Origin of the sequence: Streptomyces sp. NPDC058000 (assembly GCF_042886435.1) — a bacterium.
GTDB lineage: Bacteria > Actinomycetota > Actinomycetes > Streptomycetales > Streptomycetaceae > Streptomyces.
The window spans coordinates 1-55822 of the sequence record NZ_JBHVQS010000056.1 but is presented as its reverse complement, the minus strand read 5'-3'; the positions used below and the strand labels follow the sequence as shown (position 1 = coordinate 55822).

General features: G+C 70.8%; 50 protein-coding genes and 5 pseudogenes (1 of these 55 cut by a window edge). 28 read left to right on the top strand and 27 right to left on the bottom strand.

Annotated elements, in window-relative coordinates; translation table 11 throughout:
• The 3 genes in view from ACFVT2_RS34895 to ACFVT2_RS34885 are tightly spaced (each overlapping or abutting the next) and all read left to right on the top strand, a layout consistent with a single transcriptional unit that may run on beyond the window.
• Positions 1–110, top strand: the 3' portion of a protein-coding gene (locus ACFVT2_RS34895) for a hypothetical protein (RefSeq protein WP_390024600.1). The gene continues 73 nt to the left of window position 1, outside the view; the window shows 110 of its 183 coding nt (coding positions 74–183); its start codon lies off the left edge, out of view; it ends in the stop codon at positions 108–110.
• Entirely contained in the window at positions 107–433 is a 327-nt protein-coding gene (locus ACFVT2_RS34890) for an NUDIX hydrolase (protein ID WP_390024598.1), read from the top strand. Before ACFVT2_RS34895 ends, ACFVT2_RS34890 begins: the two co-directional genes overlap by 4 nt.
• Positions 430–594: a hypothetical protein gene (locus tag ACFVT2_RS34885; protein ID WP_390024596.1), complete on the top strand. Its 165-nt coding sequence runs from the start codon at positions 430–432 to the stop codon at positions 592–594. The genes ACFVT2_RS34890 and ACFVT2_RS34885 overlap by 4 nt, the downstream gene beginning before the upstream one ends.
• A gap of 233 nt (positions 595–827) precedes the next feature.
• Here the strand turns inward: ACFVT2_RS34885 and ACFVT2_RS34880 are convergent, their stop codons facing one another.
• Positions 828–4220, bottom strand: coding sequence for a BTAD domain-containing putative transcriptional regulator (locus tag ACFVT2_RS34880; RefSeq protein ID WP_390024594.1), 3393 nt, complete (start codon positions 4218–4220; stop codon positions 828–830).
• 182 nt (positions 4221–4402) lie between these two features.
• On the opposite strand from ACFVT2_RS34880, the gene ACFVT2_RS34875 reads away from it, so the two are divergent.
• Positions 4403–5443, top strand: a complete 1041-nt coding sequence (locus ACFVT2_RS34875) for an NADP-dependent oxidoreductase (RefSeq protein ID WP_390024592.1) — start codon at positions 4403–4405, stop codon at positions 5441–5443.
• Positions 5444–5498: 55 nt separating this feature from the next.
• A complete protein-coding gene (locus tag ACFVT2_RS34870; protein WP_390024590.1) occupies positions 5499–6104 on the top strand; it encodes an NAD(P)H oxidoreductase in 606 nt (201 codons plus the stop codon).
• A 253-nt stretch (positions 6105–6357) separates the two neighbouring features.
• Here ACFVT2_RS34870 and ACFVT2_RS34865 read toward each other — a convergent pair.
• Positions 6358–6648, bottom strand: a pseudogene (locus ACFVT2_RS34865) (isochorismatase family protein); the annotation flags it as partial.
• Between the two features lie 621 nt (positions 6649–7269).
• Between ACFVT2_RS34865 and ACFVT2_RS34860 the strand changes: the two are divergent.
• The 5 genes from ACFVT2_RS34860 to ACFVT2_RS34840 all read left to right on the top strand — a co-directional run bounded on the left by ACFVT2_RS34860 (position 7270) and on the right by ACFVT2_RS34840 (position 12254).
• Entirely contained in the window at positions 7270–7962 is a 693-nt protein-coding gene (locus ACFVT2_RS34860; protein ID WP_390024588.1) for an urease subunit gamma, read from the top strand.
• On the top strand, positions 7955–9901 hold the full coding sequence (gene ureC / locus ACFVT2_RS34855; RefSeq protein WP_390024611.1) for an urease subunit alpha: 1947 nt from the start codon (positions 7955–7957) through the stop codon (positions 9899–9901). Before ACFVT2_RS34860 ends, ureC begins: the two co-directional genes overlap by 8 nt.
• Before the next feature lie 76 nt (positions 9902–9977).
• The gene (locus ACFVT2_RS34850) at positions 9978–10652 is read left to right on the top strand and encodes an urease accessory protein UreF (RefSeq protein ID WP_390024586.1); all 675 of its coding nucleotides are present in this window, start codon (positions 9978–9980) and stop codon (positions 10650–10652) included.
• Between the two features lie 67 nt (positions 10653–10719).
• On the top strand, positions 10720–11415 hold the full coding sequence (ureG, locus tag ACFVT2_RS34845) for an urease accessory protein UreG (protein ID WP_390024584.1): 696 nt from the start codon (positions 10720–10722) through the stop codon (positions 11413–11415).
• Positions 11412–12254, top strand: a complete 843-nt coding sequence (locus ACFVT2_RS34840) for an urease accessory protein UreD (RefSeq protein ID WP_390024582.1) — start codon at positions 11412–11414, stop codon at positions 12252–12254. The genes ureG and ACFVT2_RS34840 overlap by 4 nt, the downstream gene beginning before the upstream one ends.
• A 715-nt stretch (positions 12255–12969) precedes the next feature.
• Here ACFVT2_RS34840 and ACFVT2_RS34835 read toward each other — a convergent pair.
• The 4 genes from ACFVT2_RS34835 to ACFVT2_RS34820 all read right to left on the bottom strand — a co-directional run bounded on the left by ACFVT2_RS34835 (position 12970) and on the right by ACFVT2_RS34820 (position 17341).
• Positions 12970–14208, bottom strand: coding sequence for a bifunctional folylpolyglutamate synthase/dihydrofolate synthase (locus ACFVT2_RS34835; protein ID WP_390024609.1), 1239 nt, complete (start codon positions 14206–14208; stop codon positions 12970–12972).
• Positions 14209–14423: 215 nt separating this feature from the next.
• Positions 14424–15290 (bottom strand): TIGR03620 family F420-dependent LLM class oxidoreductase, encoded by an 867-nt coding sequence (locus tag ACFVT2_RS34830; protein WP_390024580.1) that lies wholly within the window; start codon positions 15288–15290, stop codon positions 14424–14426.
• A gap of 12 nt (positions 15291–15302) precedes the next feature.
• Positions 15303–16052 carry an NDP-sugar synthase gene (locus tag ACFVT2_RS34825; protein ID WP_390024578.1) on the bottom strand — a complete coding sequence of 250 codons (750 nt, stop codon included), beginning with the start codon at positions 16050–16052 and terminating at the stop codon, positions 15303–15305.
• A gap of 86 nt (positions 16053–16138) precedes the next feature.
• Positions 16139–17341, bottom strand: a complete 1203-nt coding sequence (locus tag ACFVT2_RS34820; protein WP_390024576.1) for an RNA-guided endonuclease InsQ/TnpB family protein — start codon at positions 17339–17341, stop codon at positions 16139–16141.
• A 152-nt stretch (positions 17342–17493) separates the two neighbouring features.
• Here ACFVT2_RS34820 and ACFVT2_RS34815 point away from each other — a divergent pair, with 152 nt between their 5' ends.
• Complete coding sequence (locus ACFVT2_RS34815) at positions 17494–17994, top strand: hypothetical protein (RefSeq protein ID WP_390024574.1); 501 nt, start codon at positions 17494–17496, stop codon at positions 17992–17994.
• 123 nt (positions 17995–18117) lie between these two features.
• Here ACFVT2_RS34815 and ACFVT2_RS34810 read toward each other — a convergent pair whose 3' ends face one another.
• Entirely contained in the window at positions 18118–19917 is a 1800-nt protein-coding gene (locus tag ACFVT2_RS34810) for an endonuclease/exonuclease/phosphatase family protein (protein WP_390024572.1), read from the bottom strand.
• A gap of 836 nt (positions 19918–20753) precedes the next feature.
• Here ACFVT2_RS34810 and ACFVT2_RS34805 point away from each other — a divergent pair.
• Positions 20754–21776: an L-histidine N(alpha)-methyltransferase gene (locus ACFVT2_RS34805; RefSeq protein WP_390024570.1), complete on the top strand. Its 1023-nt coding sequence runs from the start codon at positions 20754–20756 to the stop codon at positions 21774–21776.
• A 221-nt stretch (positions 21777–21997) separates the two neighbouring features.
• Here the strand turns inward: ACFVT2_RS34805 and ACFVT2_RS34800 are convergent, their stop codons facing one another.
• The gene (locus tag ACFVT2_RS34800) at positions 21998–22537 is read right to left on the bottom strand and encodes a GNAT family N-acetyltransferase (protein ID WP_390024568.1); all 540 of its coding nucleotides are present in this window, start codon (positions 22535–22537) and stop codon (positions 21998–22000) included.
• A gap of 114 nt (positions 22538–22651) precedes the next feature.
• On the opposite strand from ACFVT2_RS34800, the gene ACFVT2_RS34795 reads away from it, so the two are divergent.
• Positions 22652–22933 carry a hypothetical protein gene (locus ACFVT2_RS34795; RefSeq protein ID WP_390024566.1) on the top strand — a complete coding sequence of 94 codons (282 nt, stop codon included), beginning with the start codon at positions 22652–22654 and terminating at the stop codon, positions 22931–22933.
• Here ACFVT2_RS34795 and ACFVT2_RS34790 read toward each other — a convergent pair.
• Together ACFVT2_RS34790 and ACFVT2_RS34785 are read right to left on the bottom strand one after the other, a co-directional pair.
• The gene (locus ACFVT2_RS34790; protein ID WP_390024607.1) at positions 22917–23459 is read right to left on the bottom strand and encodes a GNAT family N-acetyltransferase; all 543 of its coding nucleotides are present in this window, start codon (positions 23457–23459) and stop codon (positions 22917–22919) included. The genes ACFVT2_RS34795 and ACFVT2_RS34790 overlap by 17 nt on opposite strands.
• Positions 23460–23797: 338 nt before the next feature.
• On the bottom strand, positions 23798–24001 hold the full coding sequence (locus ACFVT2_RS34785) for a zinc-binding dehydrogenase (RefSeq protein ID WP_390024565.1): 204 nt from the start codon (positions 23999–24001) through the stop codon (positions 23798–23800).
• Between the two features lie 22 nt (positions 24002–24023).
• Here ACFVT2_RS34785 and ACFVT2_RS34780 point away from each other — a divergent pair.
• The 3 genes and pseudogenes from ACFVT2_RS34780 to ACFVT2_RS34770 all read left to right on the top strand — a co-directional run.
• A pseudogene (locus ACFVT2_RS34780) lies at positions 24024–24281 on the top strand (winged helix-turn-helix transcriptional regulator); the annotation flags it as partial.
• A gap of 463 nt (positions 24282–24744) precedes the next feature.
• Positions 24745–26307 carry an FAD-dependent monooxygenase gene (locus ACFVT2_RS34775; RefSeq protein ID WP_390024563.1) on the top strand — a complete coding sequence of 521 codons (1563 nt, stop codon included), beginning with the start codon at positions 24745–24747 and terminating at the stop codon, positions 26305–26307.
• A 199-nt stretch (positions 26308–26506) separates the two neighbouring features.
• Positions 26507–26677 carry a hypothetical protein gene (locus tag ACFVT2_RS34770; RefSeq protein WP_390024561.1) on the top strand — a complete coding sequence of 57 codons (171 nt, stop codon included), beginning with the start codon at positions 26507–26509 and terminating at the stop codon, positions 26675–26677.
• Between the two features lie 139 nt (positions 26678–26816).
• On the opposite strand, the gene ACFVT2_RS34765 is transcribed toward ACFVT2_RS34770, so the two are convergent.
• Positions 26817–27446 carry a hypothetical protein gene (locus ACFVT2_RS34765; RefSeq protein ID WP_390024559.1) on the bottom strand — a complete coding sequence of 210 codons (630 nt, stop codon included), beginning with the start codon at positions 27444–27446 and terminating at the stop codon, positions 26817–26819.
• An 87-nt stretch (positions 27447–27533) separates the two neighbouring features.
• On the bottom strand, positions 27534–29627 hold the full coding sequence (locus ACFVT2_RS34760; protein WP_390024557.1) for a WD40 repeat domain-containing protein: 2094 nt from the start codon (positions 29625–29627) through the stop codon (positions 27534–27536).
• Between the two features lie 155 nt (positions 29628–29782).
• On the opposite strand from ACFVT2_RS34760, the gene ACFVT2_RS34755 reads away from it, so the two are divergent.
• The 5 genes and pseudogenes from ACFVT2_RS34755 to ACFVT2_RS34735 all read left to right on the top strand — a co-directional run.
• A complete protein-coding gene (locus ACFVT2_RS34755) occupies positions 29783–30160 on the top strand; it encodes a hypothetical protein (protein ID WP_390024555.1) in 378 nt (125 codons plus the stop codon).
• Positions 30161–30813: 653 nt separating this feature from the next.
• Positions 30814–31878 carry a radical SAM protein gene (locus ACFVT2_RS34750; protein WP_390024553.1) on the top strand — a complete coding sequence of 355 codons (1065 nt, stop codon included), beginning with the start codon at positions 30814–30816 and terminating at the stop codon, positions 31876–31878.
• Position 31879: 1 nt separating this feature from the next.
• Positions 31880–34639 carry a class IV lanthionine synthetase LanL gene (lanL, locus tag ACFVT2_RS34745; RefSeq protein ID WP_390024551.1) on the top strand — a complete coding sequence of 920 codons (2760 nt, stop codon included), beginning with the start codon at positions 31880–31882 and terminating at the stop codon, positions 34637–34639.
• A gap of 19 nt (positions 34640–34658) precedes the next feature.
• Positions 34659–34760 (top strand): ALQxL family class IV lanthipeptide, encoded by a 102-nt coding sequence (locus ACFVT2_RS34740; RefSeq protein ID WP_390024549.1) that lies wholly within the window; start codon positions 34659–34661, stop codon positions 34758–34760.
• A 101-nt stretch (positions 34761–34861) separates the two neighbouring features.
• A pseudogene (locus tag ACFVT2_RS34735) lies at positions 34862–36271 on the top strand (M14 family zinc carboxypeptidase); the annotation flags it as partial.
• An 879-nt stretch (positions 36272–37150) separates the two neighbouring features.
• Here ACFVT2_RS34735 and ACFVT2_RS34730 read toward each other — a convergent pair.
• The gene (locus ACFVT2_RS34730; RefSeq protein WP_390024548.1) at positions 37151–37846 is read right to left on the bottom strand and encodes a response regulator; all 696 of its coding nucleotides are present in this window, start codon (positions 37844–37846) and stop codon (positions 37151–37153) included.
• Positions 37839–39887 (bottom strand): histidine kinase, encoded by a 2049-nt coding sequence (locus ACFVT2_RS34725; RefSeq protein ID WP_390024546.1) that lies wholly within the window; start codon positions 39885–39887, stop codon positions 37839–37841. Before ACFVT2_RS34725 ends, ACFVT2_RS34730 begins: the two co-directional genes overlap by 8 nt.
• Positions 39888–40091: 204 nt before the next feature.
• Between ACFVT2_RS34725 and ACFVT2_RS34720 the strand changes: the two genes are divergently transcribed.
• A complete protein-coding gene (locus ACFVT2_RS34720; RefSeq protein WP_390024544.1) occupies positions 40092–42131 on the top strand; it encodes a BTAD domain-containing putative transcriptional regulator in 2040 nt (679 codons plus the stop codon).
• A gap of 477 nt (positions 42132–42608) precedes the next feature.
• Here ACFVT2_RS34720 and ACFVT2_RS34715 read toward each other — a convergent pair whose 3' ends face one another.
• Positions 42609–43313 (bottom strand): TetR/AcrR family transcriptional regulator, encoded by a 705-nt coding sequence (locus ACFVT2_RS34715; protein ID WP_390024542.1) that lies wholly within the window; start codon positions 43311–43313, stop codon positions 42609–42611.
• Positions 43314–43599: 286 nt separating this feature from the next.
• On the opposite strand from ACFVT2_RS34715, the gene ACFVT2_RS34710 reads away from it, so the two are divergent.
• Both ACFVT2_RS34710 and ACFVT2_RS34705 read left to right on the top strand, forming a co-directional pair.
• Positions 43600–44184, top strand: a complete 585-nt coding sequence (locus tag ACFVT2_RS34710) for a flavodoxin family protein (RefSeq protein WP_390024541.1) — start codon at positions 43600–43602, stop codon at positions 44182–44184.
• Positions 44185–44254: 70 nt separating this feature from the next.
• Positions 44255–45736, top strand: a complete 1482-nt coding sequence (locus ACFVT2_RS34705) for an aldehyde dehydrogenase family protein (RefSeq protein ID WP_390024539.1) — start codon at positions 44255–44257, stop codon at positions 45734–45736.
• An 86-nt stretch (positions 45737–45822) separates the two neighbouring features.
• Here ACFVT2_RS34705 and ACFVT2_RS34700 read toward each other — a convergent pair whose 3' ends face one another.
• The 10 genes from ACFVT2_RS34700 to ACFVT2_RS34655 all read right to left on the bottom strand — a co-directional run bounded on the left by ACFVT2_RS34700 (position 45823) and on the right by ACFVT2_RS34655 (position 52845).
• Positions 45823–46428, bottom strand: coding sequence for a hypothetical protein (locus ACFVT2_RS34700; RefSeq protein ID WP_390024537.1), 606 nt, complete (start codon positions 46426–46428; stop codon positions 45823–45825).
• An 892-nt stretch (positions 46429–47320) separates the two neighbouring features.
• On the bottom strand, positions 47321–47611 hold the full coding sequence (locus ACFVT2_RS34695) for a hypothetical protein (RefSeq protein ID WP_390024535.1): 291 nt from the start codon (positions 47609–47611) through the stop codon (positions 47321–47323).
• Positions 47612–47667: 56 nt separating this feature from the next.
• Complete coding sequence (locus ACFVT2_RS34690; RefSeq protein WP_390024533.1) at positions 47668–48012, bottom strand: hypothetical protein; 345 nt, start codon at positions 48010–48012, stop codon at positions 47668–47670.
• A gap of 62 nt (positions 48013–48074) precedes the next feature.
• The gene (locus ACFVT2_RS34685; RefSeq protein ID WP_390024531.1) at positions 48075–48662 is read right to left on the bottom strand and encodes a transcriptional regulator; all 588 of its coding nucleotides are present in this window, start codon (positions 48660–48662) and stop codon (positions 48075–48077) included.
• Positions 48662–50392, bottom strand: a complete 1731-nt coding sequence (locus tag ACFVT2_RS34680) for a multiprotein-bridging factor 1 family protein (RefSeq protein WP_390024529.1) — start codon at positions 50390–50392, stop codon at positions 48662–48664. Before ACFVT2_RS34680 ends, ACFVT2_RS34685 begins: the two co-directional genes overlap by 1 nt.
• Before the next feature lie 16 nt (positions 50393–50408).
• The gene (locus tag ACFVT2_RS34675) at positions 50409–50792 is read right to left on the bottom strand and encodes a hypothetical protein (RefSeq protein ID WP_390024527.1); all 384 of its coding nucleotides are present in this window, start codon (positions 50790–50792) and stop codon (positions 50409–50411) included.
• Positions 50793–50864: 72 nt separating this feature from the next.
• Entirely contained in the window at positions 50865–51230 is a 366-nt protein-coding gene (locus ACFVT2_RS34670; protein WP_390024526.1) for a hypothetical protein, read from the bottom strand.
• A gap of 208 nt (positions 51231–51438) precedes the next feature.
• On the bottom strand, positions 51439–52296 hold the full coding sequence (locus ACFVT2_RS34665; protein ID WP_390024524.1) for a class I SAM-dependent methyltransferase: 858 nt from the start codon (positions 52294–52296) through the stop codon (positions 51439–51441).
• Positions 52297–52319: 23 nt separating this feature from the next.
• A complete protein-coding gene (locus ACFVT2_RS34660; RefSeq protein ID WP_390024522.1) occupies positions 52320–52664 on the bottom strand; it encodes a VOC family protein in 345 nt (114 codons plus the stop codon).
• Position 52665: 1 nt separating this feature from the next.
• Positions 52666–52845, bottom strand: a complete 180-nt coding sequence (locus ACFVT2_RS34655) for a CopG family transcriptional regulator (protein ID WP_119990337.1) — start codon at positions 52843–52845, stop codon at positions 52666–52668.
• Positions 52846–52999: 154 nt separating this feature from the next.
• Here ACFVT2_RS34655 and ACFVT2_RS34650 point away from each other — a divergent pair, with 154 nt between their 5' ends.
• Positions 53000–53332: a hypothetical protein gene (locus tag ACFVT2_RS34650; RefSeq protein ID WP_390024520.1), complete on the top strand. Its 333-nt coding sequence runs from the start codon at positions 53000–53002 to the stop codon at positions 53330–53332.
• Between the two features lie 180 nt (positions 53333–53512).
• Here ACFVT2_RS34650 and ACFVT2_RS34645 read toward each other — a convergent pair.
• Both ACFVT2_RS34645 and ACFVT2_RS34640 read right to left on the bottom strand, forming a co-directional pair.
• Positions 53513–53821 (bottom strand): annotated as a pseudogene (locus ACFVT2_RS34645) (transposase); the annotation flags it as partial.
• Positions 53822–53866: 45 nt separating this feature from the next.
• A pseudogene (locus tag ACFVT2_RS34640) lies at positions 53867–54178 on the bottom strand (Tn3 family transposase); the annotation flags it as partial.
• 14 nt (positions 54179–54192) lie between these two features.
• On the opposite strand from ACFVT2_RS34640, the gene ACFVT2_RS34635 reads away from it, so the two are divergent.
• From ACFVT2_RS34635 to ACFVT2_RS34625, 3 genes are all read left to right on the top strand, one after another.
• Positions 54193–54333, top strand: coding sequence for a hypothetical protein (locus ACFVT2_RS34635; RefSeq protein ID WP_390024518.1), 141 nt, complete (start codon positions 54193–54195; stop codon positions 54331–54333).
• 142 nt (positions 54334–54475) lie between these two features.
• The gene (locus ACFVT2_RS34630) at positions 54476–55141 is read left to right on the top strand and encodes an RDD family protein (protein ID WP_390024516.1); all 666 of its coding nucleotides are present in this window, start codon (positions 54476–54478) and stop codon (positions 55139–55141) included.
• Positions 55142–55190: 49 nt separating this feature from the next.
• The gene (locus ACFVT2_RS34625; RefSeq protein ID WP_390024514.1) at positions 55191–55655 is read left to right on the top strand and encodes a hypothetical protein; all 465 of its coding nucleotides are present in this window, start codon (positions 55191–55193) and stop codon (positions 55653–55655) included.
• The last annotated feature ends 167 nt before the right edge of the window (positions 55656–55822 follow it).

The following is a 55822-nucleotide window of genomic DNA, read 5'->3' as shown; positions in this document are numbered from 1 at the left end:
CCCGGGACGAAGGGCTGCCACCCCCGGTCCGCGAGATGTTCAACGGCGTCGCCGCCGAGCAGGCCAGCGAGATCTCCCGCAAATACGGCACCGACAAGGGGACCGAGTGACCACCACGAGGAACCAGTTCACCGACCCGGACGGCCGCAGGATCGGGGCCTTAGCCCTCTTCTGCAACCCCGCCGGCCACCCCCTGATGCTCCGGAAACGCGACCGGGACGAACTCCCGTGGTGCCTTCCCGGCGGATGCGCCGTCGGAGGTGAGTCGGCCCTCGCCGCGCTCCGCCGAAAGGTGCTGGAGGAGACCGGGCTGCACGCCACCCCTGGCCTGCTTCTGGTCAAGCACTACATGCCGCTACGGCCAAGACGGCGGAGGCGTACAACCTCGTCTTCGACTGCGGCGAACTCTCCCCCGAGGCGGAAGTTCGATTGAAGGAGTCCGAGTTCAGCGAGTACGCGTTCGTGTCCCCGGACCGTCTGGCGGACGTAGCGCAGCCCCATACGGCCGCGCGGGTGCAGGCAGCGCTGCACGTCCGCAAGATCGGCGGCGGCGCGGTGTTCCTGGAAGGCGCCAGCCGCCCCTGCGTGACCTAGCCCCGGCTCCCGTCCGGCTGGTTGGCCGAGGCTGGCCGGACGGGCGCCTGGCCCTTGACGGTCGCCAGGCCGCTCCGCGCGTCCCCTCCCCGTGAGACGCGGGACGTGCGGAGCACCGGCCGCCCGGGCCTTCCCGCGGGCTCGGGCGGCCCACTGCCCCGCCCCGGTGCTCCTTGGTGAGGACGGTCGCCGGGGCGGGTCACCCGCACTCCCCCAAGGAGGAGTCCATGCCCTTACTGCCGCGCTCTTTCGCCCCGCTGGGCCCGCGATTCGCCTGGCTGGAGATCACGGGATTCTGCAACCTGAAGTGCCGCCCGTGCTACGCCGACTGGTTCCGCGTCCTCTACGAACTTGCCGCACTGCACGTCCGCGACGTGCAGTTCATCGGCGGGGAACCTACCCTCCACCCGTCCCTCCCACCCCCGGCCCGCCGCCCTGGCCGCGAACTCCGCGCCGAACGCCTCCTCGCCCACCGCCGCGCGAGCCGCCGCGCTGATCCGGTCCACGTCGCCGCGCTCCGCCGCCGGTAGCGGCGCGCCCACCGACGAGCGCAGTGCCTCGGCGCGGGAGAGCAGGCGGGCCGCCTCGACGGCGTTGCCGGCGAGAGCCTCGGCGCCGGCCAGGCCCTCCAGGGCGAGCGCGGTCGCGCGTGGGTCGGTGCCGGCACGCGCTGCCGTCAGGCCCCGTGTGTGCAGCGCCCGCGCGCCTTCCGCGTCGCCGCGCAGCTCGGCGACGAATCCCAGTTCGGCAAGCAGCAGCGTCACCCCGTAGAACGGCACGCCGTACGCCTCCTGGAGCCGGACATTCCACGCGAGCGCGCTGCGCAGGTGCGACTCGGCCCGGTCCAGGTCGCCCGCCCGGCGCGCCCCCAGGCCCAGGCCGACCTCGGCGAACTCCTCCGCGAACCGGTCCGACTGTTCGGCCGCCAGTCGCCGCCCCCGCTCGTGGAACTCGCCGGCCCGCTCGAAGTCGCCCCGAAGGAGTGCGATCCGCCCGAGCCCGGACAGCCGGTACGACACATCGGTCCACAGGCCCAACTCCTCGGCTCTGCACAGCCCTTCGCGATGCAGTGCGGCCGCTCGGTCGTAGTCCCCCGATACCTCGGCGACATAGGCGAGCTGGTCCGCCGCCTGTACCTGCCCCCACCTGTCACCCAGTGCCGCGAACCGCGCCGCGCTGTCCGCCCCCGCCTCGCGCGCCGTGACCAGGTCGCCCCGGAACATCGCGTGCTTGGCGACGCTGCTCAACGCGGCCGCGATCCCCCACCGGTTGTCCACGGCCCGGAACCCGCGCAGCGCCCGCTCGATCAGCTCGCCGCCGGTGTCGGTGTCGCCCACGTGCAGGTGCGCGAGGCCCAGGAACCACTGCGCGCGGTCGCGTCCCGCCTCGATCGCGTCGAGGGCCCGCACCGCGTCCCGGCTCTGCCGCACCAGCTCGCTGCCCTCACCCGCGACCATCGCGAACCCGGCCCGCCACACCCCCGCCTCTGCCCGCGCCGCCTCCGGTACGCCGCCCTCGACGGCCAGCGCCGAGGTCAGCGCCCGGTACGCCTCGCGGTAGCGCCCGCGCAGGAAGCGGTACCACGCTGCCGAACTCGCGAGCCGCACCGCGAGTCCGGCGTCGCCGCGCTCGACCGCGCCCTCCAGGGAGCCCCGCAGGTTGGCGCTCTCCGCGTCCAGGCGCGCGAGCCAGACCCGCTGTTCGGGTCCGTACAAGTGCGGTGCGGCCCGCTCCGCGAACGCCGCGAAGTACTCGCCGTGGCGCCGCTGTATCTCCCCGAACTCGCCTGCGGTGCGCAGGCTTTCGACGCCGTAGGCCGCGACGGACTCCAGTAGCCGATAGCGGGGCCCTTCGGGCCCGTCCGTGGCCACGACCAGTGAGCGATCCACCAGCCGGCTAACGAGATCGAGCACGTCGGCGCCCGCGAGCTCCTCCCCAGCGCACACTGCCTCGGCCGCCTCCGGTGTGCAGCCGTCCGCGTGGATCGCCAGCCGGCGCAGTACGAGCCGCTCCGGCGCGCCGAGCAGCTCCCAGCTCCAGTCGATCACCGCGCGCAGGGTCTGCTGCCGTGCGGGTGCGCCGCGCCGGCCGATCCCGAGCACCCGGAACCGGTCGTCCAGCCGTGCCGCCAGGCCGTGTATCCCGAGCCCGCGCACGCGCGTCGCGGCCAGTTCGAGGGCCAACGGGATCCCGTCGAGCCGCCGGCACACCGACGCGACCGCGTCGGCGTTGTGCGTGTCGAGCACGAATCCGGGCGCCGAGGCCGCTGCGCGTGCCACGAACAGCCGTACCGCCGTGGACCGTTCGAGCTCCGGCAGCCGCGCCTCGGGGTCCGGCAGCGCCAGGGGAGGCACGACGTAAAGCACCTCGCCGTCGACCGCCAGCGGATCCTGGCTGCTGGTCAGGATCCGCAGGCCGGGCACGGCCCGCAGGAGGGCGTCCGTGAGCAGCGCGATCGGCTCGATCACGTGCTCGCAGTTGTCCAGCACCAGCAGCAGCCGCCGCTCGCGCAGCGCGTCGGCCAGGCGGGCCTGTGGCTGCCGGGCAAGGAACCCGGCCGGCCCGGAGCCGCTCTCGTCCCGGATGCCGAGCGTCGTCGCGATCGCCTCGGCGAGCTCGACGCCGCTCGGGCGGCGTTGCCCCGCCAGCTCGACGAGCCATACCCCGTCCGGGAAGTCCTCGGCGACGGCTTCCGCTGCGGCGAGCGCGAGCCGGGTCTTGCCGACCCCGCCCGGGCCGGTCAGCGTCACCAGGCGGGCCGCGCCCACCAGCGCGCCCACCTCGGTGACCGCGCCCTCGCGTCCGACCAGTTCGCTCAGCGCGGCGGGCAGATTGCCCTGCGGGCGGGCCGCGGACGTGGTCGGCGTCGGGACGGGCGCCAGCGCCGGGTCCTGTTCGAGGATCGCCTGGTGCAGCGCGGTCAGTTCCGGGCCCGGGTCGAGCCCGAGTTCGTCCGCCAGCAGCTCGCGCAGCTCGGCGTATCCGGCCAGTGCCTCCTGCTGCCGGCCCGAACGGTACAGCGCGCGCAGGTGCGCGGCCCGCAGTCGCTCGCGCAGCGGATGAAGCGCGACCTTTTCCCCCAACTCATCGGCCAGCAATGTGTGTTCGCCCAGTTCGAGGCGGGCCTCGGCCTGGTCCTCCAGGGCCGTCAGCCGCTGTTCGTCCAGGCGGGCGATCGCCGCGCGCGCGAACTCCTCGTCGCGAAAGTCCGCGAATGCGGGGCCCCGCCACAGCGCGAGCGCGTCCCCCAGCAGCGCGGCCCGCGTCCGCGGGTCGGTGCTCGCCCGCGCCCGCGCGGTCAGCCCGGCGAACCGATCGGCGTCGACCGCGTCCGACGCGACCAGCAGCTCGTAGCCGGGCGGGCGGTACGCGACCAGGTCGCGGCCGCCGGGTTCGGCAGCCTCCAAGGCTCGGCGCAGCTGGGAGACCTTGGTCTGCAAGGTGTTGGCCGGGTTGCCCGGCGGATCCGCGCCCCACAGGTCCTCGACGAGCAGGTCCGCCGACACCGGGCCGTCACGGTGCACGAGCAGATCCGCGAGCAGTGCGCGCACCTTCACCTCGGGTACCCGTACGGTCTGCCCGTCGGCGGTCCACACGGCCAGCGGACCCAGGATTCCAAAGCGCATGACGTCACGTTAGCCCAGGCCGATCGCCCCCTCACGGCCGGTGGCCGGCGGCCACGCGCGGACCCGCAGCGGACCCCCAGCGAACCCCCAGGCGATCGTGCGAGGGCCTCGGCACAGTGAGGTCAACGAGTTCGGAACAGCCCGGACCAGACCGCACGAAACACGAAACAGAGGGATCCGCCATGTCCGCGAACACTGCCACCGCCGCCGCGCGCACCGTCGCCACCGGCCGCGAGATCCGCCTCGCCTCCCGCCCCGTCGGAACCCCCACCCCCGAGAACTTCGAGCTGGTCACCACCGCGATCCCGCAGTTGGGCGAGGGCCAGATCCTGGTCCGGAACACGTGGATGTCGGTGGACCCGTACATGCGGGGCCGGATGGACGATGCCGAGTCGTACATCCCCGCCTTCGAGCTCGGCGCGGCGCTCGAAGGCAGCGCGGTCGGCGAGGTCGTCGCGTCCCGCGCCGATGCCGTCCCGGTCGGCGCGACCGTGTCGCACTTCGCCGGTTGGCGCGAGTACGCCGTGGTCGACGGTGCGACCGCCGCCGTCCTGGACACCTCGGCCGTCCCCGCCCAGGCGTACCTCGGCCCCCTGGGCACTACCGGCCTGACCGCGTACGCGGCGCTCACCGAAGTGGCTCAGGTTCGAGCGGGCGACACGGTGTTCATCTCCGGCGCGGCCGGCGCCGTCGGCAGCGTCGCGGGGCAGATCGCCCGCAAGCTCGGCGCGGCCAGGGTGATCGGGTCGGCCGGCGGGCCGGTCAAGGCGAAGCAGCTGGTCAGCGGCTTCGGATTCGACGTCGCCCTGGACTACCGGGCCGGTGCGATCGCCGACCAGCTCGCCGCGGCAGCCCCCGAGGGCATCGACGTATATGTCGACCACGTCGGCGGCGACCACCTCGAAGCCGCGATCGCGAGCGCCAAGGTCGGTGCCCGGTTCGCGCTGGTCGGCGCGATCAGCGGCTACAACGCCACCGAGCCGGTCCCCGGCCCGGGCAACCTGTTCCAGGCGTACACCAAGCGGCTGACGCTGCGCGGAATGCTGATCAACGACCACTTCGCGTTGTTCCCCGAATTCACCGCCCGGGCGATCGGCTGGCTCACCGAGGGCTCGCTGCGCACCAAGGAAACCGTGTTCGAGGGCATCGAGCAGGCCCCGGCCGCGTTCCTCGGCGTCCTGAGCGGCGCCAACACCGGCAAGATGCTCGTCCGGCTGGCCTGACCCCGGGGCACCAGAGACACCCCCACCCGCTCAACCGGAAAGGAACAGAGCCGCGATGGCCGCTGCCCTCCTCGTCCTGGCCCACCCCCGCACCGACTCCCTCACCGCCAAGATCGCCGCCCGCGCCCACGACCGCCTGGTCGCCGCCGGCCACACCGTCGACGTCCTCGACCTGCACGCTGAGGGCTTCGACCCACGGATGACCACCGAGGACGAACCCGACTGGGCCGACCGCGACAAGCCGTACAGCCACCAGGTGCGGGCGCACATGGCCCGCGTCAAGGCCGCCGAGACGATCGTTGTGGTCTTCCCGGTCTGGTGGTTCGGCCTGCCCGCACTGCTGAAGGGCTGGATCGATCGGGTGTGGAACTACGGCTTCGCGTACGGTCGAAGCCGCCCCCGTCTGGCGGGCAAGCGCATCCAGTGGATCGCCCTGGCGGGCTACTCGCGCGAGCACTTTGCCGAGGGCGGCTGGGACGACCTGATGGATCGTCAACTACGGGTCGGCGTCTCGAACTTCTGCGGTATCGAGGATGCCCGCGTGCACTTGGTGTACGACACTGTCGCCACCGGCGCCCACGACGGAGCCCTCTTGGCCTCGGCCGACGACGCACTGTCCGCCTTCCTCACCACCCCGGTCCGGGAACCGGCCCCACGGTGACCCCACTCACCCGCCGGGCCGCCCGTTTGCCACCGTTCCCGGCCCTCGTACCTCGAACGAGCCGGTCGACCGGAAGGCGGCCAGGGAGCATGCGGACGGGTGGGACCGACGGTGATCACCCCCGGGTCAGGCGGTCCGGCCGGGGGCCTGCAGGGAGTCGAGAGATCTCCCTTCATCAGGAGCTGGGCACAGCACGGTCGTTGTCGCTGACACGTTGTACATGGCGACCGTGACCATCGGGCCGAACACGCTCGTCGACGGCCCCGGAGGTGGCGGCTGGCTCGAAATTCGGGTGGAACTCGCTTCCCTCGCTGCCGACGACGCAGTGCACGGGGAAGGAGTTCTCGAAGTCCGGGTGCTCGGCAAAGTGGGTCCCGGGGTCGATGTGGTGGTCGCGGGTGGCGACGATGTAGGCGTAACTCCCGTCGACGCGTCGCACCAGGTCGGCGATGGCAGCGGCTCTGTCCGCGCCGCCCTTGACCGGAACGCTGCCGCCCTCGCAGAAGTCCTTCTGCACATCGACGACGATCAATGCACGGCGCACGGCGAATCCTTCCCGCGGGTGAACCCCTTGCCGGTATGTTCGGGCGCCTCCGGCAATGCGCAGACGCAGCACTCGCCCGTCGCTCACCCGACTGGGCGCCGGGACGGCAGGCGTTACTCGTGAACCGGCCGTCTCCATCAGCGGGCAGGGCTCACCGGTGCCGTTGAGCTGCTGTCTGGGCGATTGTCGACGGACGGGCAGCGGACGGCAGCGGAATCCTGTGGATCTTCAAGCCGCAGCCGACAGAGGGGTCGACGGCTACCCGGGGTGCCAGTGCGACAGGGACAGGCAGTGTTCCACGAGGCCGGTCTGTCGGAGGGCATTCCTGCTGAGTGGGCAGTCGGCCGAGCCATACAGCTGAGTCCCTCGCTTTTCTCGGAAGAATCCTTACGGCTCACTCGTACGGGCGTGGTGTGGCTGCGGGGCGTTTTCGGCTCTGTCCGCGTGACCATGTTCGTCGTCACGAGGGTTGGGGCCGGATGGCCAAGGAAGCTGTGCTGCGTTGTACGGCGTGGGAGTGAGGCCGTGGAGGCCCCACCCCGGGCTGTCGACGGTCATGGTCGGTCCCGGCTCCGATGTCCAGAGCATGAGCCCTGGACAGGGCGAACGCAGGGTAGGGCTATGCACCTGACTCCACACGAACAAGAGCGCCTGATGATCCATGTGGCGGCGGATGTCGCCGAGAAGCGTCGGGCCCGAGGGATTCGGCTCAACTACCCAGAGGTCGTTGCGCTGTTAACCGTGCATGTCCTTGAAGGTGCGCGCGAGGGGAGAACCGTCGCCGATCTCATGTCTTCCGGGAAGAAGCTGCTGACCCGGGAGGAGGTCATGGAGGGCGTACCGGAGATGATCAAGAACGTGCAGGCGGAGGCCACGTTCCCCGACGGCACGAAGCTGGTCACCATCCACGATCCTTTCCCCGAAGCGGGCGAGGACGAAGAGCCGCTTGTGTCCCCGGGCGAGGTGGATTTCTCCACGCAGCAGGGCGACGAGTTCGTGCGCTTCAACGAGGGCCGCGAGGTCACTCCCCTGACCGTGAACAACCCGTGCGACCGTCCCATCCAGGTCGGCTCCCACTACCACTTCCACGAAGCCAACCCCGGCCTGGACTTCGACCGTGACGCCGCCTGGGGCAAGCGCCTCCATGTCCCGGCCGGCAGCTCCGTACGCTTCGAGCCCAACGTGCCCGAGGACGTAGAGCTCGTACCCATCGAGGGCAAGCGTGTGGTGCACGGCCTGCGCGGCGAGGTCGGCGGCCCCCTCATCAGCATCCAGGATTCATCCGATGAGGTCGGGGGTGAGCTCAATGACTGAGTGCTGCTGTCCTGAGCCTCCCAAGCCTTCCGATCCCCTGACCCGCGCCCAGTACGCGGACCGGTTCGGTCCGACGACCCGCGACCGCATCCGCCTCGCCGACACGGAGCTGCGGATCGAGATCGAGGACGACTGGGCCGGCGGTCCCGGGCGCAGCGGGAACGAGATGGTCTTCGGCGGCGGCAAGGTGATCCGTGAGTCGATGGGGCAGTCCGTCACGCCACGCGACCCACGCAAGCTCGGCGTACCTGACGAGCCCAGTGCCCCCGACGCCGACGCTGTCATCGAGCCCCCCGACACCGTCATCACCGGCGCCGTCATCCTGGACCACTGGGGCATCGTCAAGGCCGATGTGGCCATCCGCGACGGCCACATCACCGCGCTCGGCAAGGCGTACAACGACGAGACGATGGACCGTCTCCATGACGGAGCCGGCCGGCACAACGACGTCGGCCCGGCACCCAAGGATTTCGTCATCGGTCCCGAGACGGAAGTGATTGCGGGCAACGGGAAGATCCTGACCGCCGGCGGGGTCGACACGCACGTCCACTTCATCTGCCCCGAGCAGGTCGGTGAGGCGCTGGCCGCGGGTGTCACCACGCTCATCGGCGGCGGTACCGGCCCGGCGGAGGGCAGTACCGCCACCACGGTCACCCCCGGTTGCTGGCACATCGCCCGCACCTTCGAGGCACTGGACGCCTTCCCGGTCAACGTCGGGCTGCTCGGCAAGGGCGCCACCATGTCCGAGGACTCCATGTACAACCAGGTGGACGCGGGCATCATCGGCCTCAAGATCCACGAGGACTGGGGTGCCACCCCGGCCGTCCTCAAGAAGTGCCTGGAGGTCTGCGAGCAGACCGGTGTCCAACTCGCGCTGCACGCCGACTCGTTGAACGAGGCGGGTTTCGTCGACGACACCATCGCGGCGATCGACGGCAGCGACGGATGCGATGGGCGCCCCGTTCGCTCCATCCACGTCTTCCACGTCGAGGGTGCCGGCGGCGGCCACGCCCCCGACATGATCAAGATGGTGAAGGAGCCGAATGTCCTGCCCGCCTCCACCAACCCCACCCGGCCGCTGACCATCAACACGGTCAAGGAGCACTTCGACATGGTGATGGTCTGCCATCACCTCAACCCGAAGATCCCCGAGGACCTGGCCTTCGCGGACTCCCGGATCCGCCCCTCCACCATGGCCGCCGAGGACATCCTGCACGACCTCGGCGCCATCTCGATCATGTCCTCCGACGCCCAGGCCATGGGCCGCATCGGCGAGATGATCACGCGCACCTGGCAGACCGCGCACGTCATGAAGGTCCGCCGGGGTTTCCTGGAGGAGGACAGGCTGCCGGAGGATGAGCGGCCGACGCGTGACAAGGGAGCCGATAACAGGCGTGCCCGGCGGTACGTCGCGAAGTACACGATCAACCCGGCGATCGCCCAGGGCATCGATGCGGTGGTCGGGTCCGTGGAGCCCAAGAAACTGGCTGACCTGGTGCTGTGGGAGCCGAAGTTCTTCGGCGTCAAGCCGCATCAGGTCATCAAGGGCGGGCAGATCGCCTACGCGCAGGTGGGCGACGCCAACGCCTCCATCCCCACCCCGCAGCCGGTACTGCCGCGCGCCATGTGGGGCGCCACCGGCCTCGCGCCACGCTCCACCTCCTTCAACTTCGTCACCCAACGAGCCATCGACAACGGTCTGGCCGAACGGCTCAAGCTGGCCAAGCAGTTCAAGGCCATCACCAGCACGCGCGGCGTCCGCAAGGCGGACATGAAGGAGAACGACGCCACCCCCGACGTCGAGATCGACCCCGACACCTACGAGGTGATCGCCGGGGGCCACAAGGTGGAGGACGTGACGACATCCGTCGCGGGCCAGGTCGTCGAACGGAAGTATCCGAGCGAACTCCCCATGGCCCAGAGGTACTTCCTCTTCTGAACCTTGGCGCGCAGGCGATGCAACGGCACAGAGGCCCGCGCCATGGAGCCGGGCAACGGAAGGTGAACTGCGAAAGATGAGTCGTGCCGCACTGCTCGTCCTGGCCGATGGCCGGTTCCCCGCCGGAGGGCACGCGCACTCCGGCGGGGCCGAACCCGCCGTAGCGGCGGGCCGTATCAAGGACGCACACTCACTGGAGGACTTCTGCCGGGGGCGACTGCACACCGCGGGCCTGGTCGCGGCGGCGCTCGCCGCCGCGACCGCCGCGGGCCATGATCCGGTGGCGGTCGACGAGGCCGCCGACGCCCGCACACCCGTCCTGGCACTACGGATCACCGCCCGCAAGCTGGGACGGCAGATGATGCGGGCCGCCCGCGCGACCTGGCCATCGGCCGAGCTGGACGCACTGGCCGCGGCCCGGCCACAGGGCGCGCACCAGCCGGTGGTGCTGGGGCTGGCCGCACGGTCCGCCGGGCTGACCTCGCTGGATGCCGCGTACGCGGCGGCGTACGAAGCGGTCAGCGGTCCGGCCACGGCGGCGGTCCGGCTGCTGAGCCTGGACCCCTTCGACGCCACCGCGGTCCTCGCCCGCCTCTCCCCCGACCTCGATCAGACCGCCACCGCGGCGGCCGCAACCGTCGCGCGTATCCCCGACGAAGGGTTCGAGGCGCTGCCCGCCGCCTCCGCACCGCTGCTCGACATCAACGCCCAGCAGCACGCCGCCTGGCCGGTACGCCTCTTCGCCTCCTGACCACCAAGAACCCAAAAGCCCCAAACCCAAGAACGCCACACGCACACCACGCAGAACCGGAGTCCGCATGCACCGCGACCACGACGAGACGTTCCCCGAGCGCCGCACCTACAGCGCCGCCGATCCCGTAGGGCCCGACGGGCGCCGGCGTGCCCTGCGCATCGGCCTGGGCGGGCCGGTCGGCTCGGGTAAAACCGCCACAGTCGCCGCGCTGTGTCGCGTACTGCGCGACGAGCTGTCCATCGCCGTGGTCACCAACGACATCTACACCCGCGAGGACGCCGAATTCCTGCGCCGGGAAGCCGTCCTGCCCGCCGAACGGATCACTGCCGTGGAGACCGGCGCCTGCCCGCACACCGCCATCCGCGACGACATCTCCGCCAACCTGGAGGCCGTCGAGGACCTGGAGGAGACCGCGGGACCGCTCGACCTGGTCCTCGTGGAGTCCGGCGGCGACAACCTCACCGCGACCTTCTCCAAGGGCCTGGTCGACGCCCAGATCTTCGTCATCGACGTGGCCGGCGGCGACGACATCCCCCGCAAGGGCGGCCCCGGCGTCACCACCGCCGACCTCCTGGTGATCAACAAGACCGACCTCGCCCCCTACGTCGGCTCCGACCTGGAAGCCATGGCGCGCGACGCCAAGGCCCAGCGCGGCGAACTCCCCGTCGCCTTCACCTCCCTCACCACCGTCGACGGCATCAAGCCGGTCACCGACTGGGTCCGCGAACGCCTCACCGACTGGAGCGCGGGCCCCGCATGACCCTCACCACCTGCACTCACCCGAAGACCGCATCGGCCCCTGACCGGCCTGCCGTCGGGGTGCACGCCACCGCCCGCATCCTGGCCGCCGCCAGGGGCGGCACCACCACCCTGCCCACCCTCGACGGCGACGGCCCCTTCGAACTGCGCCGCCTCCGCTCACACGGGACCCAGGCCCGGGTATGCATCGTCGGAGCCATGAGCGCCCCCCTCGGCGGCGACCGGCTGCGCATCGAAGTCACCGTCCAGCAGAGCGCGGCGCTCCACGTCACCTCCGCCGCCGCGACCCTCGCCCTGCGCGGCCCGACCTCCGCACCCGCCACCTACGACGTGCACCTGACCGCAGGAGACCACGCACAGCTCCACTGGCTCCCCAAACCGCTGATCTGCGCGGCGGGCAGCGATCTGCGCCAGACCTGGACCATCGACCTCGCCCCCACCGCCCGGCTCGTACTGCGCGAGGAACAGATCCTCGGACGCACCGGCGAACCCTCCGGCCATGTGACCACCCGGCTCACCGTCCGACGCGGTGGACGCACCCTGTTGGACCAACAGGCCGCATACGGACCGGGCGAACCCGGCTGGGACGGCCCAGCCATCCTCGCCGGACACCGCGCAAACGGACAACTCCTCGTCGTCGACCCGGACTTCGAGGACGCAGCCCCCGAAGTCCAGCTATTCGGCGACGCCCCGCAAGACGGCCAGGCCGTGCTGACGCCGCTCGCCGGCCCCGCCACCCTCGTCACCGCCGTCGCCCCCGACAGCCTCCGCCTGCGCCGCCTCCTCGACACAGCGCAGAACGCCTACCGCCAACCCTTCACAAAGGCTGACGCGCGCTGAAACAGGCGCTGCCAGCCACAGACCACGGACACAAGAGTTCGGCCGCAGGTTCGAGTCACCGGGCAGGCATGCAACGGCCACCACGAGGGCGCGTACATGCGCTGTATCGACTGCGCCGAGCCCGCCACACCCACACACCCCAGACGCTGCAAAACGCATAACGGGGAGCAGGCGGCCGCGGCGCAGCGGGCGGACGACTTGGTGAGGCGGCGGCCTCCGTTGCGAGGCGAGGACCGCGCGGGCCAACAGCCGGACCTGGTAAGCGGACACGTCGCGGAAGCCGACCTGGTCCAGGCCGCGGCGAAGAGCACGTGCCCCGCGGCGGCCGCGGTCGCCTCGACTTCGCGGCACAGCAGGCCCGCCAACGCACCGCGCACCGGGCGGGCCCATCGGAACGACGCGCCGTCGGCCGCGCCGTGAACGGTACGCACCAAGCCCGCGACCTCGCGGCCGCGCAAGAGAGCGGCCCCCACCTGCTTGATCGTCTCCTCCATCTCCAGAGCAGCGAGCGCCACGGCGCGCTCGGCGGTGCCGGTCGGGCCCGCGCCAGCCGCCGCCCTGGACGGCAGTCCGGAAGCCGGCAGTCCGGAAGCCGGCGGGCAGCGGGCGGACGACGGCCCACAACAGCGGCCGCGGCCCCACCACTCCCCGCGACGGCGACGGGCGACGGGCAGCGCGAGCGCCTGGCCGGCCTCGGAACCACCCACAGGGGCGGTCAGCCGGGCGGGAGTTGGAACAGTTCACGGACCCGGCCGATCAGGAGGGGGGTTCCCAGAACGGTGACGAGGCCGCCGGCCCCGACAAGTTCGGTGGCGTGGCGGACGGCGTCGGCGGTTTCCTGCCGTACGTGCAGTTCTCTGCGTGACGCCAGGGCCGTGCGCATCGCGATTGGGGCCGCTTCGTTGGGGTGTCCGACCCGGGTCAGTACCACCGGCCAGTCCGCCGGCAGTGGCTCAAGCATGGTTTCCACGTTCTTGTACTGGAAGGTGCCGAATACGAGGGCGGTGCGCTCAACGGCGCGGGATTGCCGCAGGATTTCCGGGGCCACCGTGGCTGCCCCCTGGTGGTTGGATGCGACATCGAGCAGCAGGCGGCCGGTCCAGGAATCGAGGTGAGCCGGTGCCAGGAGTTCGAGGCGGCCGGGCCAGCGGGTCGCGGCAAGGCCCCTGCGCAGCGCCTCCTCCGGGATACCGCGGATGGATCCCCGTTCGGTCAGCGCGTCGATGCCGGCCACGGCAAGTGCCAGATTGTGATGCTGGTGTTCGCCGCGGAGCGGACAGGTCAAGTCCCGGTGGACGGCGTGCGGGGTGGTTACTTCCAGGACGGTACGCCCGTCGCCGGCTGTGCGTGGCCGGCAGTGGACTTCCTGGTGGAGGCGCCAGACGGTCACCCCCGTGTGGTGGCTGAGGACATTTTCTACGGCCTGTGCCGCCTCCTCGGGCATCTCACCGAGCACGACGTGGTCGCCGTCCCGAATGATGCCGGCCTTGTTGCGTGCGATCTCGCCCAGGGTGTTTCCCAGCAGGTGCTGGTGGTCCAGTCCCACTCCGGTGATGACCTTTACTCCGGTGTCGAAGCAGTTGACCGCGGTGCGTCGGCCGCCGATGTTCGCTTCCAAGACGGCCAAGTCCACTCCCGAGAGGGCGAAATGGACTGCGGCTGCGGCGGCATGGACCGCTCCTGCATTGACCACGAGCCCTGTACTCCTGAGGGCTTCATCGACCTTTTGGAAAGCACGGTGACATGCGGCGGGAGAGGCGGGCGCCCCGTTGATGCGGATGCGTTCGGTGACGCGCTGGAGGTGCGGGCTGGGCATACTTCCGGTCCGCAGTCCGGCCGCAGCCAACGCTGAGACGGCGAACGCGCAGGTCGATCCCTTCCCGTTCGTGCCGGTGACGGTCATGCCCCGCAGGTGGCGTCCCGGGTCATCGAGTGCTTGGAGAAGCCGGGGCATCGCACCGGCGCCTGCCCCGTTGAACTGGTACCGACCGATGATCTCTTGACAGGCCAGGTCTTCCTCAGTCGCCAACTGTGCCACCTCTCCACAAGATTGGTGTGTAGGAGAAAATCGCGCGGAGACCGTCACCTGCCGCACGCAGGGGGGATCCGCCACAAAGACCACCATGAACGATGCCGGTACCCGCGGCACTCCCGCAGCCGGCAGCATCGTCAGGTGGTCGGAAGGAGTGAGGCCAGGTCGCGCCAAGCGGCGCGTGGGAAGGCTCGGGGGTGCTCGGTGACGACGTGGACGGCGACGTGGTCGGCACCAGCCCGCAGATGGCTTGTGACGTGGGTGGCAATCCGCTCGGTGTCCCCCCAGGCGACGAGCCCGTCGACGAGGCGGTCGCTGCCACCGTGCTGGAGATCGGCCTCGGTGAAGCCGGAGTCGAACCAGGTTCGGGTGAGGTTGGGCAGTGCCAGATAGGGCGCGAGCACGGTGCGAGCCGCTGCCCGGGCCGCGATCGGGTCGGTGAGCGGGACCACGGTCTGCACCGGGGCCAGCAGTGGGCCCGCACCCAGCAGCGCACGGGCCCGCGCGGTGTAGCGGGTGTCTACGAGATAGGGCTGGGTGCCGGCGGTCCGGGCGGCGGCCAGCTGTGTCATCCGCGGGCGGTGTGCGCCGACGAGCCGTGCGGAAGGCGGCGGTCCGGTGCCGATGGCGTCCAGAGCGTCGAGATAGCGGCGCATGGCAGTCAGCGGCTGCCGGTAGCGTTCGGCGAACGGGGCATGGCTCACCGCCAGGCCCGTGACCAGTCGGGCGCGGTCGGCGGCGGGCAGTGCCTCGTAGGCTGCGGCGAGCCGGTCCGGGGGGTGTGTCCAGATGGAGAGGCAGGCGGTCCCTACCGTCACGCGTCCAGTCGCCGCCAGTACTTCGGCCGCCGCAGCGAGATCCGGCTGCGGGTTGTGGCCGGGGGTGCCGCCCAGCCACAGCGTGCCGTACCCGAGTGCCTCCAGCTCCGCCGCGGCCTCCCTCGCCTCGCCGCGGTCCCCGTGGGTTAGTCCCACACTCCATACGCCGATCCGTCCGAGCAGCATGGCGATCCTCTTCTACGCGTCATCCGTAGCCGACGCGAGTTCGCGTTCGATGTCGTCCAGATCGCGTGGTGTGTTGATGGCTCGCCACGGGCCGTCCACCAGATAGCCGATCAGCTGCCGTTCCTGTATCAGCCGAGGGAGGGTGACCTCTTCGTGGTCGCCCTCGTCGGGCAGCAGTTCCGCAACGCGCGGGTCGAAGACGTAGACGCCGCCATTGACCCGTAACGGCGGTGGCACGTGTGAGACGAGCGCGGTCACTCGGCCCCGCTCGTCACAGTCGACGCTTCCCCTGGGCAGCCAGGGGCGCGGCAGGGCAACCGTGGCCAGCGCGGCGTGACGCCGATGGTGAGCGAACATCCCCGTGAGCGAGAACCGCGTCCAGATGTCCCCGTACAGCGCCAGCCACGGCTCGTCGAGCCAGTCCAGGGCGGCGGATGCGAACTTGAGCCCGCCACCTCGCCCCAGGGGCCGTTCCTCGGCCACCACATCCGCACGCAGCGGCAGCTGGTGGGAGGCGAGGTAGTCGCCGATCACCGGCGCCAGGTGCCCCGCGGAGACGACGACCTGTTCCACGCCCGACTCGGCGAGCCAGTCGAGTTGATGGCGCAGGATCGGAGTGCCGTGCACTTCGACCATCGCTTTCGGCCGGGTCCGCGTCAGGGGCCGTAACCGACTGCCGGAGCCGCCGGCCAGGATGACCGCCTGACGCACTGCGCCGAGGCCGGTACCTCCGCCGCCCGCACCATCCGTAAGTAGCGACATGGTCACGTAGCGTACGCCGCGCCCGTTCCTCCTGGAACACCATGTCCCCGCGCCCCGACGCTCCCCTCCCTGAAGGAAGGGGATTCTCACGGCTCACGCCGTGATCCTTTCTGCTTCGTCGCCGACTGCCCGCCCGGAGAACTCCGTTGAGGTCTTACACCAGCTCCACAGACCGACACCGCCCGTCCGGCGGCCAGCAGGTTCTTCGCCGCGTTCACGTCCCGGTCGTGGGTCGTGCCACAGCTGTCACACGCCCAGGTGCGGACGCTGAGCGGCATCTTCTCCTGCAAGGTGCCACAGACGGAGCACAGCTTGGACGAGGGGAAGAAGCGGTCCACCGCGACCACGTTCCGCCCGTACCACTGGGCCTTGTACTCCAACATGCTCCGGAACTCCGACCACGCGGCATCCGAGATGGCGCGGGCCAGCTTCCGGTTCTTGACCATGTTGCGCACGGTCAGGTCCTCGATCACGATCGTTTGGTTTTCACGAACGAGACGAGTGGTCAGCTTGTGCAGGTGGTCACGGCGACGGTCAGCGATCCGGGCGTGGATCCTGGCGACCTTGCGCCGGGCCTTGACCCGGTTGGCCCCGTCACCCTTGGCCTTCCTCGCCAGACGGCGCTGGGCCAACGCCAGCCGCGCACGGTCGCGGCGCTCGTGCCGGGGATTGGCGATCTTCTCCCCGGTGGACAGGATCAACAAGTGGCCCAGGCCCACATCCACTCCCACTGCTGCGCCCAGGGCGGGCAGCGGCTTCACGGTGGGGTCGTCGCACAGCATCGAGACGAACCAGCGCCCGGCCGCATCCTGGGACACGGTCACCGTGGACGGGGTCGCCCCCTCGGGAAGCGGACGGGACCACACGACGTCGAGCGGTTCGCTCATCTTCGCCAGCGTCAGCCTGCCGTCACGGAAACGGAAACCGCTGGTGGTGTACTCGGCCGACTTCCGCGACCTCTTCCGCGACTTGAAGCGCGGGTACTTGACCCGCTTGCCGAAGAAGTTCGCGAACGCCGTCTGCAAGTGCCGCAGCGTCTGCTGCAACGGCACCGACGACACCTCATTCAGGAACGCCAGCTCCTCGGTCTTCTTCCACGCGGTCAGCATCGCCGAGGTGGCGTTGTAGTCGACCCGCTCCTGACGCACCGCCCACGCCTCCCTACGAGCGGCGAGCGCCATGTTGTAGACCTTGCGCACGCATCCGAACGTGCGCGACAGCTCGGCCGCCTGCGCATCGGTCGGATAGAAGCGGTACTTGAACGCCCGCTTCACACACGTCGTCGCCACGCTCGCAACCCAGTGAGGCCACGACTTGAGATCAAACCTGCGGGTCAGAGCACTGCGATCCGCCCTGGCGGCGAATCGCAGCCCGTTGCCATGCTCCGCAGGAGTCCGATTCCTCCCCCGCCTGAAGGCGGGGGCTTCCTCGGAGGTTTCCCATGAACGACGGCCGTCAGGCCGATACCGAACGCCGCCGCACCCGCGTCAAGACCGCTATCGCCAAGGCCCGACGCGATGCCACCCCGCTCACCGCCTCGGCCATCGCCCGCGCGGCCGGCGTGGACCGCACCTTCCTCTACCGCCACCGCGATCTCCTCGACACCATTCACACCGCCGCGCACGAACCCACCCCGGGCCTGGCGGGCGAGCCCGCAGTCACCCGGGCCTCCCTCGAAGCTGACCTCGCCAACGCCAATGCCCGCAGCGCCCGCCTGGCCGCCCTCGTCCGCCAACTCGGAGAACGCCGCTCCAAGGCCCTCGGCCAAGAGGCATGGCGCGCTTCCGGGATCGGAGCCACCCCCGATATCGAAGAACTCCACAACCGCGTCGCATGCCTCGAACAGCGCGCCGTCGAGCTCACACGGGCCTTGGAGGAACGACAGGCTGAAAAGGGCCGGGGATACGGCCCGACGCACAGCGGCGGTGAGCGGCCGTGGTGAACACGCCTCGGAAGAAGCCCGTCCGGTGGGCGACAAGGCGGGCAGGGGCGACCCTCGAAAGGACCACCGAGTCGCCCGGGCCAGCTGTACGTCGGCCCGGGCGGCCCGGTGCGTTTCAAGGGCTCAGGGCTTCACCAGCTTCCAGCGCTCAGCCGCGATGTCGTTGCAGGAGGCGAGGCGGACGATGCCGCGGTCGGCGTCGGGGGCCAGCAGACAGAGATGGGTGGCTTCGTTGCGGTAGCGGACGGTGCCGTCCGCGTAGGTTTCGGCCAGCCAGCGCTGGCCGGCCGCGTCGACGCCGCGCGCATCGCCACACGACCGCACCATGGCGTCAGTCTGCTCGGTGGCGTGCTCGTCGCGGACACCCAGGCAGTACTTGTTGCCGAACACGCTCTCCAGGCGGACCAGGTTGTCGCCAGGGCTGATGCGCTGGATGTTCCAGCCGAAGTCCAGGCGCTCCTGGCGCAGCCAGTAGATCCACCACCACCACGGCGGTGGGGGCGCGGTACGGATGCTGGTCCCGGGATAGCCTCCGGTCATTATGCGGCCACCCATGAAGGCGGATTCCAGGCGGATGTTGCCGGTGGTTGTCGGCCAGTCCTTGGGCAGTGCGGCGGCGTTGTCCCACCAGCGCTGGGCGATGTCGCCGCTGCACGGCGCTGCGGTCACCTGCTTGTTGGACGGCGTCAGGCAGAGCTGGGGGAAGGCCACGTTCCGCCACAACTGCGGTCCCCCGTTGTCCTGGTTCCACTCCGGATCGGGCCGCGGGTCGGTGAGCGTCCACTGCGCCCGCGGGTCGTCGCACGAACCGGCGACGATCGGGGAGTCGGACGCGTCCCGGCGCACCTTTGGCGCAATGGAGACACAGCCCGCGGCGTACCGGATGGTGTGCGTGCCCGCTTCGGTGGTGGACATCCGGGCGGTCTGGTTGTTGTCGTGACGGGCGGCGGTGATCCCGAACGAGCCGTCCTGGTTCGCCTGCATCACGGTGCCGGTGATCGTCGCCATTTCGGTGGCGTAGGGATACGCCGGGACGGGCGCCTGGGCCGGCGGCGGCGTCCGGTTGTAGTGCACCTGCGTGTGGTCGGACCCGCCACCGCCTGGGACGCTCGCGGTGAAGCCGCCGGGCAGACCGCGGGCGATCGCGTAGTCCAGCTCGCTCGGCTCGTCGCCGTTGATGTACGTGGGCCGACCGGTGCGCAGCAGGCTCTCGTCGGCGCGCAGGTGCAGCGACTGGTCACGCGCCTGGTCGGTGGTGCGGTTGAGGATGTTCACGTTGAAGTCGCCGACCATGACCCAGTTCCGGCCGCGCTGGTCATACCTCGCCGCGAAGTCGCGCACCTGTCGCAGCAGGCCCTGGACGTCGCCTCCGCGCGCGTGGGCGTTCCAGTACCAGGTGTTGCCGAACCTCAGTCCGAGCAGCGGACGTGCGCGGTAGCGGTTGTCCGGGGCGCTCGGGTCGGGGTCGTAGGCGGGATTGTCCAGCACGTAGACCTGGTCGGCCGGGGTGTCGGTGATGGTCGCCAGGTTCACCCGGCCGCCTTCCCAGGTGTCCTGGTCGGTCCCGTTGATTCTGCGGGGGTCGGTCTGCATGAAGTACACGTAGCGCTCGACACCCCCGGCCCTCCAACGGCTGAACTGGTAGGAGCTGGGCTGGTTGTAGGGGCGGGTCCTGCCGATCCGCATGTCGCGGACGACGTCGTCCACCGCTGAGGGGGGCCCGGAGCCGACCTCTTGCAGTGCGACCAACGGGACATGCTCGACCAGCGACACGATCTCATTTGTCCACCGGGCGCCGTTGTCGGAGCCGCGCATGTTGTACGAGGCGAACGGTGAAGTGCCGTCGCGGCTCACGGCGTGTGCCGGCGCGGCGGTCAACGGACCGGTCAGCAGGGCCGCCACCGCGCTCAGAACGGCGAGCACAGCGGTGGTCCACCGCCGCGACGGTAATCGCGTTCTTGTGGTCCGCAGGGTGGCCATGGCCTGCGGACGTTTGTCTCTGCTCAACGATCAGACCTCTCCCGTCGGTCCCCGCGCCGGGCGGCGCGGGGTACTGCCCAGGCCAACGACTCCCCGTGGCGGCCCCGTGCTGCCGTACCGGCAGCAGAGTGGGAGCGAAGTCGCCCCGATCCGTTGCCGGGCGGATGGTGCACAGACCGTCCCGTGAGTGGTTGTTGGCCCTTCGGGCACAGGAGACGGGAGATCGCGCTTAGGCGGTTCAGACCTCCATCGATATCCGGCCCCGTCCCCCGCCCCGCCTCCCATGCCGACTTTCAGACGGCTGACCAGTGTGAATGCAAGAAAGAAGTTCGTACACCCACTCGCTTTGGCGGCTCGGCGCCACGGCCCCTGATCGTCTCGGGAAGACACCGCTGCCTGGCGATACACCGCGCCGGACCGAACTCCTGTAAGTCGACGCAGCGTTGTCCTTAACAGGGGCCCTGTGAGCTCCAGGGGAGGGTGAGGCTGGCAGTGACGGTCTGAAAGTCGAGGCATAGGCCCTTTGCGAAGGCGAGATGGGGGCTGGCGCGTCACGTTCGGCCTTGCGCAGGGGCCGTTCAGGGGGTGCCACTGGGCTGGGCCATGGAGGGGAAGCAGCGACCAACGTGGAGCTGGCCGAAGTCCGGAGCGGGGTGTCGTCGCCGCGGCCGCCGGCACCGTCGTCGGACTTGAAGGAGCAGCCAACAGTCGGCTGAACTCAGCCAAAGGCCATAGCACATGCTGGACGGACGCGTACGGCTGACGATCTACTCTCCGCCATGGGTATACAGCGGCATGCGGTGACCCCGCGCGAGGACTTCTATCGCCTCTACTCGGCTGACCAGGTGGATGCAGTCGCCGATTCGCTCAGCCTCCGCGCCGAGTTCCCCTACCAACTGACCTACCTCGGCGAGGGAAGCGAAATGTGGCGGGCGGGCGAAGTACCGTCCAACCCCGACCTCGTGCCGATGCTGCGTGACATCAACAGCCTCCTCACCCGGCACGCCGAGCAGCTCCTCGCCCTTGCCCCGCCGTCGTCCCCCATACAGATCGTCGATCTCGGGCCGGGCACCACGCGTCCGGTACGCGGTCTGATCCGCCACCTGCTGGAGCGCACCCGCCTGGCCGGCTATCGCGCCGTCGACATCAGCGCCGAGATCCTCGAACTGGCCAGGGAGAACCTGCAATCCGAATTCCCGGACCACACCGAGAACTTCGAGCTGTGGCACGGCGACTTCACCGGGCCGGATCTCAAGCGGGTACTGGCACCCGAGCGCACCTCCGGGCACTCCGGTGCCGATCCGTTCCGCTTCGTCATCCTGGCCGGCGGGACGCTGTACAACTTCGCCGAACCGAACCAGGTCCTACGCCACGTGCGCAGCGCCATGAGTGACCACGACGTGCTGCTACTGACGCTGCGCATCGACATCGGCGCCGACAGGCCCGCGTTCATGAAGCAGGTCAGCGTCGGTGGCCCACACAAGCCGCAGCAGCTGGCGGGGCTGGACCTGCTTGCCATCGACCGCTCCTGGTACGTCACCGAAACCGGGTTCGACGGGATGCGCAGCGAAATCTTCGTCCGCGTACGGTTCCTGGAGCCGGTCACCGTGACCTTCGACGCCGGAGGAGGCAGCCGAACGGTGTCGTTCGAGCCGGACGACACCGTGGTTGTCTGGCGCTACCTCTACCAGGACAGTGCGGCGGTGGCCGACCAACTATCCGATTGTGGGCTCCAGGTGCGCGTGCTCGAACACGGCCAGGGCAGCCAGGTAGTCCTCGTCGCAGCGACTCCGACACCCTGAACGTCCCTTTCGGTGCCCGACCACCGTCCGGCCGACCCGCGGCGGGTCGGCGACGGCCGGTCCAGAACGACGCAACGGCCGGCAGAGCGGCGGGGGCGTGGCTTGGCGGGGCCGTCTCCGGGCGGCGGGCCCGCAACGCGGCTTCGTCCACGGGGTCGACCGCGTTGGCCTCCGTCCCAGCAGTGCTGTCGCGTTGGGGCTCCGCGCCGTCCAGTACGAGCTCAAGGGGCCGGGGTGACCGGGGACCGCAAGCCGAGCCACTGCTCGGCATCCCAGGCTTGGAACCGCTCTACCTCGGTGAACCCCAGTTTTGCCGCGAGGCGCATCGAGCCGACGTTGGCGGTCTGGGTGGTGAGCACCACCGGCTCGCCGGGAAGGACGCCGTCGAACCAATCGAGTGCCGCCGCGCACGCCTCGGCGGCATACCCGAATCCCCACGCCCGCGGCAGGAACAGGTAGCCGAGATCGGCCTTCCCCGCAGCAGCCGGGCGACGATGCTCCGTTGCCCTCCTGATCAGGATCTGGCCGATCATCGCCCCGTCGAGATCAACGACGAAACTCCCCGGCCACCGCCCGGGCACCCCGGGCATCTCGCGCTCAAGTTCCTCACGCGGCCGGGGGCCACCAAGGTAGGTGTGCACCTCTGGCGACGCCAGCAGCTCGATGAACGCCGCACGGTCCCGGGCCTCGGGCTCTCGGAGCATGAGCCGCTCGGTCTTGATCGGGGCAGGCGGCCAGGCGACGGGTCCGAGTTCGGTCATGCCGACCAACCAATCAGCGAGCTCGGCAACGATCAAGGCTCGCGGCGCCCGAAGAGGGCGTTCCCACGGTCGTGCGAGGGACGCGGCGCCCAACGCCAGGGCACCGACAACAAGATGACGGCACGCCATACCAGGCCCATCGACGCCCAGCCGACCGACGACCGGCACCCGACGGCCACCCCGCAACGGCCGGGCGGCGGGCAACCACACCGAGAACACACCACGGCCACGCCACCGCAGCGCGGCGCCGCGAGCGCCAGAACCAGACGACGGCACGCGGTCGAGTGCGGCACCAATCGCCTCAAGAGACATCGAGCCGTGGCCACCAAGTACGACGAACTCGCGGTCCGCTACGAGGGGACCGTTCTCGTAGCCGCCATCAACGAGTGGTTGTGACGTACTGGTCCGACGTCAACTCGAAAACCCGTACTCGCCGACCGCAGGTGGGATTGACGGTTTCACGGACCGGATGCATCCCCAGTTTGGTCATGATCCGTTCGGAGGCGTCGTTGCCCACTTGAGTGATGCTGACGATCCGCTCCAGCCCTCGCTCTTCGAAGGCGAACCGTACAGCTGCCGCAGCGGCCTCAGTGGCCAAGCCCTGCCCCCAGTGGGAACGTCCCAGCCGCCAGCCGACCTCAACCGCCGGCAGTACCTCCGGCAAGAACTTCGGCACTGAAAGGCCGGTGAACCCGGCCAGCTCACCAGTGGACCGGATCTCCACGGCGAACAGGCCGAAGCCCTGTGACTCCCACTCGTTCTCCCATGCCTGGACCCCGTCGCGAGTCTGCTGTTCGTCACGGACGCTGCCGTCACGGATCCACCGCATGACCTCGGGGTCGGCATTGACCGCAGCCATGGGCGCAACGTCTGCCTCGCGCCAGCGGCGCAGGATCAACCGGGGAGTCTCAAGTATGACCATCCAATCATCCTGGATCACAAATGGGCTCTCCACCATCCTCACCAGACACCTGCGATAAACACCCCAAAGCTCCGGGCCGGCTCGGGAGACCCCAAGCGGCCGCCGGCTATCCCGGGTACCCGGCCCGTCGCGTACCACGCGAACGCAGGCTCAGGTCGATGGGAGCGGGCGTCCAGCCGCGGCCAGGTCCGAGCACGGGTGAGCGCCCGCGCGGTCGCCGGAACACGGGCCGGGAGATGGTTCGCCTCCTGACTCGCGGCCAGCCCGCGCCCTCCTGGCACGGCCCCTGGAGACCGCCCCGCGACTTCACCACGAACCCGCGGGTCCACCCCCTAACATCAGGGCACCAGCACCAGGCGACCGCGCAGCCCACCCGCCGCCAGCCTGCGGTGCGCCTCGGCGACCCTGTCCAGCGGCAGGACGTCGGCGACCCTGGGACGCAGCCCGGCGGCGGCCAACTCGGCGAGGCGGGGGCCGTCCGCGCGGATCCATACGTTGCCCACCCGGATGCCGCGCAGCGGCGTCGGCGCGTTGCCCAGCACGCTGACCAGCGAACCCCCGCCGCGTACCGCGTCCAGCGCGAGCCAGAAGATGCTTACCCAGACGCTGCGCACCTTGGAACGCGACGGCCTGCTCACCCGCACGGTGACCCCGTCGGTGCCGGTCCGGGTGGACTACCAGCTCACCACGCTCGGCCGCAGCCTGCTGCCGGTGATGGCCTCGATCAAGGAGTGGGCCAAGTGCCACATCGAGGAAGTTCAGACCGCCCGCGCGGACTACGACCGGGGCGTGGCTGCGGAGCTGCCCGTACCCGGTCCGTGAGTCTCGCCCCTGCCACGTTGACACCCACCGCCGTTGCAGGTGGTTTGAGTATCGTTAGTTGAGGTTGACTTGGCAGGCGAGCCTGTGAGCAAGCCACCGAAGCTGCCCGTGAGTTGACCGCGAACCCACGGGCCCATCCGCCAGAATCAGAGCGATGTACCACGGGTTCGCGCTGAAGTACCTTCAGTTTCCTGGAACTCGCGGGCCTCCCGGGGTCCCGGCAGTACTCGCCGAAAAAACGCGGAGCTTGCGGCGCTGACCGCCTGATCGCCCGACCACCTGATCGAGCCGATCGAGGGCCGGCCGGGACACCGGCGGCCGGCGGGTGAGGTAGCCGAGCAAGAGCGCGGACGGCCCGCTTCCCGTCCATCCTCGCGGGGCCGGTCCCTTGACATCGCGGCGCCTGTTGTGGCTGGTCAGGGCGGTGAAATGGCCTCTTTGACCCTCGGCCATAGTGGGCGCCATGGACTATGACGTAGTGGTGGCCGGAGGCGGCCCGGTCGGACTGATGCTGGCCTGCGAGCTCCGGCTCGGAGGCGCGCGGGTGGCCGTCCTGGAGCGCCTCACCGAAGTGAACCCGACGATCAAGGGCGGGGCGATCACCACGCCCAGTGCCGAGGCGCTCTACCGCCGGGCCATGCTGCCCGCGCTGGCCGAGGTGCAGCGGCAGGCGATGGACCGCTTCCAGGCGTTCATGCGCGAGCGGAACGACGGGGACGGAGACGGGGCCGCAGGCCAAGGGCTCGGATTCGTCGGGCACTTCGCCGGGATCATGCTGCGCGCCGACCTGGTCGACCGTACGGAGCCGGGCCTCGGCGACGCCGGACCCGCCGCCGAGATCGCTCTCGTGGCGCAGCAGGACATCGAGCGGCTGCTCGGCGGGCGGGCGGACGAGCTCGGCGTCGACGTGCGCCGGGGAGTGGAGCTGACCGGCTTCGACGCGGACGATGGGGCCGTCACCGTGCGGACGAGCGACGGGGCGATACGCGCCGGCTGGCTCGTGGGCTGCGACGGCGGCCGCAGCACGGTCCGCAAGCTCGCGGGGTTCGAATTTCCCGGTACGGACCCGGAGGTCACCTGTCACCAGGCGGTCGTGGAGATGACCGGCGCCGAGGACCTGAAGGTCGGCTGGACCGCCACGGACATCGGGGTGTACGCCTACGGGCCGATGCCGGGCCGCGTCGTCACCGTGGAGTGCGACGGCCCGCCGGCCGACCGGGACGCGCCGGTCACCGCCGAGGACCTCCAGGCGCGGCTGCGCCGCGTCTCCGGCGTGGACGTCACGATCACCGAGGTGCGGACCGCGACCCGCTTCACCGACCACGCCCGCCAGGTCACCGACTACCGCAAGGGCCGGGTGCTGCTGGCGGGCGACGCGGCGCACGTGCACTCCGCGTTCGGCAGCCAGGGGCTGAGCCTGGGTATCGGGGACGCGATGAACCTCGGTTGGAAGCTCGCCGCGGTGATCGCCGGCCGGGCGCCGGAAGGGCTGCTGGACACGTACACCGCCGAGCGCCACCCGGTCGGCGCGTGGGTCCTGGACTGGACCCGGTCCCAGGTCGCGGCCATGCGCCCGGACCCGCAGTCCCGGGCCCTGCGCGAGATCGTCAGCGACCTGGCGGAGACGGTGACGGGCACCACGTACCTCGCCGCGCGGCTCAACGGCGCCGCGGTGCGGTACGAGTTGCCGGGCGAGCACCCGCTGACCGGCCGCAGCGCCCCCGACCTCGAACTCACCGACGGCAGCCGCCTCGCGGACCACCTCCACGGCGGCCGGGCGCTCCTGCTCGACCTCACCGACGACGGGGAGCTCCGGGCCCTCGCTGCGGGGTATGCCGGCCGCGTCGACACCCTGACTGCAGGCTGCCCGTCCCGCCCGAAACTGGCGGCGGTCCTCGTCCGTCCGGACGGCTTCACGGCCTGGGCGGCCGACGCGGGGGCGCAGGCGCCGACGTCGACGGCGGGGCTGGCGGAGGCGCTGGAGGAGTGGTTCGGAGTGCCAGAGGGTGCGGTGACGCCGGGCTGATCCGCCGCTCTGCTGACTGACTCGAACCACGGGCCGATCCCACCCACGGCCGCCGCACCCACCCGGTGTGGCGGCCGCCCGCACCCCAGTCCGGCCCAGCAGCAGCCCGGAGCTCTCACCGGCCGCCTACCGCACCCGCCGCCACGCATAGCCGCCACGCCCTCCGCCGGTGTTACGGCTCCCGGCACCCTACGAGCCGGTGACCATTGCAAACGTCACCGCCGGGACAGCCCCGGCGGTGACGGTCACCGCACCGGGGTCACACCTCTTCGGCCGCGTCCGGGTCGCGCAGCGGGCGCAGGCCGCCCGGCAGTTCGGGGAGCTGGAACGAGTACCGCGGAAACAGCTGATTGCCGACTTCAAGGCGTAGGTTCTCCCTCTCTTCGGCGACACGGTGCCTCCAGGCCGTCGCGTGGCCACCCCTCCTCGCGCTCACCGCGGCACCCTGGGAGCAGCGCCCCTGGCGCCAGTTACGCCTCCGCGGCCGGAGCCCGGTGCGCTGCTCTGCGTCACCACCAGAACTCGCCCCGGCGGACGCGGTCCTTGTAGTACCGCTCCCGCTCCTCCAGAACCCGGTCCACCGCCTCGCGTGTCGGGTTGCCCACGGGCTCGTCCCGAGCGGACTCTTTCTGCGGCGACGGGTATCGGGCCCTGAATGCCTGCTCCCTGCGATCCCGCTCCGCGGAGGCCCGCTGCTTCTCCACGGCGGCCTGCGCCGCGCGCCACTTGTCGATCGGCCACCACAACTTGGTCACGTCGGCCGGTAGCGTCGCGTCGAGGCCCAGAGCGGCCCAGTGCTTGTTGTGCCTGCGGGCCTTGCGTCTGCGCTGTTCGTCCTTGAGCCGGTCGAGGACCAGGTAGTCGGCCCGCTCGGTCCACACGTTCATGCGCCGCCAGTGGTGCCGGTGGAGCCCCATGACACGCTCGCCGCGTGCCAAGTCCCGCAGCCTGTCGAGAACGTGTGCCGCGAGACGTGCCATCTCCTTCTGGGAGGGCGGCTCTTGGAAATGGTCGGTGACCATTCGTTGGAGGATCCTGCCGGGCAGGACGGGGCCACCGGACATCGACTCCAGGACGGCCAGGACGTCCGACGCGCCTGGCCACTCGGCGTCCGTGTCCTCCCGCTCAGGTGTCGCCATCGGCCCGCACCTCCTTCGCTCACCTCGCCGCATCCTCCATGGCACCACACAACTGAGCCCGGAGCGAGGGTGCTTGCCGCCCAGCCGTCAGCCTTCGACGGCCAGGCCGAGCATCCCGCCGTACGTGGCGACGTAGAGCCGCTCCCGCGATGCGGCGAGCGCGGTCACCGGCGCATGCACGGGAATCTCCGCCACGCACGCGAACGAATCCACGTCCCACAACCGCACCGTACGGTCCTTGCTGCCGCTGGCCAGCAGAGTGCGATCGCCGACCGGCAGCACGCACAGGGCCTCGACCCACTCCCGGTGGCCTCGCAGCGTCCGCACGAGCACGTCGCTCTCGGGGTCCAGGAGCCCCACCGTGCCGTCGTGCCCGGCGCTCGCCAGCAAGGTCCGCCCTTCGACCGGCACGGCGCACAGCGCGTTGACCCGGCCGTGGGTGGTGCGCAGTTCACGGGGGCGGGAGTGGGTCGCGACGTCCCACAGACGGATCGTGGAATTCTGGCCGGCGCAGGCCAGCAGGGTGCGGTCCGGCAGCGGGAGCGCACACATCGTGTCGAGGCGTCCCTCGTGCTCGCCGACGGTCCGCACGTGCTCACCGCTGTCCGGGTCCCAGAGCCGTACGTACGTGACCGGGCGTGATGCCAGCAGCTCCCACGTGGTCGCCCCGCTGGACTGCTCCCCGCAGGTCGCCAGCAGGTACCGCCCGTCCTTAGGCACGGTGCACGCCGCGGTGAACTCACCGGTGGCCGGCCTCCCTTCGGCGGTGAGGGGGTTGGTGCCCACCCTGGGCCGATCGGGGTCGGCGGGATCCCGGTAGTAGCCGATGAGGCGGACCTCCTCGCCCGCGGCGGGGTCGTGAAGGCGGATCGTGCGGTTGTGGCTCGCGGCCGCGAGGAGGGTGCGGCCCACGACGGGCAGCGCACATACCTCGCCCACCCAATTGCCGTTGAACTCCCCGTCCTTGCAGTCGATCACGTCCGTACGGGTACCGTCCTCGGCGTCCCACAGCCGCACCGCCCCGTTGTGACTCCCGCTCGCCACCAGCATCCGGTCACCCGCCGGAACAGTGCACAGTGTGTCGCTCAGCTCGCGCAGTCCCGGGTCCGAGCCCGGCCGCGCGGCCGGGTCCCACAGGCGCACCGTCCCGTCGAACTTGCCGCCCCCGCTGGCGAGCAGCGGCCCCTGGGGCCGGGGCAGTGCGCACACTCCGCCCCAGACCGGACCGCTGTGCCCCTGCAAGGTCTGCAGGAGCTCACCGCTCTCCGCGTCCCACAGTCGCAGGTCGTCGTTACCGCCGCCGACGGTGGCCACCAGCGCCCGTCCGGCCACCTGCACGGCGCCCACCCCGAAGCTCTGACCGGTGCAGTCCAGCTTGTGCAGCAGCTCGCCGGTGGCGGCATCCCACAGCCGGACCTTGCGGTCCGCTGCACCGCTGGCCACCACGGTGCGTTCCGCCGACCGGAACGCGCACAGGGAGTACACCGGCCCTGTGTGGCCCACCGGTTCGACGTAGACGTAGTCGGAGCGGTACAGCACGCAGGTCGCCCCCCGGTTGCGATCGGGCTCGCCGCTGAACTGCCGGATCAGCCCGCCGGTGGCCACGTCCCACAGACGTACCGTCCCGTCGTCCCCGCCGGTGGCGAGGACGCCCCGGCCGTCGAGCTCGAACGCGCACAGTCCGCGCCGCGGGTGGGTGCCGTCGTATGGTTCGGTGCGGGCGTCGAGGACCAGGTGCGGCCGGCCCGTCGCGGGATCCCATAGTCGGACCGTGCCGTCGTCCCCGCCGCTCGCCACCAGCTCGCGGCCGCCGAACGGCACCGCGCACAGCCCGTTGACCAGTCGACCTTCATGTCCGGGCAGGGTGCGCACCGGCGCGCCGGTGCGGGGGTCCCGCAGATGCACGGTCGCGTGCGCGCCGCCGCTCGCGAGAAACGTCTCGCCGCCGACGGACACGGCACACAGCGCGAAGACCGCGGAGCGCTCCTCTCCGAGGACGAGACACTGCTCGCCGGTGAGCGGATCCCAGATTTGGATCCGGCCGTCGCTCGACGCGGCGGCCACCCGTATCCCCTCGGCCGACGGCAGCGCGCACACCGCCTCCACCGCCTCCGCCCCGCTGTCGAACACGGCCACCTCGTCGCGGCGCGGGCCCGCCTCCCAGAGCTTCCGGTACGACATCAACGCTCCCTTCACGATCTTGTACGGGCGAGGCTACCCTGACCGAATTCGACCCTGGTTGGCATCAACGTCGCGGAGGGCAGGCCGTGTTGGGACCTTTGGGACGGGCATACCGCGAGTGGCGCCGCCGCCGGGCCTGGCACAGGTACGTGGACATGGTGGAGCCGGTCCTGCTGATCGGCGCACGCCGCGCCCTCATTCCCGGCCTTTACGAGGCGCAGTCGTCCCCCACGGGCCGCGGATTCGTCTCGGTCCGCAGCGTCATCGACGAGGTCCGCACCTACGTGAGGATGGCGGTCATCCGCGAGGCCTTCGATGAGGCGAACGGCTCGGACCGCAGGTTGGAGGCCGCGACGGGTCGGGGTCCTGACGACCTCGACACCCTCCCTGCCTGGGTGGCCGCGGCCGCGCTGCGGCACGTCCTCGATCGGCGCGCGCAGCGCGACGCTGCACTGCCGATCGACTCGGACGCCTACGACCCCGACTACGAGCGGCCCGCCACCGCCTACCCCTCCCGCGCCTTCCGCCCATGAGGCGCACCGGCGGTGCTGGGGCGTGGCGGCGCCTGAGTACCGCCCCTTCCACAAGCATGTCGATTTCGTCCATGGCCGGCTGTGGTTCGACCGGGTGGCCGCCACCCGGGCCAAAGGGCCCCGACGCACGGTGATAGGGCTCCCTGAATTTCCCCCTGCTCAGGCATGGGACAGACCTGCTCGCCGAGGTTCCCCACCCCTTTACTGCACTGGCCTGCGCGTTGGACCGGCATGCCGCGTGGAGGAGGAGCGTCGGGAGGCGAAGGAGGAGCTGCGGGCGCGGGTGTGGCTGCCCGCAGTTACGAGCCGGCGCCTGCGAACGGGCCAGGCCGGTGACCGGGTCCGGGTGCCCCTTGCCGAAGCAGTCCTCGCAGATCAAGAAGGTGCCGTATACCGCCCGGCGCCCGCGCTTCACAGCACCGGCAACGAGGTGACCCGGTGCGAGTCGAGCAGCGCATCGTCGGTCGCGGCCCGGTGGGACCGGTCGCTTCGCGGCGTTGAGGACGGTGACCTGACGGTCCGCTGGCTTCCGCTCCCGTCCCCGCCCCGGACGGCCACCGACGACCGCAAGGCGGGACTAAGGCCACCGACAGGGCCCCGGCCAGGATGGTGCCAAGGCAGGAACGGCAACGTCGGAGGCGACGATGGGGCGAATGGCACAGACCGGTGACGGTCCCAGGGACGTCATCTGGGACATCACCTACGCGTGCCCTCTGCGATGTGTGCACTGCTACTCCGAGTCAGGTCGGCGCCCCACCCGGCAGGCGGACCGTGACCGGATGCTGCGCATCACCGACGCGATCGCCGCGCTGCGCCCCGGCGTGGTGTCGCTCAGCGGTGGGGAGCCGCTGACGGTGCCCTGGATCGACGAGGTCGCCCGGCGGTTCACCGACAGCGGCATCAAGGTGATCCTCTACACGGGGGGCTGGCCGGTCACCCGGGCCATGGTGGAACGACTCGCGGAAGTGTGCCACCGCTTCGTGGTCAGCCTGGACGGGCCGAACGCCGAGGTGCACGACCGGATCCGGGGCAGGGCGGGATCGTTCGACCGGGCCCTGCGCACGTTGGAGTTGCTGGACGAGGTCTCCCGTGCGCGCCGCGAACAAGGTCTGAAACCACTTCAGTTCGGTATCGACTGTGTCGTGGTGCGCAGCAACGTCGATCACCTCGACACGTTCTGTGCCCGGATCGCCCCGCGCTTCCCCGAGTTGCGGATCCTGTCGTTCCAGGCGGTGATCCCCGCTGGCCTCGCCAGTCGGCCCGGATTCGTCGAGCGGGAACTGCCGGACGAGGAGCAGGTGCGCCGGCTGGGCAGTGAGCAGGAGCGGGCGCGCCTTGCCGCTCTTGCACCACCGGGCGTTTTGGTGCTCACCTCGGACAACCTGGAGCTGCGGATGGCTCCCGACCAGGTGGCGCGGGGGCTGGGCTTTGAGGTCATCCAGGTGGAGCCGGACGGCGAGGTACGGGCTATGCCGGTGTACGAGGGGACGGTCGGCAATCTCCTCGATGAACCGGTGGAGGTGCTCTGGCGGCGGGCTTTGGAGAGGTGGGCCGACCCGTTCGTGGTCCGCACGCTGTCCGCGGTCCGCACCATGGCTGACTGGGCGGAGGCGGTGCGGCTCATGGACCACCGGTTCGGCACGGATGCTGATCGCGCCCGGTTCGCTCGCCGCCCCGATGTGCAGGTCCGTCCTGTCGGCTTGAGGGGAGGCAGGTGACATGGTCCGCGACACGGTGCTGCTCGATGTCCTCACGGCGGTGCTCTCGCGCGCCGGGGACGGTGACGCGGGTCCACTGGGCGGATGGCGGGTACGGGCCGGGGACTTCTGGTGTTATGTCTCCCCGCCCCGCGAGACACGGCAGGTGCAGGGCTGGAAGCTGCACGTTTCGGCGACGCCGCTGTCGGCCCCCGTCGTACTGTCGCGCGCCGCCGAGGTGCTGGTACGTCGCGGCTGCCGGTTCAAGTTCGCCGGGACCCTTGAGCGGGCGGGCGAACTGGTTTCGCGGCACTACGAGCGGGGCGGCGGCGGGAAGTTCCTCACCGTCTACCCGGAAGGGGACGACGACTGGCTGCGAGATCTGGCCGGTGAGCTGCACCGGGCGACCCTGGGGCTCCCCGGGCCTGGCATCCTGTCCGACCTTCCGTGTTTCCCGCACAGCCTTGTGCACTATCGGTACGGCGTCTTCAGCGGGGTCACCACGCTGGACGGCGACGGGATGCGTGCTGCGATGCTGATCGCCCCGGACGGGGCGCTCGTCCGTGACAACCGTCGGCCTTGGTTCGCTCCGCCGTCGTGGGCTCCGCGCGATCCGTTCGCGCCCGGGCGGGTCGCCGAACCTCCGAAGCCCGCGCCGGTGTTGCTCCATGGGCGGTTCCTCGTGCGCGGGGTGATCCGGCACGCCTTCGCCGGTGGTGTCTATCGGGCTGTGGACCAGGACACCGGGCATGCGGTCATCGTCAAGCAGGCGCGTCGTCACGCGGCGGCCACGCTGGCCGGGGGTGACGCACGCGATATGCGGCGCCACGAGGCGAGGATGCTGGAGGGTTTCGCCGACAGCGGCTTCACCCCGCGCCCGGTGGCGGTGTTCGAGCAGCAGGGTGACCTGTTCCTGGTTCAGGAGGCCATCACCGGTGTCACGTTGCGCCGTTGGGTGCTCGACCGGCTGGTCCTCGACGACGGCGATGAGTGGGGGCCCGACCCCGACGAGGCCCTCGCCACGGCTCGCCGGCTGGCCGAGACGATGCGTGCGGTGCACCACAGGGGATGGGTCCTGCGGGACTTCAACCCCAACAACGTGATGGTCACCGACGACGGCACCCTGCGGCTGATCGACCTGGAGACGCTCGCCCGTCCGGGAGAGCACGTTCTGCGCGTGCACACCCCCGGGTACGCGGCGGCCGAGCAGGTGCACGCGGGGCGCGTCGATGCCGCGCCGGGGGTCGAGTCCGACTTGTACAGCCTCGGCGCCACCCTGTTCTATCTGGCCACCGGAGTCGATCCGCTGCTTGCCCCGGGCGACGGCGGCGGCGGTGCGGAGAAGGAGCGGCTGGTCTCCTGGCTGGGACGGATGTCGGCGGGCAACCCGGCCGCGCGTCGCCTCGCTCCGCTCATAGGGGCGTTGCTGGACGGTGACCCCACGGCGCGGCCCGCCCTGGACGAGGTGCTGCACCGGTTGCGCACGGTGGACGGTGAACGGGCGCGGTCCCGTCCGGCTGCGGTGTCACGGAGTATCGGGGAGGGCGAACTCAAGCAGCTCATCACGGACGGTCTCGACCATCTGCTCGCCACCATGGACCCAGGGCACTTTGACCGGCTGTGGCCCTCCGGCCCCGTCGGCACCGCGTCGGACCCGTTCAACATCCAGCATGGCGCCGCCGGAGTGCTCGGGGTCCTGGTCCTGGCCCATCGGCTCGAACCACAGCCGGCCCTGCGTACGGCGGTGCGCTCGGCGGCGGACTGGATCAGCGGGCTGGTGGGGCGCGAACCGCGCTGCCTGCCGGGGCTGTACTACGGGCGGTCGGGTACCGCCTGGGCGCTGCTGGACGCGGCAGGGCTGCTGGCGGACACGTCGCTGCTGGCACACGCCACGGGGCTGGCGGCGGGGACACCGGTGGAGGGTCCGGTGCCCGATGTCTGCCACGGTGTGGCCGGGGCCGGGCTGACCCAGCTGCGATTCTGGGAGGCTACGGGGGAGCCGCGGTTCCTGGACCGGGCGCGGCGGGCGGCCGAGGCAGTGGCGGCGTTGGCGGTGCGCAGGGATGGTCTGCTGCTGTGGCCGATTCCCGGGGAGGCGCTGGCGACCTCCGACACTCTCGCTCACTACGGGTTCGCGCACGGCGTGGCGGGGGTCGGCGCCTTCCTCCTGGCGGCTGCACGGGCCACCGGTACGGCCGGGTACGCCGAGCTCGCCGTCGAGGCCGCCCGGACGCTGCTCGCCGTCGCCGAGGTGGAGGACGGGTGCGCGTACTGGCGGACCGGGGAACCGGGCAGCCCGCGCAAGACCCACTGGTGCAGCGGCTCCTCGGGGGCGGGCACGTTCCTGTTGCACGCCTGGTTGGAGACCGGCGACGAAGATTTTCTGACGGCGGCCCGGCAGGCGGCCGTGGCCGTGCGCCGTACCCGCTGGCACGAGGGGCCCACCCAGTGCCACGGCCTGGCCGGGGACGGCGAGTTCCTGCTCGACCTCGCTCAGGCCACCGGTGACGGCACGTATCGGGACTGGGCCGCGGAGCTCGCGACGGGCATCCATGCCCGTCATGTCGTACGGGACGGGCGCATGGTCGTCCCCGACGACACCGGCACGGCCGTGTGGGCCGACTTCAACACCGGGCTTTCCGGAGTGGTCGCCTTCCTGGCGCGCCTCGCGCACGGCGGCCCGCGGATGTGGGTGCCGCACTCGCTGGCGGCAGCGAAACCCGAGGACTCCGGTGCGGGGGTGGCGCGGGCCACCTCGGTACCGGCTGATGACCTGCGATGAAGAAAGGGGGTGATTGGCAATGGAGTTCGACGTGAACGCCCTGCAGGTTCTGGAGCAGGAGGAGCCCGAGGGCGGCGCCTGGCCCGAGCCTACGCGGTGCTCGTGCTGCAGCACCTTCTGACGGCTGCGGCCGGCAACCAGGTCACCGCCTTCGCTCTGACGAGGGCGGTGACCGACCGACGCAACCGACACGACCGACCGGACACAGGGGAAGGGCAGATCATGCGCGCACTGCGGGGCCGTGGCGGAGCACTGCGGCCAGTCCTCGCCGTCGTCCCGGTGGGGGTCGTCGTCCTGGCCGGTCTGCCGGCACCGGCCTTGGCGCCGGCGGCGACAGCGACGGCGATGTCGACGGTGGGCCCCTCCCCCATCGACCGGACCGTGCTCTCCGCCGACCGGGCTGTGCCCCGGCCCTGTTACTCGGCCGTGCTCCGCCCCGGTACTCCGGGCGTCTCGGTACGCGAGGTCACCTCGCCGGCGGACGGTGTTCTGCGGGCGCGGCTGACACCACGGGGCGGCGCGGCCGGAGACTGGGATCTGGCCGTGTTCGACAAGGCCAGCGGAACCCTGGTCGACGCCTCGTCCGGGCCGCACAGCCGGGAGTTGGCCGAGGGCACCGTCACCCGGGGGCAGCGGCTGGTGGTGCAGGGCTGCCGCTATGCCGGACGGGCCCGGACAGTGTCGCTGGGTGTCGATGTCGTACCCGGGCAGGGGCCCTTTGCCCCCGCTCGCCCTGCTGCCGCCCGGACGACGGCACGCTCCGCGCTGCCCTCCGGCCGTACCGCGTACCGGCAACTGTACGAGTACCAGTACGAGTTGAAGGAACTGGCCCGCACCCATCCGTCCCTTGTCACCTCGTTCACGCTGCCTTACCTCACCGCCGAGGGGCGGGAGGTGTCCGGGGTGGAGGTGGCCACGGACGCGACCCGGACCGAGGACGGCAAGCCGGTGATGCTGGCCCTCGGTCTGCATCACGCCTCCGAGTGGCCCAGCGGGGAGATCGCCATGGAGTGGGCGTACGAGCTGATCTCCGGCTACCGCACCGATGCCCGGATCCGTGCGCTGGTGCGCGGGACCCGGAGCGTCATTGTGCCGGTGGTCAATCCCGACGGCTTCGCCGTCTCCCGCGCAGCGGCGCCCAAGGGTGACTTCTCCCGCTTCGACTACGAAGACAAGCGCAAGAACTGCGAAGCCGGGGACTCGCCGCCGGAGTACCGCACAGGGCCGTGCCCCGCCAATCCGGCCGGCCGGATGCGCGGTGTGGACCTCAACCGCAACTATGCGGGCTTCTGGGGCGGCGCCGGCTCCTCACCTGTGTGGGACGACGATCACTACCGCGGCTCGGCGCCCTTCTCGGAGCCCGAGACCCGTAATGTGCGGTCCCTCGTCTCCACCCGTCAGGTAACCGACCTGGTGAGCCTGCACACCTATGGGGACCTCGTGGTGCGCCCGCCGGGTTCCAACGACACCCAGCCGCCGCTGGACGAGCCGGCATACCGGGCCCTGGGTGACCGGCTCGCCTCCCACAACGGCTACCGCAGTGAACCGGCTCGGGAGTTGTACGAGGCTACCGGGATGACGGAGGACTGGTCGTACTGGGCCACCGGAGGGCTCGGTCTGACCCTGGAGATCGGCCCGCGGACGGCTCATCCTCCCTACGCGGAGGGGGTGGTGGCCGAGTACACCGGTACGGCGCCGGCGGCCGGGGCGGGCAAGGGCGGCAACCGGGCGGCGCTGCTGGAGATGCTCGCCGACACCGCCGACCCGGCGGCGCACGCCACGGTGACGGGTACGGCGCCGCGCGGTTACCGGCTGCGGCTGCACAAGACGTTCCGGACCCCCACCTCGCCGGTCCGGCGGCCGGACGGTTCGCAGGGGCCGCCGCTCGAGGTGGCCGATACGCTCGATTCGACGCTGCTCGCCGGGGGCGGTGGGTTCACCTGGTCGGTCAACCCCTCCACCCGCCCCTACGTGGCCGGGCGGTACGGAAGGGAGCCGCAGGCGCCGGTCCAGCCGGCGGTCCTCCTCGGCCACCCGCCCGCCCTGCCGCCGGTGAACACCGACTACCCCACGAATCCGGCAGCGGACCGGGTCCCGTTCACCGTCGAGGGACCGCCACGGGCCGACAACGGCAGAATGACCGTGTCGGTCAACTGGAGGTCGCGGAAGACCGAATGGGACCTTTACGTCCTGGACCCGGCGGGGAAGACGGTGGGCGAGTCGGTGGTGGGCGACACCGACTCCCAGCAGGTCGTCATGTTCGACCCGCCGCCCGGCCGGTACACCGCCGTGGTGGTCGACTTCCAGCAGGCCGACCCCGCGGCCCCGGATGCCTGGACGGGCCGTGTCGACTTCCGGTCGCCACTGCCGACCGTCCAAGGCCCCACCGAGGCGTACACCCTGACCTGTGAGGACCCCGGTGGTCACCGGGTGGGGAGCACCGAGGTCACCGTCGGCCGGGGGCAGCGCGTCGAGGTGGGAGAGGTGTGCGGGGCGGCGGCCGGCGGGCGGTCAGGGTGCCGGTTCGGGGCCGTACCGCAAGTAGGTGAGCACCGCTGTGACGCGGCGGTGCAGCTGGGTCTCCTCGGCGAGGCCCAGCTTGGCGAAGGTGGAGTTGACGTGCTTCTCGATGGTCGACTCCGACAGTGACAGGGACTCCGCGATGGACCGGTTGTTCTTGCCCTGGGCCATGTGCCGCAGCACATCGAGCTCTCGGCGTGTCAGATGGGACAGCGGCGCGTCCTTGGTGCGGGTGAGGCTGCCCACCAAGACCTCCACGATGCGCGGGTCGATCACCGAACGCCCGACGGCGACCTCCCGCAGGGCCCGCAGCAGTTCCTCGAGCTCGCCGATGCGTTCCTTGAGGAGGTAGGCCAGCCCGTCGGTGCCGTGCTGGAACAGCGCGAAGGCGTACTGCTCGTTGGCGTGCTGCGACAGTACGACCACACCGATGCCGGGGTGCGCGGCGCGGATGGCGTGTGCGGCGGTGATGCCCTCGGTGTGGTGGTCGGGTGGCATCCGGATGTCGGCGATCACGGCGTCGGGACGGAACCGGTGCACTGCGTCCAGCAGTTCGTCCGCCGTGCCGACGGCCGCGACCACGACCACCTCGCCGGTGTCTTCCAACAGGCGGCGGGTACCCTCGCGCACCAGGTAGTGGTCCTCGGCGATGAGGACGCGCATCCTGTCGGACATCGGCTCAGGCATCGGTGGGCTCCCGTCGTGTCTCGGTGATGCGCGCGCGCAGTGTGGTCCCGTCACCGGGCCGGCTGATGATGGACAGTTCGCCCCCGACGGCCTCGATCCGGTCCCGCATCCCGGTCAGTCCCGAGCCGGGCCCGGTCGTCGAGTGCAGCCCGATCCCGTCGTCGCTGACGTCGAGCAGCAGCGAGCCGCCGGCACGCCCGATCCGTACCATCACGCGGCCCGCCCGGGCGTGTTTGAGGACGTTGGTGAGTGCCTCCGACACCAAGAAGAACGCCGCCTCCTCGATGTCGGGCGTGAAGCGCGCCGGACGCACGGACGACTCGATCTCGACGGTCACCGGGATCGGCAGTCTGCGGGCCCGGGACATCACGGCCGCCGCGAGGCCCTGGTCGGTCAGCACGGGTGGATGGATGCCGTGGGCGAGCTCGCGCAGCCCGTCGATGACCCGGTAGGCGTCGTCCTGGAGCTCGGTGAGGGTGGTGTAGACCGTGTCGCCGTTGCGGCAGAGCTGGTTGCGGGCGAGCCGTAGCTTCGCCACGAGCGCGACGAGTTCCTGCTGGATTCCGTCGTGGAGCTGGCGCTCGATCCTGCGCCTCTCGGTGTCCTGGGCCTGCACGATGCGCGTGCGGGAGGCGTTGAGCTCGCTGGCCTGCCGCTGCGCTTCCTCGATGCGGATGGACAGTTCGGCGTTGAGCCGTGCGTTGTGCACCGCGAGTGCCGCCTGTCGGGCGAGGGTCTCGACGAGGTCACGGTCCTCGGGGGTGAACCGTCCCTCGTCCTTGGGTCCGTACTCGATGAAGCCGAGGGCGTCGTCGCCGTAGCAGAGCCCTACCCTGGTCCGTGACGAGTCCGCCCCGTCGGGCACCACGCCCGCCGTCCCTCTGGCAAAGGGGAGCCGCTCCGGCCCGGGGGTGCCCAACTCGACATGCACCCAGCGCAGGTCCAGCCACTCTTGCAGACTGACGGCGAACTGCGGCGCCAGCAGCGTCAGGTCGTAGGCGTGCTCAAGGGTCGTACCGAACTGCACCAGCAGTTCGAAGTTGGAGGGACGCGCCCCGAACACCTGTCGCGCGGCCAGCCGGTTGGCCTGTCGGCGTAGGGGCTGACACAGCATGGTCGCGCTGACGGTCACCAGGACCGCCGTGCTGATGGGCAGGTACTGGCTCGCGGTGAGCCCGAGGGCGGTGACCATGCCCAGGTACCACCCGCCGATGATGATCCAGAGCAGTCCGTAGACGGTGGAGCGCCGGGCGGTGAAGTCCAGCCCCGGCAGCCGGTGCCGGAACCCCACGTACACCAGACCCAACGAGATCAGAACGTAGGGCAACGCGCCCAGGGCGCAGCCGATGAAGTATGCCGGCCCGCTGTCTCCCTGCCACATCCGGAACAACCTCATGGAGCCTCGTGCGGCGAACAGGGCGAAGGCCACTGCCGCGACCGTTCGCCACCAGAGCGCGCTCTGGGCGCCCGGGCGTCGTGCGTCCAGCATCGACCGCACCAGCAACAGGCCCGCCCCCACCGCGGGCATCCATGCCTCTGGCTGGACCAGCAGGCGCAGCCGCAACCACAGGGGCATCGGCACCGCCATCAGCACGAGCGGAGCCGCGACCAGCAGCCACAACGACCGCAGCGCGACGCGTTCGTGGGCGTAGCGCTCGCCGCCGTCCGGCAGCAGGGCGAGTAGCCGGCCGATCATGACGGCCGCCACCACGTCGATCGTCCGGACCAGCAACAGCAGCGGCCAACTGGTGGTCGGTCCCGGAACCCAGTCGGCAAAAGAGCCCAGGAGCGCTACGGTGAACCGCACCACCAGCCCCAGGGCCGCCCACGCCCCGGCCGCCAGCACCCGCCGCGCGACCGGATGTCCCGGGGCCTTCCAGCACAATGACAGCCCCGCCAGGTAACACGGCACTACCGCGCCCAGAGCCCAGGGGAGCGTCCGCGAGGGCGTGAGGCAGACCCCGAGCGCAACGGCGTAGAGCAGCCCCAGTCCACCGCAGACCGCCAGGACACGCATGCCCCGTGCGTCCTCAACCGCCATGGGGCAAGTGTCGCTTGACCGTTTTTCCCTGTACAGCACGCATGCCTCCCCCCGGGATGGCGGAGAACCTCCATACAGGAACAGAAGGCGCCCGGATTCGCCGCCCGCGCGCCGCCGAGCACACTCGTCGCGGGGCGATCCGGTGATCCCGGATCGCGGTGAGTGTGGAAGCGCCGCGCGACGGACGGCACGGAGGGGGCGGGGATGACCATCACGCAGACGGCAGCACCGAGTCACCAGTTACCTGACGGCGAGGAAGCACGATGTACGGCGGTCGCACACCTGTTGCGCGACCGGTCCGGCACGGACGGCCGGCTGGTCGCGGTCTACCAACTGCTGGGCGAACCGGAACGGGCAGTCGCCGCCCACCGGCACCTGGCCTCCGGCGAGTTGCACACGCCCGAGGAGATCACGGCGACGGCCTGGGCCGCAGCCGCCCACTGCGCCCGGGGGGCGCTGCGGCAGGCCCAGACCCTCGCCCGGCGCACCGTGGCCGCGCTGGACCGCTGCGATGATCCGTACGCCTGTGTGGCGGCCCGCACCACGGCCTCGGCCGTGGCGGCCGCGGACGGCCGTTGTGCGGCCGCCGAGCACCACCGGCAGTGCGCGCAGGACACCGCCCGTGCGGTGGGCGATCCCCTGTTGTGGCTGCTGGCGGTGGTGGGCACGGCGCAGCAGCGGATCGAGCGGGGAGAGCCCCGAGAGGTGCTTGCCGAACTGGACGGCGCACTGGGTGTGGCTGGCGGGGACGCAGCCCTCGCGGTCCCTCTGGTGCTGTCGGGGCGGTGCCGCCGGGCCGCCGCGCTGCTGGCGCTCGGTGAACTCGACCGGGCCGCAGCCGAGTTCGCCAGTGCGCTCACGGAGTATCACCGGCTGGGGGACGGCGTGGGCCTGGCGCTGGGAGCACCGGCGCTGCTCGGTGTCGGTGATGTCCACCGGGAGCGTGGTGAGCTGGGGCCGGCCCGGGCGGCGTACCAGGAGGCAGCGGTCCTCACCGAGCAATCCGGCGACCGTCAGACTCTGTCCTCGGCACTGACCGGCCTCGCGGTGTCCCGGGGGGTCAGCGAACCCCACGCGGCGGCAGTTCTGGCATCCCGGGCCGGGCAGGGGTGCGCCGGTCCGCCGCGGATCCGCGCCCTGCTGGCGGGCGGCTGGATCGCCCTGACGGGCGGGCGCCGCGAGGCGGCCGCCGAGGCGGCCTGGCAGGCGGCCAACGAGCCGGGTGCGCAGGGGTGCCGAGCCGTGTTCGCCGAACTGCTGGAGCTGGAGGCTATGTGTGCCGCCGACTCTGGTACGCGGCAAGGGTTGTTGCGGGACGCCGAGGCGATGTGGTCCGCTGCGCAGCGGCCGATGGCCGTGGCCAGGGTCGCCGTCGCACGGGCACGGCTTGAGGGTGCCGGCGCGACGCGGGTGCGTGAGGCGACCGCCTGGCTGGGCCAGTTCGGGGTGGGCGCCGGGGCCGGGGAGGCTGCGGGGCTGCTCAACCGGGCGGCGGCGGGCCTACGCCCATCGGTGAGCGTGCGGGTGCTGGGCGGCTTCCAGGTCGTCCGGGACGGCTGCTCGGTCCGGGCCGAGGAGTGGCAGTCGAAGAAGGCACGGGACCTGCTCAAGCTCCTGGTGGCCAGACGGGGACTGCCCACACCGCGTGAACTGCTGATGGAGGCCTTGTGGCCCGAACAGGATCCAGCCCTGTGCGGAAACCGGCTGTCGGTGGCACTGTCCATCCTCCGCCTGGTGCTGGATCCACAGCGCCGCATGGCACAGGACCACTTCATCGTCGCGGACAAGCAGGTGGTGGGCCTGGCCCGGCTGCACGTGGACGTGCAGGAGTTCCTGGCCACCGCACGCCACGCGCTGGGAGTGGCCGAGCGGTCGGCCGAGCACGCCTTCGCGGCGCTGACGGCCGCCGAGGGCCTGTACCGCGGCGACGTCTTGGCGGACGACCCTTATGCGCAGTGGGCCACGGCTCTGCGGGAGGAGGCCCAGGCGACCCATGCGGAACTGCTCGCCAGGCTCGCTGCGGCGGCTGCCGAGAACCGTGACACCTACGCGGAGATCCACTACAGGCTTCGACTGCTGGAACGCGATCCGTACGACGAGGACACCCACCTCGCCCTGGTCTGCCTGTTGGCAGCGGCCGGCCGCCATGGCGAAGCGCGGCGTCGCTACCGGCTGTACGCCGGGTACATGAACGAAATCGACGTCACCCCAGCGCCCTATCCCATCCGGGCGGTCAAGGACTGATCAGGCATGGGTTCGGCGTTACGCTCCGCGCCCGGACGGCGCAAACGGTCAGCGTGCGGTACAGGCCAGCCGGTCCGGGATCGAGAAGACCGAGCTACACAGTCAGCTGATCTCCCATACCCTCACGGCAAGATCAATCTCAGAGTCAGGCAGGGACACCAGCTGAACGGGCGGCACTCCCCTGGCCGGGCAACGCCCCGGGGTCGGAACTCGGCGGCGGGTCGGCGACAGCCGGTGCGGGGCGGCGCAACGGCCGGCGCAGTCAAAGGAACCGGGGCGGCCGGCCACGCGCCGGTCATCTCCTCGGCCAGCAGCCGGTGTTCGGCGTGCTCGTCCAGGACGTGAAGCCGGGCTCGTCGAGCCCGGACGACAACGGTCCGCGGCCGCGGCCGAGGGGTGAGGGCCACCCCGCGGCAGCCCGGCGCGGCGTGCCTCCCACCGCGAACGGGCCCGGCAACGACCCGGCAGAAGCCAGGTCTACTCGGCGAGGCGGCGCAGCCAGTCGCGTAGCAGCGCGGTCTCGGTATCACGCAAGGGGGGCGCTGCGCCGTCTTCGAGGGTGAGCGCGGCATCGAGTGCGAGCGCTCGGGATGCCCGGTCCGTGCCGGTTGCGACGGGTGGGTCGGTGGTGATGGACCCGATGACGATGTTCCGCAGTCGTGTCGAGGTCGACAGTTTCCGCTGCGGCGCTTCTTCGCCGATCAGCGCCAGGGTGGCGCCGGTTGTCGCGGCGTGGACCACGTGGGTCGCCTCCTCCACCGGCACCCGCAGGCGCCCGTCGGCGGCGGCTCGGTCCAGCAGGTTCACCAGCAGGGCGTGTGCCTCGTCGGCGGCCGGGGGCTTGCGGCCGGGGCGGGCCGTTCCGTACATGAGCAGGTAGAACGCGGGGTGTCGCAGGCCGAAGTCGACGTGCAGGTCCCAGCCCCGGTGGAGATCGGCCACCGGGTCCTCGGATCGGGACAGTGCCTCGTGTTTGTCGGCCAGGTACATCTCGAATCCGTGGGTGGCCAGCTCGGCGAGCAGTCCGTCCTTGTCCCCGAACATCCGGTACAGCGCCGGCGCTGTGATCCCTGCCGCGGTGGCGACGGCCCGCGTGGAAACCGCCTCGCTGCCTCCCTCCTCCAGCAGCTCGGCTGCGACCTGCAGAACCCGATGCCTGGCGGCGTGCCTTCCCTCATCCATGGAACAACGATACGCCTTTTTGCGTATCGCCGCCTTATCGGTGCTACGCTGAATAGCGGATCACCGATAAAGGTGATCGTCGATCAAGGGCTGATCCTCCACAGGCCCGCACCAACACAGGGGTCCATGGGCCTCTCGTTCCGGCCGCGTACCACGTGCCGTACGAGCGCGTCCCACACCCCTTCGCCGCCCGAGCGGACGGTCAGTCAGTCCACCTCGTCGTCCACCTCGTCGGCATTCGAAGACGCCGCGCCAGCACTCGCCGGCGCCATGAGAGGAAACAACCGTGTCCGACATCTCGATCAGCATCGCCTCCTACTCCGGTTACGGTCACACGGCGCAGATCGCCACGGCCGTGGCCGACGGCGCCCACTCCGTTTCCGGGACGCAGGTCCACCGCGTGGACGTCGCCTCCCTCAGCGATGCGGACTGGGAGGTGCTGGACGGCTCCGACGCCATCATCTTCGGCTCCCCCACCTACATGGGCACCGCCTCCGGGGCCTTCCACACCTTCGCCGAAGCCACCAGCAAGCGATGGATGACCCGCGCCTGGAGCGACAAGCTCGCCGCCGGATTCACCAACTCCGGCTCCATGAGCGGCGACAAGATGCACACCCTGCAGTACTTCGCCCTCCTGGCCGCCCAGCACGGGATGCTCTGGGTGAGCCTGGGCCTGCTGCCGGGCTGGAACACCACGACCTCCAGCCCCGAGGACGACAACCGGCTCGGCTTCTACCTCGGCGCCGGTGCGCAGAGCTTCAACGACACCGCCGCCGTCCACGACGCCGACCTGAGCACCGCGCGCCACCTCGGCCGCCGCGTCGCCGAGCAGACCCGCATCCACCGCGACGGCCTGGCCGCCCAGCGGTAACCCGGACGCCCGCACACCACCACCGCTCGCCCCTCCCCCTGTGGGCGGGGCGAGCGGGACGGGAGAGCACATGACCCCCACCACCGAGACCCCCATCCAGCGGCTGCTGATCGGCGGCGTCTGGCAGCCGGCGGCGAACGGCCGGATCTACGCGGCACAAGACCCGTTCACCGGCAAGGTGGCCTCCCGCGCCGCCGCCGCGTGCGCCGCGGACGTCGTGCGCGCAGCCGATGCAGCCGAGCAGGCATTCGGCGCCTGGGCGGCGCTGGCACCGAGCGAGCGCCGCCGCATCCTGTGGGCAGCGGCCGAGAAGCTGGAAGCGCGGGCCCAGGACCTGGCCGAGGCGATCACCGCCGAGATGGGCGGCCCCGCCACCTGGGGCACCTACAACGTCAAGGTCCTCACCGAGAAGATCCGCTACGCGGCGAGCGCCGCCCACGAGGGCCTGACCGGCCAGGTCATCCCCTCCGAGACCTCGGGGCGCACCTCGATCGCGATCCGCAAGCCGGTCGGCGTGGTCGCGAGCATCATTCCCTGGAACGCCCCGGCGCTGCTGGTGGGCGCCTCGCTCCCGGCGGCACTCGTCCTCGGCAACACCGTCGTGATGAAGGCCGCAGAGCAGACACCGCGCACCCACGGCCTGGTCGCCGAGTGCTTCACCGAGGCCGGACTGCCCGACGGGGTGCTCAACCTGGTCACCAACGCACCCGAGGACGCCCCCGACGTGGTCGACGCACTCATCGCACACCCGGCCGTCCGGCGCGTCCACTTCACCGGCTCCACCCGAGTCGGCCGCATCATCGGCGAGAAGGCCGCCTCGCACTTGAAGCCGGCCATCCTCGAACTCGGCGGCAAGGCACCGGTCATCGTCCTCGCCGACGCCGACCTCGACCACGCGGTCAGCGCAGTGGGCTTCGGCGCGTTCGCCAACTCGGGCCAGGGCTGCCTGTCCACCGAACGCGTCATCGTCGACCGCGCCATCGCGGACGAGTTCACCCGGCGCCTTGCCGCCCTGGCCGGCACCGTCACCTACGGCGACCCCCGTGACCCGCAGACCGTGCTCGGCCCCGTCGTCGGCCAGAACACCGTCTCCCGCCTGACCGACCTGGTCCAGGACGCCGTCGAAGCGGGCGCACGCCTGCTGGCGGGAGGAACGGCCAACGGCCCGTGCTTCGCCCCGACCGTGCTGGCCGATGTCACACCGGGCATGCACGTCTACCAGGAGGAGTCCTTCGGCCCCATGGTCACCGTCATCACCGTCGACGGCCACGAAGAGGCCCTGCGCGTAGCCAACGACAACGACTACGGCCTCACCTCGGCCATCTTCACCCGCAACATCCCCCTCGCCCTGAACCTGGCCAAGCGCATCAACACAGGCATGTGCCACATCAACGGTGCCACCCTCGACGACGAACCGCAGATCCCCTTCGGCGGGGTGAAGAACAGCGGCTACGGCAAGTCCGGCGGACGGGCCGGACTGGAGGCATTCACCGAACTCCAGTGGATCACGATCGAGGGCCCGCAGGCTCCGCGCTACCCCATCACCGAATGAGCACATGCCCCTGCCAGTGCGAGGAGTTGGGTCGACAACCCACCCAAGTGCCCGCAGCGGTCAAGCGGTGCAGCACCCATCCGTGATCAGCGGTAGGGGCTCCAGCCGCCGAAGCGGGCCATCAGCTTGCGGGCCGCGTCCTCGTTCAAGCCAAGGGCTGCGGCGGCCTGTTCGACTGTCGTGTCCTGCCGGGCATCGTGGGCCGGCCAGTACCCGACCTGTGCGGCGGTCACCTCCAGCCGGCGGGCTGCCCTTACGGCCGCCAGCGGTGAGGTCTTCGCCAGCTTCTCGATCTCCTCCTGCAGTCGGGCCAGCAAGACGGTGACCGTCTCCGGGAGAGGGAGGGCCGACTGTTCGACGCCGGCGGTGTGCGTGTCCCAGTCCTCCATGCAGGTATCCGCCAGGCCGTGAGCTGCCTCGGTCAGCTTCTGCTCGCCGATCGCGTCCCAGTCCAGGCGGTGTTCCGGTCCGTTCCAGCCGCAGGAGCACACCGCGCGCAGTGCGGCCGCCCGCGGCCCGTGCGCGATCCCGCCGTCGTACACGCTCCACTGCGACACCGACCGGCCGTGCGCACCGGAGCCCGTATCGAAGAAGACGGAGGCCGGGACGGTGCCGTCGGCCAGAAGCACGCCGACCGCACCCTCGTGGGAAGAGCCGAACTCCTCCGTCGTCCACGTCTCCCGCTCACCCATGACAGCCCTCCACCGCTCTGCCCACACCCTTGGCACCCCGAGCGGGCCCCGAGACGACAATGCCGCAGCACCGGCGGGCCCGCTGCCGGATTCACCGAACGGGTGTGAAACCAGATGCGAACCGGCGGACCGCCCGCAGGGCTCCGTGTGCCACATGCCCACAGGGCACTCCAACCCAACACCAAAAGCAGGCGCGGCAAGCTCACCGCCGACAGGCTCCAACAACTCGCCGAACTCGGCTGGAATGGGCCATGGCGTGAGGCCATCCCCACACTCAGCCGCCCCGCAGCAGGGCGCAACCGGCGCCGCCCGGGCCACCACCACCAAGGCAGAGCCGGGACGAGAGCTGCCAGCAGCCCCCCGCCGACTCGCGCCGGCACGCCCTCGCTGGGCGAACACGAGCACCAACAGCCGGGCCACCTCGACGGACGCGCTCGGGCCGCCAGCGACCCGAGCCAACTCGGCAGCCAACGGCCCGGACATCGGCACCGGCACCGGCATCGGCGGAGGTGAGTCCTCAGCAGCCAGCAGGCCGACCGTCGACAACGGCACCCCGACGACACCCCTCTCGACGACGGCCAATCCCCGCAGCGCCGACTCCTCCGCCGCCGTCTACACCACCAACCAGGTGCCACCGAGGCCGGAGCCGGGGCGGGAGTTACCAGCAACTGCTCCACGGCCGGCTCACGCCGGCGCAGCCGCCGGCGGGCTACGGACCCGGGACCGGCCGGTGGCGCGGGGCCGGATTACCGCGGGTCAGCGCGGCCCGACCACACGGCCCCGCGGCAGCCAAGCAGTGGACCACCCTGGCCCGGCCCCAACGGCCGGGCGAGGTCTCACGGTGACGCGGCAGCACAAGCCGCATCAGCCGTGCGCCGGGCGGCGGTTGCGGTCACCGACGCGCGGACCCGGAGCCGGGGCCGGGCAGAGCGGCCCGGTGGTTACGCGGGCGCCTTCGCCGTGCGGGCGGCCCAAGCAGGTTGGGGGCGCGGAAGTCGGGGCGGTGGGCGATGCCCCCGGCGGCCAGGTCGCGGCTGCGCCACAGGAAGCTGGACCGGTCGGTCCAAGCAGCAGCGCCGGTGGCGGGCTCCCGGACGAAGCCGGTGCCACCGTCGAGCAGAGCCTCCCAGCCCTTGGACCAGGTGCCGTCGTTGCGGTGGTAGCGGCGGACCAGGCCGTGCACCGTACCGTCGTGCTCGACCAGCCACGTCTGCTTCTCGGCGTCGCCCTCGCGCTGGGTCAGCGTCCAGCCGGCACCGAGCCGCTTAGGAGGTCGAGGGTCTTCACCCGGGGGCGGTCGAGAACAGCGCGCTGCCGGCGCTCGTACGCGGCGCGCTCCCTCCGGCGCGCACTATGGCAGGCAGGGCAGGTGAGCTTGTCGCCGAGCAGCGGGGCCTTGGCCTCCCGAGAGTTCCGGGCCCGGCCGGAGGTGAGCTGCCAGCCGTCGGCAACCAGGCGCTCGCGCAGCGGCTCAGCCAGGATCATCGACTCGGCGAGCACGGGCCGGCCGCCGCCGTCGAGTTCGGTGACCGCGGTGTCGCACTGGCTGCACTGCGGGATGCAGACGGTCCGGTAGGAAAACACTGTTCCCCATTCCTGGCGTGCGGGCAGACCTGGTCGTGGAGGAGGGGCGCCTTCCGCAGTGGTCAGGCGGCCCAGCCGACGGAGGAGACGTAGGTGTAGGCGTCCCAGTCGGTGCCCAGGCCGCCTTGGATGATCTCGTCCCAGATCGCTTCGAGTTCACGCGCGTCGTGCGCGATCCACGCATCGACGGCCCGGTCCCAGATCAGACCGCGGACGTTGATCGAACGCGTCTCCACGTCACGGCGGTGGCGGGGGTCGACCTGGGTCTGGTCGGCGGGGTCGATCTCGACGCGGGTGCCGCGGCCGCGGTTGGTCAGGCGGCGTTTGAGGTCGGCGACGACGTTGCGGCGCCGCAGGTCCCAGTACGCCACGTCCAGGCGCGCGAGGTTGGCCTTGCTGGGGGTTCGCTCCTCGGCGAGCCAGGCGATGAGGGTGCGGGGGCGGACGTGGATGCCGGCGCGGTCCATCGCTTCGTAGCCTGCGTCGGAGGCGGTGAGGTAGCGCAGGCGGGCGGTCAGGCCACGTTCGGAGGTGACGGGTGATTCGATGCCGGTGACCATCCTGTCGATGCCTTCGGCGGTGCAGACCCAGCCAGGCAGGGCCCGGGCGCCGTAGTGGCCGATCCGGCGCCAGCGCGAATCCAGAGCCATCAGCGGGCCACCTGGCCGACGGTGTACTCACCAGAGGCTTTCGCGTCACTGTGCTTGATCTTCATCTGGGTCAGGCCGCGGCCTTCGGTGAAGACCTGCCGCCAGTCGCCGGCGACGTGGAGTTCGTCGGTGCCCATCATGGCGATGACCTCCAAGCCGGCCTGGTGGGCCTTGTATGCCTTGCCCCAGAGGTTGGCGTAGGCCTGACTGTGGATGATGTGCATCCAGTCGGGGCGCTGGATCTCGCGGTTGTGGATCGACTCCCCCATCGTCGAGATGAACTTCGAGTACATCGCCTTCACATAGCCCTCGGTGATCGAGTCGTCCTGGGCGAGGGCGGTGTCGCGGGCGGCGGCCAGGACCTTGCGCAGGGCGTCGAGGAAGTTCTCCGTCGCACCGGATGTCCAGGACTCGTGAACGGTCGGCGCTTCGATCAGGCCGTACTTCGGGCCGGACAGGCGCAGCAGCAGGCGCAGGGTGGCGTCGGTGATCCACAGGGCGCCGGGTTCCTCGCGGTCGCCGAGGGGGTCGGGTAGGTGGGGGTGGCTCCACGGTGCGGGGGTGATGAGGTGGACGCCGGAGCGCTTCGGGTCCACGCCGTCGCTGCCGGCGTGGTGTTCCAACTTTCCGATCGGCAGCCAGCACTTGAGCGCGGAGAGGTAGGCGGCGTTGGCGTCCAGGGCGGTGACCTGGACGTCGCCGGGGGCTTTGAGGGAGTAGTGGGGGTGGTGGAAGTTGGGGCGGGCCTCCCAGATCTGGTCCGGCTCCCGCTTCGAGGGCTTGTGCAGGATGTCCGGCAGGGAGGGATAGGCGGTGTATTGGTAGCGGGCAGTCGCACGGGTCTCCTCGAACAACCGCATCACGTCCGGGATCGCCCGCTTGACCAACGCCTGCAGCGCGGCGTCCGCATCGCCCTCGGCACGCTCCAACTCCTCATGGACCGCTTGGACGATGAGGTTGTTGGTCTCGGACTGGGCGCGGGCGGAGGACTGGGCTCGACGCTGCGGCCGCGACGGGATGCGCGCGGGAGTCGGGGACGGCCGGGCAGGCACGGCCGGGGTCGATGGGGCTGCGGGGGTGGTCTGGGGCGTTGCCGTGGTCGGCGACGGGGTGACGGAGGGCTGGCACATCGCGCCGGGGTGGAGGGAACGGCCGTCGGTGGCCTTGAAGGGGGTCACCACGCCGCAGCGGATGCACGGTTCAGGCTCGCCCTGCACCACCAGGCCATCGGGACGGTACGCGGTCGGCGGCAGCTCCGCGGCAGACAGCAACCGCCGCGTCTGCGGCTGCGGCTGCGGGGCAGCGGACTCGGGGGCGTTCAGGGACGGCTCGGGGCCCGGCTGCTGCGGGGATTCCGCTTCCGATGTCGCGCCGACAGTGTCAGCCGGGCCAGCGGCACCGGCTTCAGGCGCCGGTGCAGCGGCACCTTCCGGCCGGGCATCCGTCGTCGAAGCCGACGGCCGGGAGGAGGTGGGGAAGCGGTGGGCGAGGCCGTCGAGCAACTTGCGGTAGGCCTCCAGGCGCTGACTCTTGGGCTCGGCTCGGCCCGCCTCCCACGCCTGGATGCTCTGGACCCGTACCCCCAGGGCCTGGGCGACGGCGGCCTCGGTCAGTCCCGCGGCCTCGCGCAGCCGGACCCGCTCGGAGGGCGCGGGCAGCAGCGTGTTGTCGTCGACGGCCCGGAGGAGCAAGTCGATGGCGTCGAACAATCCCTGCGGCTGATCGGTCATCTGCTGCTTCACTCTCTTACCGGATGCCCTGGCGGATCTCTTCGAGGCGGGTGGTCAACCGCTGGTAACGCTGGGAGGCAGCCTGCGAGGAGTTGAAGCCCTGGTGCCGGGAGATCTGCTTCCAGTCCATCCCGCAACGCCGCGCCTCCACGACCACCTGCGTCTCCAGCTGATCCAGCGCCACGCGCATCTGGTCGAACAGATTCAGCGCAGCGGCCACCTCATCCGCCATGTCCCCCTGCCCGTCGCCGTTTTGCCGCTGGCCGGCGACGGTGGCGAGCAGCCGCCCCAGCAGGGCGGCGTCCTGTTCCAGACGGCGGGCGGGAGCGCATTCGGCGGTGGAATCGTCCGCCAGCGCGGCCAGTCGCCGGCGCGCTGCATCCAGAGGGCCTTCTGCCATAAGGATCACCCTACCGCAAACACACAATGAAACAACAGAACATTGTTTCATTTCACAGCCCGGTCGGGCAGCTCATCGCGTGCCGGAAGAACACCACCCCCGCCCACCCGACCAGGACTTCGCAGACGCCGCCGCGGGCGGGTGCAACTTCTCCATCCCGGCGAGGGTTTCGATGACGCGGTGATCGCAGTGGCGCAACAGATGCGCGAGGCCGTCCGGCAGTTCGGCGTGGTGTACCAGGACCAGGTCCGCGTGGGTGGTGCGGTGCAGGTGGACCAGGTCCGCCCACAGGCCGCTCCCGATCCGGTGCGCGCGCAGAACCGACCGCGCGCAGCTGGAGCGGGTCGCCGACGCCGGCCACCTTCGTGCCCATTTCGGCGGCGTGCTTAAGAGCTTGCGCAGGTAGGCTCCATAGGCCCATGCCAGCAGAACTGGCATAGCTACTGAACGAATCACGGAGCTGTGACGTTCTGTGACCACTGGCCAGACCTATGCGCGTCCGATCATGGTCGGGCTGGTCCGTCATTGACGGAGGCAGACTCTGCCGATTGAAAGCCGGGGCGCCCCGACCAACACCTCGGTCGCGGCTACGACGCAGCGGCGACCGGCTGGACCATCCTTGCCCGATTCGACGGGTCGACGAGGGTCAGGTGGCGGCGAGCAGCACGTCCTCTCCGGTCGACGGGCGAAGGCCGTCGGTGCGATCGGCGAAGTAGCGCCCGGCGTACGAAGCCCCCGACACGTGTCGGACGTCCGCGAAACCGGATTCGCGGGCGAGGGCCAGCATCTCCTCCGGGGTGTAGAAGCTGATGAACGGCGTTCCGGACGCGCGCGCACCTTCCCTGCTCGCCCGCAGGCCGGGGCGATCGGCCTCGTCGAGCAGTTCGGGCGGCAGGAGGAAGGTCATCACGAGCGTGGAACCGGGGGCGAGCCCGGCGACCTGGCGCAGGGTGGCCGCAGTGGCGTCCTCGGTGAGGTACATCGTGACGCCGGTGGACGCGATGAACGCCGGCTGGCCGGGGTCGAAGCCGACGGCAATCAGCTTCTTCAGCCAGTCCTCGCTCGCCTCGAAGTCGACCGGCACCAGCTGCAGCCAGTCGGGGATGCCGTAGCCCAGTTCGACCAACCGACGGCGCTTCCACGCCTGCGGGCCGGGTTGGTCGACCTCGAAGACCCGCAGGCGGGAGGCGGTCTCCGGCCTGCGTTGGGCGAAGGTGTCCAGCCCGGCTCCCAGGATGACGTACTGGGGGACGCCGCGGTCGGCCTGCTCGATGATCAGGTCCTCGATGAACCGGGCGCGGGCCGCCATGGCCGCCCGGAACCCGCTGGTGAGGTGCGGGTCCATGTCGGGGCGGCGGCGCCAGTCGTCGTCGGGGGCCGCCAGCTCCAGGCCGATCTCGTCCTCGAACACGTGGGGCGGCCGGTCGACCTGGACGTGCATCGCCCGCCAGAGGGCGGTCCGAACCGCGGTGCCGTCCGGCGCCGCGGTCGGTTCGTCTGCCATGGTGTTCCCTTTCTCCGTCGCAGTCAGTTCTTGACCGGAGCCTGGAGGCTCCACAGCCGCCCGTCGGGGTCACGGACCGTCATCAACCTGGTCCCGAAGTGGGTGTCCTGGAACGGCGTCACCACCTCGACGGCCGGATCGGCACGGAACGCGTCCGCTTCCGGCACCTTCAGCACGACCTGCATCTGAGGCTCCCGGTCCTCGGGGACCTCCGCGATGAAGACGTAGGGACCGTCGCCATTGCGGAGTTGGCCGGAGCTGTGGCCCGTCTCGAACTCCAGCTCGTAGCCCAGCGCCTGGAAGAAACGTGCCGCCTTGCCCCAGTTGTGGGTCTCCAGGAACAGGGCCTCGATTCCCTCGGTCGCCATGTCATGCCTCCTTCTCGGTCGATTGACGCTCTTGCCCATGGGCGTCGTCGAGGTAGGCACGCAGCGCCTCGGCGACCAGTGCCGACAGCGACATGCCCGACTCGATGGCGCGGTACTTCACCTGCTTGATCAGCCCGATCGGCAGGTACACGTTGAACTGCTTGACTTCCTCATCGCCCACGAGTCCAGGCTAACTCGTTGCTAGCATGCTAGCAAGTTAGCCCGACCAAGACCGAGCGCGATCCCGAGGTGCTGCGGCTGGTGCTCCGCGTCAACCCGGTGCTCACCACCGCGCCAGTCCCCGAGGAGCAGGTGCTGTCCCGACACTTGAGCACGTGACACGGGAAGAGAGAGACAGGATGACGCGTGAGACCGCCAGTGCCACGACGAGTCCGGTGTTCTGGGCGGCACGTTTGGCCTGGGGTGTGCTCGGGCTCTTCCTGCTCGCCTGGACGGTGTTCGAGGCGGTGAAGCATACGGGCCTCACCATCCCGTTCGGCGTGATCGGCCTTCTCGTCCCCTTCCTGCGCAGGCTCGCTCCGGGTTCGACGGCCGTTCACCACACGTTGCTGCGGGTCTGGACACCGCCGGCCGTCATGGCGATCTGCTCCGCCGTTCCCGGCCCTGCCGACAACACCGCCTTGCCCTCCACCTTCGGGATGGCCTAGCTGACCCACATCGCGCTGAGGCGCGCTCGGGGAAACGGCGTTCGTTCGTCCTGAGACAACCGTCAACTCCAGGGGAACCGGCCCGCGACCGCCCGCACGGGTAGCCGTACGAGGCGGCACGAAACTCGCTGGCCGACACCGAGGCCAGCCGCCACGGCGGCGTGCATAAGAGCTCGTCGGTCATGGACGGAGGTTCGGGCGGCGGTCCCAACGGTGGGTCGTCCACGCGCGGCGGATCAGGCTGCGGATGGTGATGATCGTGTCGGCGAGGTCGAAGAAGGCGTTGATGACGGTGGTGCGGCGTTCGTAGCAGCGGGCGAGCCGGTGGAAGGCGTTCTGCCAGGCATGGGTGCGCTCGACATGCCACCGCTGGCTCACCTGGATCGGCGCCTTCTCGCCCTTGTGCGCGATGCGGCCGTGCAGCTTGCGGGCGCTGAGTTCGGTGCGGGTCCTGTCCGAGTCGTAGCCGGCGTCCAGGTTGGCCTGCACCTTGATCTGCCGCCGGTAGCCGGGCTCGTCGGCCAGGCGCAGGATGTGCAGGGTCTTGGCGATCCGCCCGTAGTGGGCGATCGCGTCGCCGAGCGGGGTGGGCCGTCCGTCGCGCGTGAGCATGCGGATCACGTCGTAGGCGCGGACGGCTCCGGTGTGGAGGGAGTCGATGATCCGCAGGATGTCCTCCCAGTGCCGCTCGACCCGTGCGAGGTCGACCCGGCCGCGGGCCGCGTCCTGGAAGGCGCCGTAATCGGCGGCGCGGTCGATGCGCCACATCTTCTGGTCGGGCAGGCCCGCCGGCTGCGGCGCGTACGCGAACCCGGCGAGCGTGAGCAGGCCGAAGAGATGCCGCATACGAGGCGGTGTCGGTGACGATCATCTCCGGGCGCTTGCCGCCGTTGCTGAACAGCGGTACCGACGCCGCCCTCGCGGCCAGGCTGCTCGCCGAAGAACCACCGACCGAGCAGCAACGCCGGGTAGCACCACGCCAGCAGGGCGCCGGAGAGTGAGCTGCGGGCGTGCGGCAGCGCAGACTTGACAACTTCTCCCCCTGCTTGGCCGCGGGCACGTCGCACAATCGCCTCTCCATGCGGCCCGGTTCGTGCACCCCGGGTTGTCGCGGTGCCGGGGTATCGGCTTGGATCGCCTTCTGTGAGTACCTTCCAGTCGCCTCCGCCCCCCAACCAGCCCGGCCCCGGCTTCGGCCCCGCGCAGCCGCAGTACGGACAGCCGCCGTACGGGCAACAGCAGTACGGACAGCCGCAGGGCGCACCCGTACCGCCTCAGCCGTATCCGCCGCAGGCCCCCGTGCCGCCTTACGGGGCGCCGCAGCCCCTTCAGCCGCAGATGGGGCGGCCGCAAGGCCCGCCCCCGCAGGCGCTCGCGGTCCCCGGCCTGCGCCTGCTCGCCCGCTTCATCGACTACCTGATCATCCTGGTGCTGACCCTGGGTGTCTGGATTGCGGTGTATGCCTGGATGAAAAGCGCGTTCAAGTCCGGCGACAGCGGCCTCATGCCCACGGCTCTCAGCCTCATTGCCTGGGAGGTGCTCGTCCTCCTCCTCTTCGAACCGCTGACGATGGCGATGGGCGGCACCCTGGGCAAAGCCATCTGCGGCCTGCGCGTCGTCCACATCGAGACAGGTAACAAGCTCGGTTTCGGTCACGCATTGGGGCGCTGGCTGTGCTACCTGGGCATCGGCATGGTGCCGATCCTGGGCCTCATCAACGTGTTGTCCTGCATCTGGAACGAGCCGTTCCGGCAGTGCATGCACGACAAGGCCGCCAACACCGTGGTCGTCAAACGCCGCTGGCAGTGACCCCCGGCGGCCCCGGTAGGGCCTTTTCCCAGTCACCGGGAGCCTCATGATGTCCGGCCCGGCACCGCTGCCCTACGCTCCTGCCCGCATTCCGCGAGGCGAGGCGAGGAGACGACGACATGCGACCGTAGGCAGCGGCGGACGTCGGCAGCTGGGACCTGACGGCGGACGTGGTGGTCGCCGGGTACGGCGTGGCCGGCGCCGCGGCCGCCGTGAGGCGGCCCGGGCCGGCGCCGAGGTCCTGGTACTGGAGCGGGCCGGCGGCTGGGGCAGGGCCGCGGCCCTGCCCGGCGGCTTCATCTCCCTGGGCGGCGGCACCGCCCTCCAGCGCGCCTGCGGCTTCGACGACTCACCGGAGGCGATAGCGACCTTCCTCATGGCCACGATGGGGCTGGGGGCCGTCGCCGCGAAGATCTCCGCCTACGGCGAGGGCACGGCAGGCGGTGGCCCGCCGTGCCACTACCGAAGGCGCTGTCACGCGTTCGAGGGGCGGCCAGCGGGAAGCCGCCCCTGATGCCTCACACCCCAGCTACATTCCAGCCCGCCTGCATCGTCCCAGGTCAAGCTGCAAAGTCCTGCTGGAGTACTAGGGGCTGTCTGTGGTTGTGATCAGAATCGAGTTTTGAGTCCCGGACGGAGTGCTGATCGGGTAGGACTCCTGTGTGACTCGTGCGCAACTCA

Bases quoted from the DNA above. Each gene is read 5' to 3' on its own strand.
- ACFVT2_RS34700 (WP_390024537.1), bottom strand. From the start codon at position 46,428: ATGGGTGAGCGGGAGACGTGGACGACGGAGGAGTTCGGCTCTTCCCAC.
- ACFVT2_RS34665 (WP_390024524.1), bottom strand. From the start codon at position 52,296: ATGGCAGACGAACCGACCGCGGCGCCGGACGGCACCGCGGTTCGGACC.
- ACFVT2_RS34730 (WP_390024548.1), bottom strand. From the start codon at position 37,846: ATGCCTGAGCCGATGTCCGACAGGATGCGCGTCCTCATCGCCGAGGAC.
- ACFVT2_RS34740 (WP_390024549.1), top strand. From the start codon at position 34,659: ATGGAGTTCGACGTGAACGCCCTGCAGGTTCTGGAGCAGGAGGAGCCC.
- ACFVT2_RS34715 (WP_390024542.1), bottom strand. From the start codon at position 43,313: ATGGATGAGGGAAGGCACGCCGCCAGGCATCGGGTTCTGCAGGTCGCA.
- ACFVT2_RS34705 (WP_390024539.1), top strand. From the start codon at position 44,255: ATGACCCCCACCACCGAGACCCCCATCCAGCGGCTGCTGATCGGCGGC.
- ACFVT2_RS34750 (WP_390024553.1), top strand. From the start codon at position 30,814: ATGGCACAGACCGGTGACGGTCCCAGGGACGTCATCTGGGACATCACC.
- lanL (WP_390024551.1), top strand. From the start codon at position 31,880: ATGGTCCGCGACACGGTGCTGCTCGATGTCCTCACGGCGGTGCTCTCG.
- ACFVT2_RS34800 (WP_390024568.1), bottom strand. From the start codon at position 22,537: ATGACCGAACTCGGACCCGTCGCCTGGCCGCCTGCCCCGATCAAGACC.
- ACFVT2_RS34725 (WP_390024546.1), bottom strand. From the start codon at position 39,887: ATGGCGGTTGAGGACGCACGGGGCATGCGTGTCCTGGCGGTCTGCGGT.
- ACFVT2_RS34675 (WP_390024527.1), bottom strand. From the start codon at position 50,792: ATGGCAGAAGGCCCTCTGGATGCAGCGCGCCGGCGACTGGCCGCGCTG.
- ACFVT2_RS34825 (WP_390024578.1), bottom strand. From the start codon at position 16,052: ATGTCGCTACTTACGGATGGTGCGGGCGGCGGAGGTACCGGCCTCGGC.
- ACFVT2_RS34720 (WP_390024544.1), top strand. From the start codon at position 40,092: ATGACCATCACGCAGACGGCAGCACCGAGTCACCAGTTACCTGACGGC.
- ACFVT2_RS34840 (WP_390024582.1), top strand. From the start codon at position 11,412: ATGACCCTCACCACCTGCACTCACCCGAAGACCGCATCGGCCCCTGAC.
- ACFVT2_RS34795 (WP_390024566.1), top strand. From the start codon at position 22,652: ATGACGGCACGCCATACCAGGCCCATCGACGCCCAGCCGACCGACGAC.
- ACFVT2_RS34685 (WP_390024531.1), bottom strand. From the start codon at position 48,662: ATGGCTCTGGATTCGCGCTGGCGCCGGATCGGCCACTACGGCGCCCGG.
- ACFVT2_RS34830 (WP_390024580.1), bottom strand. From the start codon at position 15,290: ATGCTGCTCGGACGGATCGGCGTATGGAGTGTGGGACTAACCCACGGG.
- ACFVT2_RS34805 (WP_390024570.1), top strand. From the start codon at position 20,754: ATGGGTATACAGCGGCATGCGGTGACCCCGCGCGAGGACTTCTATCGC.
- ACFVT2_RS34790 (WP_390024607.1), bottom strand. From the start codon at position 23,459: ATGGTCATACTTGAGACTCCCCGGTTGATCCTGCGCCGCTGGCGCGAG.
- ACFVT2_RS34625 (WP_390024514.1), top strand. From the start codon at position 55,191: ATGTCCGGCCCGGCACCGCTGCCCTACGCTCCTGCCCGCATTCCGCGA.
- ACFVT2_RS34765 (WP_390024559.1), bottom strand. From the start codon at position 27,446: ATGGCGACACCTGAGCGGGAGGACACGGACGCCGAGTGGCCAGGCGCG.
- ACFVT2_RS34755 (WP_390024555.1), top strand. From the start codon at position 29,783: ATGGTGGAGCCGGTCCTGCTGATCGGCGCACGCCGCGCCCTCATTCCC.
- ACFVT2_RS34870 (WP_390024590.1), top strand. From the start codon at position 5,499: ATGGCCGCTGCCCTCCTCGTCCTGGCCCACCCCCGCACCGACTCCCTC.
- ACFVT2_RS34880 (WP_390024594.1), bottom strand. From the start codon at position 4,220: ATGCGCTTTGGAATCCTGGGTCCGCTGGCCGTGTGGACCGCCGACGGG.
- ACFVT2_RS34670 (WP_390024526.1), bottom strand. From the start codon at position 51,230: ATGCCAGTTCTGCTGGCATGGGCCTATGGAGCCTACCTGCGCAAGCTC.
- ACFVT2_RS34860 (WP_390024588.1), top strand. From the start codon at position 7,270: ATGCACCTGACTCCACACGAACAAGAGCGCCTGATGATCCATGTGGCG.
- ACFVT2_RS34660 (WP_390024522.1), bottom strand. From the start codon at position 52,664: ATGGCGACCGAGGGAATCGAGGCCCTGTTCCTGGAGACCCACAACTGG.
- ACFVT2_RS34760 (WP_390024557.1), bottom strand. From the start codon at position 29,627: ATGTCGTACCGGAAGCTCTGGGAGGCGGGCCCGCGCCGCGACGAGGTG.
- ACFVT2_RS34835 (WP_390024609.1), bottom strand. From the start codon at position 14,208: ATGCCCCGGCTTCTCCAAGCACTCGATGACCCGGGACGCCACCTGCGG.
- ACFVT2_RS34815 (WP_390024574.1), top strand. From the start codon at position 17,494: ATGAACGACGGCCGTCAGGCCGATACCGAACGCCGCCGCACCCGCGTC.
- ACFVT2_RS34850 (WP_390024586.1), top strand. From the start codon at position 9,978: ATGAGTCGTGCCGCACTGCTCGTCCTGGCCGATGGCCGGTTCCCCGCC.
- ureG (WP_390024584.1), top strand. From the start codon at position 10,720: ATGCACCGCGACCACGACGAGACGTTCCCCGAGCGCCGCACCTACAGC.
- ACFVT2_RS34775 (WP_390024563.1), top strand. From the start codon at position 24,745: ATGGACTATGACGTAGTGGTGGCCGGAGGCGGCCCGGTCGGACTGATG.
- ACFVT2_RS34680 (WP_390024529.1), bottom strand. From the start codon at position 50,392: ATGACCGATCAGCCGCAGGGATTGTTCGACGCCATCGACTTGCTCCTC.
- ACFVT2_RS34875 (WP_390024592.1), top strand. From the start codon at position 4,403: ATGTCCGCGAACACTGCCACCGCCGCCGCGCGCACCGTCGCCACCGGC.
- ureC (WP_390024611.1), top strand. From the start codon at position 7,955: ATGACTGAGTGCTGCTGTCCTGAGCCTCCCAAGCCTTCCGATCCCCTG.